Raw genomic sequence first — 57,671 nt, forward strand, 5'->3', positions numbered from 1 at the left:
AGAGAAGTATTTCAAATCAGAAAAAGAAGAATTAGACAACTTCAAGTTGTAGAATTCAAAAATTTAATATGAAATGTGAGATAGAGCGTATGGAAATAATCTATACGTTCTATTTTTTTGCCTTTTTTGAAAAAGTGATTAAAAAACTATTGACATTTTGTTACTGGATTAACTTCTAAGAAATTGCCAAAAGACATAAATAGTCAGTCATGGAAAACAGAAGTCGCAGATATAAAACTTAAAAATTGCGTGATTGTTCCGTTAGAATATATGCGGTAAATGGAACAGAAGATAGAAATGGCTTATATTCATATGGAATGGAATTCAAAAGAAGTAAGTGATACAACATTTGAAAAGATCGAGAACTATCTGACAGAAATCCATGGAAATACATATTCCTATTGGTTTGCTTGATCAAGCTCGGAAGGCGAATATTTACTGGATGGAGTAGACATTAATCAATTAAAAGACAAACAAAAGGCTGCTATTAGAAATCAGAGAATTGGATTTGTGTTTCAGGCGTATCATCTGATACAAGAAATGAATGTTTTAGAAAATATCGTAGTTCCGCTCGGATATGCAGGAATATCTAAAAAAGAAAGAATAAAAAGAGCACAGGAATTACTGAACGAATTTCATATGGAACATTTGAAGAGTAAACACGTTTCTCAGTTATCCGGAGGAGAACAGCAGAGAATATCAATTATGCGGGCGCTTTCCAATAAACCGGAGATTCTGTTAGCAGATGAACCGACCGGTAATCTGGACAGCGAAAATTCTAAAAAAGTTATGGAAATATTGAATCATTTGAATAAAAAGGGAATGACAATTATCATGGTGACGCATGATCTGTCATTGACTGAGTATGGCTCAAGAATTATTCATATAGAAGACGGCAAAATAGTTGAAAGATAATTTGCCGAAGCTTTGGATTCATGCTACAATGAAACAATATGATTTAAAGTTTATCATTGTAATGTATAAATCAAGGAGTAATGAATGAGAAAGTTAGCTTTAAGTGACGAAATTTTGATGAAAATAGAGAAACCGGCGCGCTACATCGGTGGCGAGGTGAATGCAGTGACCAAAAAATTGGATGATATAGATGTCCGCTTTGCAATGTGCTTCCCGGATGTCTATGAAATTGGTATGTCCCATCTGGGAATTCAGATTTTGTATGATATGTTCAACCGCAGGGATGATGTGTGGTGTGAGCGCGTGTATTCTCCGTGGGTAGATCTGGATAAAGTGATGAGGGAAGAGAAGATTCCGCTGTTTGCACTGGAATCGCAGGATCCTGTGCGTGATTTTGATTTTCTTGGAATCACGATCCAGTATGAGATGTGTTATACCAATATTCTGCAGGTGTTAGACTTGGCCTGCATTCCGCTTCATGCGAAGGACCGGACCGAGAAAGATCCGATTGTGATCGGTGGTGGCCCATGTGCGTATAATCCGGAGCCGATTGCAGAATTTTTCGATATGTTTTATATCGGTGAGGGCGAGACGGTCTATGATGAACTGTTGGATACGTACAAAGAGAATAAGAAAAATGGCGGATCGCGTATGGACTTTCTGGAGAAAGCCTGTCAGATCGATGGCATCTATGTTCCGATGTTCTATGATGTGACTTATCACGAAGACGGAACGATCGATCAGTTTTTCCCGGTTAACAAGCATGCACCGTCCGTGATCCACAAGCAGGTAGTCATGGATGTGACGAACACGACCTATCCGCAGGCACCGATCGTTCCTTATATTAAAGTGACGCAGGATCGTGTGGTATTGGAAGTACAGCGCGGCTGTATTCGTGGCTGCAGATTCTGTCAGGCTGGTATGTTGTACCGCCCGACCAGAGAACGTGACGTCGAGACGCTGAAGCAGTATGCATATAATATGCTGAAGAATACAGGTCATGAGGAGATATCTCTTAGTTCCTTAAGTACCAGTGATTACAGTGAATTAAAGGAACTGGTGACATTCCTGATCGATAACTTTAAAAATAAAGGAATCAATATTTCGTTGCCATCTCTCCGGATTGATGCATTTTCGCTGGATGTAATGAGCCAGGTGCAGGATATCCGTAAGAGCAGTCTGACATTTGCACCGGAGGCTGGTTCCCAGCGGATGCGTAACGTCATTAATAAAGGTCTGACGGAAAAGGATATCATTTCCGGAGCCGGACAGGCATTTGAAGGTGGATGGAACAAAGTAAAGCTTTACTTCATGCTGGGACTTCCGACTGAGACGGAGGAAGATATGGAGGCAATCGCTGTTCTGGCAGATAAGGTTGCCAGAAGATATTATGAGATTTCAAAGGATCAGAGAAATGGCAAATGCCAGATTACAGCAAGCTCTTCGTTCTTTATACCGAAGCCATTTACACCGTTCCAGTGGGCACCGATGCTGAATCACGAAGACTATATTGAACGTGCAGCAATTGTAAAGCATGCATTTCTTAATCAGCTCAATAAAAAGAGTCTGCGTTACAATTGGCATGATGCCGAGGTAAGTGTGCTGGAGGGTGTATTTGCCAGAGGTGATCGCAAGATAGCGTCAGTCATCGAAGAAGCTTATCGCATGGGATGTATCTATGATTCCTGGAGTGAACAGTTTGATAATGATAAATGGATGCGGGCATTTGACAATACAGGTATTGAGATTGGATTTTATAATCTTAGGGAGCGCGGGGAAGATGAAGTATTTCCATGGGATTTTATCGATATCGGCGTGACGAAGAAGTTCCTCAGAAGAGAATGGGATCGCGCCATGAAGGGCGAAGTGACACCGAACTGCCGTATGCAGTGTTCTGGATGCGGTGTGGCAAAATGGAAAGGAGGTGTCTGCATTGAAAGTAAGAATTAAGTTCCGCAAATACGGCATTCTGAAATACATTGGACATCTGGATGTGATGCGTTTCTTCCAGAAGGCAATGCGACGCGCAGATATCCCGATCGCATTTACCGGAGGATACAGTCCTCATATGATCATGTCTTTCGCACAGCCGCTCGGACTTGGCGTGACAAGCGAAGGGGAATATCTGGATATTGAGCTTGCGGGGGATATTACATCGGAGGATGCAGTCAGACAGTTGAATCAAACAATGGCAGACGGTATCGATGTCGTAAGTTTCAGACAGATCCAGGATGAGAAAAAATACAGCGGTATGACGCTGGTGGCTGCTGCGGATTATCTGATCGTGCCAAAAGATATGGAAGAGACAGCGTTAAGAGAACATAATAGTGAGACACCGGTGTTCCCTGATAACTGGAATGAAGCGCTCGCTGCATTTCTGGAGCAACCGGAGATTAAAGTTATGAAGAAGACGAAGCGCAGTGAAAAGGAAGTGGACATCCGTCCGATGATCTATGACATGCATATGGAGCCTTCGGGAATCTGTATGCAGCTTGCGGCGGGAAGTGAGAATAACCTGAAACCGGATCTTGTGATGGAGACATTTTTAAAATATGTCGGCGAAGAAGAGGTGAAGCTTCATTATCATAGAAGAGAAGTTTATGCGAAGAATCCTAAGTCCGAAAATCCAAGATTTGTATCATTAGAATCACTTGGCTGGGATATTTTATCTTGCTAAAGTGCCGTGGCAAGTGGTATAGTAATGAACTAGAAGCAGAATAGTGGCATATACAGCTTCAAAGCATACGATAACGAGGTAAGATAATGAGTAAAAAAGAGATTAAGACCAATGCCATGCGGATTCTTGACCGTATGAAGATCTCGTATACTTATGAGACCTATGAGTGTGATGAATTCACAGATGGTATCCAGGTGGCAGATAAATTAAATCTGGATCATAGGCAGGTATTTAAGACACTTGTGACGACAGGAAAGACAGGTAATCATTATGTATTTGTAATCCCAATTGAAGATGAAATTGATTTTAAGAAGGCAGCCAAGGCAGTTGGTGAGAAATCACTGGAGATGCTGCATCTGAAGGATCTGACCAAGGTGACAGGATATGTCCGTGGCGGATGTACTTCTATTGGAATGAAAAAGAATTTTCCGACTGTTATTCAGGAAAGCGCAAGGGATTTTGATGAGATTTATGTGAGCGGCGGTAAGCTTGGCATGCAGATAAAGCTTGCTCCGGCAGACCTGAAGAAAGCTGCAAATGCAGAATTTGGTGATGTGATAAGAGGTTAGCCAACCAGTAACACAATTCGAGATTTATGGAGGTCTACAAAAGAATGAAAAAAGTAGTTAAATTCGGAGGAAGCTCGCTGGCAAGTGCAGAACAGTTTAAAAAGGTGGGAGCCATTATCCGTCAGGAAGAGTCCAGACGCTATGTGGTACCATCCGCACCGGGAAAACGTTTTTCCGGGGATACAAAGGTAACAGATATGTTGTACAGCTGCTATCATCTGGCAATCCAGGAAGAAGATTTTGATGAGCAGTTAGATGCGATCAAAGCCCGTTATCAGGAAATCATTGACGGACTTAAGCTGGATCTGAGCCTGGATCAGGAGTTTAAGGTGATCCGCGAGAATTTCAGCAAGAAGGTGGGACGCGATTATGCGGCATCCAGAGGAGAGTATCTGAATGGTATGATCATGGCTGCTTATCTTGGCTATGAATTTATCGATGCAGCAGAAGTGATCTTCTTTAATGAAAAGGGTGGATTTGACGCAGATAAGACACAGAAGATCCTGTCGGAGCGTCTGGCACATACCGAAAAAGCAGTAATCCCAGGATTCTATGGAGCAGGATATGATGGAACGGTGAAAACATTTTCCAGAGGTGGTTCTGATGTAACGGGTTCCATTGTGGCAAAGGCAGTTCATGCAGACATGTATGAAAACTGGACAGATGTATCAGGATTCCTGATCGCTGATCCACGCGTGGTAAAGAACCCAAAAGCAATTGATGTGATTACATACCGTGAGCTTCGAGAGTTATCTTACATGGGAGCATCTGTACTTCATGAAGATGCAATTTTTCCGGTACGTAAAGAAGGTATTCCGATCAATATCCGTAATACGAACGTACCGGAAGATAAAGGTACACTGATCGTAGAGGCAACCTGCAGAAAGCCGCGTTTTGTCATTACAGGTATCGCAGGTAAGAAGGATTTTGCTTCTATTACTATTGAAAAAGCAATGATGAACTCAGAAGTAGGATTCTGTAAGCGTGTGCTGGAAGTATTTGATAATAATGGTATTTCTATTGAGCATATGCCGTCAGGTATTGATACCATGACAATTCTGGTACATCAGGATGAGTTTGAAGAAAAGGAACAGGAAGTTGTGGCAGGCATCCACCGCGCAGTAGAACCGGATTTTGTGGAAATGGAATCTGATCTTGCACTGATCGCTGTGGTAGGTCGCGGTATGAAGTCTACCCGTGGTACTTCCGGACGAATCTTTTCAGCACTGGCACATGCCAATGTGAACGTGCGCATGATCGATCAGGGATCCAGTGAGTTGAATATTATCATTGGCGTGCGGAACCATGACTTTGATAATGCAATCAAAGCAATTTATGACATTTTTGTAATGACACAGTTGTAATAATAAAGATTTAATATGCGAAAAGAGGAATATAAAAGTTATGATAGATTTTCATACACATATATTTCCGGAGAAGATTGTAAAGAAGACGCTTGCAATTCTGGAGGCGAATTGCGAGACGGTACCGTATACAGATGGTACTGCGGCAGGACTGCAGGCTTCGTCAGAAGAGGCAGGGATTGACTGTTCCGTGATTCTTCCTGTAGCTACGAAGCCGGAGCAGTTTGATTCGATTAACCGGTTTGCAATGCAGTTTCGTGGTCAGGACAGATTACTTTCGTTTGGAGGAATCCATCCGGATACGGAAAATGTCCGTGAGAAACTGATGTTTTTAAAAAATCAAGGATTTAAAGGCATTAAATTACATCCCGATTATCAGCAAACATTTATCGATGATATCCGATGTGAACGGATTATTGATGTGGCGAGTGAACTGGGATTAATTGTAAGTGTTCATTGTGGATTTGATCCGGGTTACAAAGAGCTGACACACTGCACACCCGATAGGATTGTAAAGATGATTGATGCAGTTCATCCGGAAAAGTTGGTACTTGCACATATGGGCAGTCTCATGATGTGGGACGATGTTGAAAAATATCTGGTCGGAGCACCGGTGTGGTTTGATACCGGTGTTGTATTCGGACATATTGCTGAAGAACAATTCATACGTATCGTCCGTAAACAAGGCGCAGACCGTATTCTTTTTGCCAGTGATTCCCCATGGGGCGGACAGAAAGAATTTGTGCAGACATTGGAATCAACGAGTCTTACAGAAACAGAAAAACAGATGATATTCCACACAAACGCAGAAAAATTACTTGGTACGAAGATTCCGGACAGCCGGAAAATTAAGGAGGAATAAGAGAATGGCAGAGATAATTATGCCGGAGGGATATTTCTCTCCACTTACAATACGGGAAACGGAGGTAGCAATCAAAGAAATTAAGGATCATTTCCAGAGTTCACTTGCTAAGAACCTGCATCTTACCCGCGTGTCTGCACCGCTATTTGTAAAGCCGGAGAGCGGATTGAATGATAACCTGAACGGTGTGGAGCGCCCGGTTGCATTCGGTATTAAAGAACAGAATGATGACATGGCAGAGATTGTACATTCTCTGGCGAAATGGAAACGTTATGCGTTGAAAAAATACGGATTCCATTCAGGAGAAGGGCTTTACACAGATATGAGTGCGATCCGCAGAGATGAGGACACAGATAATATCCATTCTATCTACGTGGATCAGTGGGACTGGGAAAAGGTCATCTCCAAAGAAGAACGCAATACTGAAACATTAGAATATACCGTTAGGAAAGTATATGCTGCATTAAAAGATACAGAAGATTACATGGCACGCAGATACAACTATATAGAAGCAGTACTCCCTGATGAGATTACATTTGTTACATCGCAGGAACTGGAAGATATGTATCCGGATAAGACCTCTAAAGAAAGAGAATATGCTTATGCTAAATTAAAAGGTGCAATTTTTATTTCTCAGATTGGTAAAGTGCTGGCCTCTGGTGAGAAGCATGATGGAAGAGCACCTGACTATGATGACTGGGAGCTGAACGGAGATATTATCGTATATTATCCGGTTCTTGATATTGCACTGGAGCTTTCTTCCATGGGTATCCGAGTAGACGAAGATTCTCTGATGAAACAGTTAGAAATTGCCGGATGTGAAGAACGCAAGGAACTTGCATTCCAGAAGTCATTGCTGAACGGCGAACTGCCATATACAATTGGCGGAGGTATCGGACAGTCGCGTATCTGTATGTATTATCTGAGAAAGGCACATATCGGAGAAGTACAGTCTTCTCTGTGGCCGGATGAGATGATTGAAGAGACAGCAAAGCATGGAATTCATCTGCTTTAAAAAAATAAAATATTTTTTGGTAATAAGCTTGCTTTTACAGCAAGCTTATGCTATTATAATCAAGTATGCCGCACAATGAGGTAATAAGTATTGCACATAGCGTGTGATCACCGTAGTTGGCGAGTAATGATAATAGGAGGTGCCATATGTACGCAATTATAGCAACAGGTGGTAAACAGTACAAAGTAGCCGAAGGCGATATCATTAAAGTAGAGAAGCTTGGTGTAGAGGCTGGCGAAACTTATACATTTGACCAGGTGCTTGCAGTAAGCGACGGAGAGCTTAAAGTAGGAGCTCCTACAGTAGCTGGTGCAACTGTTGAAGCATCCGTAGTTGAGAACGGAAAAGCCAGAAAAGTCATCGTTTACAAGTATAAGAGAAAATCTGGATACCATAAGAAAAATGGTCACAGACAGCAGTACACAGCTGTTAAGATTGAAAAGATCAACGCTTAATTCGGAGATTTTTCATGACTCATGTAACGATTTATCGTAACAAAGAAAATGAATGTATCGGTTTTACTGTAATCGGACATGCTGAGTATGCGGATGCCGGAGAAGATATTATCTGCGCCGGAATATCCATGCTGGTAATTAATACCTGTAATGCAATCGAAATGTTAACTACAGCGAAGTTTTCACTGACGACCAATGAATCTGAAGGACTCATTGATCTGAGGCTGAAAGAAAACCCGACGAAGGAAACCGAACTATTGTTGTCTGCGATGATTCTCGGATTCGAGAATATGGCAGACGATCAGGACTATAAAGAATATATTCACTTAACATTTGAGGAGGTGTAACGATAATGATGAAATTAAACCTTCAGTATTTCGCACACAAAAAGGGAGTAGGTTCTACAAAGAACGGACGTGACTCTGAGTCCAAGAGACTTGGTGCTAAGAGAGCCGACGGACAGTTTGTAAAAGCTGGCAACATTCTTTACAGACAGCGTGGAACAAAGATTCATCCGGGAGTTAATGTAGGTCGCGGTGGCGATGATACATTGTTCGCACTGGTTGACGGCGTTGTTCGTTTTGAGAGAAAAGGAAGAGATAAGAAACAGGTTTCTATCTACCCAGTTGCAGAGTAATTAGACATGAGACTTACGGAGGGTGCTGCGAAGTAACTGATTACAGTTATGGAACAGCACTTTCGTTATATTTCAGGAAAGGAAAACCGCAATGTTTGCAGACAGAGCAAAAATATTTATCAGATCCGGTAAAGGCGGGGACGGACATGTAAGTTTTCGTCGTGAATTATATGTGCCAAATGGTGGTCCCGATGGTGGAGACGGCGGACGTGGAGGCGATGTTATATTTGAAGTGGATGAAGGCTTAAATACACTTCAGGATTATCGTCACAGACGTAAATATGCCGCCAAAGACGGTGAGCAGGGTGGTAAGAGACGCTGCCACGGAAAAGACGCAGAAGATATTGTATTGAAAGTGCCAGAAGGAACCGTTGTCAAAGAAGCAGAATCCGGCAAAGTCATTGCAGATATGTCCGGCGACAACAGAAGACAGGTAATCTTGAAAGGTGGACGTGGAGGACTGGGTAATCAGCATTTTGCGACATCTACGATGCAGATTCCCAAGTATGCACAGCCTGGACAGCCATCCCAGGAGCTCTGGGTTAATCTTGAGCTTAAAGTCATTGCAGACGTGGGACTGGTTGGATTTCCAAATGTAGGAAAGTCTACATTTTTATCAAGAGTAACCAATGCACAGCCAAAGATCGCGAACTATCATTTTACCACTCTGAACCCGAATCTCGGTGTAGTAGATCTTCCGGACGGAAGAGGATTTGTAATCGCAGATATTCCGGGTCTGATTGAGGGTGCGTCAGAAGGTGTGGGTCTTGGACATGAATTCCTGCGTCATATTGAGCGTACTAAGCTGATGATCCATGTAGTAGATGCTGCAGGTACCGAAGGACGTGATCCGGTCGATGACATTTACAAGATCAATGCAGAATTAAAGGCGTATAACGCTGATATTGCGAATCGTCCACAGGTAATCGCAGCAAATAAGATCGATGCGATTTACAGTGATCCGGAGAATGATCCAATCAAGCGTCTGAAAGATGAATTCGAGCCACAGGGATACAAGGTGTTTCCGATTTCCGGTGTTACAGGAGAAGGTTTGAATGAACTTCTGTATTATGTGTCCGATCAGTTAAAGGATCTGGATGCAGCACCGATCGTATTTGAGCAGGAGTATTTCCCTGAGGATGAACTGATTTACGTGGATCTTCCGTATACTGTAGAAAAAGAAGATGGTATGTATGTCGTAGAAGGACCAAAGATCGAGAAAATGCTTGGTTATACCAATCTGGATTCAGAGAAGGGATTTGTATTCTTCCAGAAGTTCCTGAAGGATACTGGAATCCTGAAAGAACTGGAAGATGCTGGTATTGAAGAAGGCGATACCGTACGCATGTACGGTCTCCAGTTTGATTATTATAAATAAAGGAGAACAGGAATGACTACAAAACAGAGAGCATATTTGAAGAGTCTTGCCATGACTATGGATCCGGTATTTCAGATTGGAAAGAACTGTGTAACACCGGAAGTGACTGCGGCTGTATCAGAAGCGTTGGAAGCAAGAGAGCTGATCAAGCTCAGCGTATTACAGAACTGTGTCGATGATCCGAAAGAAATGGCAAAAGTTCTTGCAGAGCGTACACATTCACAGGTTGTACAGGTAATTGGTAAGAAAATCGTTCTGTATAAAGAAGGCAAAGACGACAAGAAAAAGATACAGTTACCATAAAATATTTATGTGTACTATCGAGGAGTAGACATGAAAATTGGAATAATGGGAGGCACATTTGATCCCATTCATAACGGACATCTGATGCTGGGAGAATATGCATATCGTGAATTTAAGCTGGATCAGGTCTGGTTTATGCCGAATGGAAATCCGCCTCATAAACAGGATAATGTGTTCCAGACAACGAGAGAAGACCGCATGGAGATGGTAACTCGTTCAATTGAAAAGTATGATTACTTTCGCCTGGAAGATTATGAGATTAAACGGCAGGAAATCTCATATTCCTATCAGACAATGGAATATTTTAAAGAAAAATATCCGGAAAATCATTTTTATTTTATCATTGGCGCGGATTCACTGTTTATGTTTGAACAGTGGGTGCATCCGGAGCGAATCGCTGCGACCTGTACGATTTTGGCTGCATACAGAGATGATAAAAACAATCGTCAGGTAATGGAAGATAAGATTGCTGAGCTGAATCACAAATACAATGCAGATTTCCGTCTTCTGGTTACGCCAGTGCTTCCGATGGCATCTCATGAACTGCGGAACCGACTGCAGCAAGGAGGTTCTGTGACAGGCGAAATTCCAATCGAAGCAGAAGAATATATCAGAGAACATCATTTGTATAAAGGAGTGCAATGACATTAATGAATCATGAGCTTACATTTATTCAGAATGAACTGAAAAAGGAACTGGATGAGCCTCGTTATCAGCACACATTGGGTGTCATGTATACAGCATCAGCTATGGCAATGTGTCATGGTGCAGATCTCGCACAGGCACTGACAGCAGGACTTTTACATGACTGTGCCAAATGTATCCCTTCGGATGAGAAGATACGTATGTGTAAAGAACATGAGATTCCAGTTACAGATATAGAATATGCGAATCCAGGACTTCTGCATGCAAAGCTTGGTGCTTATCTGGCAGAAGAAAAATACGGAATCTTGGATCCGGTGATTCTGGATGCGATACGCTATCATACCACAGGGAGACCGGAGATGACTCTGATGGATAAGATTATATATATATCTGATTATATGGAACCGGGAAGGAAAGAACTTCCGAATATGAATGATGTGCGATATCTGGCATTTCATGATATTGATGCGTGTTTGTACCGGATATTGCATGATTCACTGGGATATCTGAACAGTACCGGGAAACCGCTAGATCCTATGACAGCAGAGACTTGTCAGTACTATGAAAACAAAAGGTGATTTTTAAGCAGGAGGACTGTATATGAATCAGGCGAATACAATGGCTAAAGTTATATATGATGCACTGGATGAAAAGAAAGGTGCAGATATTAAGATTATTGATATTTCAACTGTTTCTACGATTGCAGATTATTTTGTGATCGCAACCGGAAACAGCAACAGTCAGGTCAGTGCACTGGTAGAGAATGTAGAAGAGCAGATGCATAAGAATGGATTTGCCATGAAGCAGCGAGAGGGTAATGGTAACAGCCCATGGATCCTGCTGGATTATGCAGATGTGATCGTGCATGTGTTTGATAAAGAGAACAGAAGTTTCTACAATCTGGAACACATCTGGCATGATGGAAAAGAAATTATGAGAGATGATTTGTAAAAGGAGTGGTAAAATCGTGGATAAATCACAGGTTTATTTTACAACATTTAAAGCAACACTGAATGAGAACCTGCTTCAGAAATTACACAGACTCATGAAGACTGCCGGATTTGAAAATATTGATTTTCATGAAAAATATGCGGCTATTAAGATTCACTTCGGAGAATATGGTAATCTTGCATTCTTAAGACCAAATTACGCAAGGGTTGTGGCAGAATATGTAAAAGAACTTGGCGGTAAACCATTTCTTACAGATTGTAATACACTTTATGTCGGAAGCAGAAAGAATGCACTGGATCATCTGGAGACTGCATACATCAATGGGTTTTCGCCATATCAGACCGGTTGTCACGTTATCATCGGTGACGGTCTGAAGGGAACTGATGAAGAGATTGTTCCGATTAATGGCGAATATGTAAAAGAAGCAAAGATTGGTCAGGCAATCATGGATGCAGATGTTTTTATCTCACTGACACATTTCAAAGGACATGAGACAGCCGGATTTGGCGGTGCAATTAAAAATATCGGTATGGGATGTGGTTCAAGAGCCGGTAAAATGGAACAGCACTGCGACGGTAAACCAAGTGTGGATCAGGATAACTGTATAGGATGTGGTGCCTGTTCGAGAATCTGTGCACATGATGCACCGGTTATTACCGAAAGAAAAGCATTGATCGACCATGATAAATGTGTAGGCTGCGGAAGATGTCTGGCAGTCTGTCCAAAGGATGCGATTGCAGCAGATTTCAGCGATTCCGTTGCGATGCTGAATTATAAAATGGCTGAATACAGCTATGCGGTATGTAAGGACAGACCATGTTTCCATGTATCTCTGATATGTGACGTATCACCAAATTGTGACTGTCATGCAGAGAATGATATTCCGATCATTCCTAATGTTGGTATGCTTGCATCGTTTGATCCTGTGGCATTGGATCAGGCCTGCGCAGATCTGTGCAATCAGATGCCTGTTATCGATGGCAGTGAGCTTGATAAGAATATCAAAGAGATGGGACATAAACATCACGATCATTTCCATATGACACATCCGGATGCGGAGTGGGAGACCTGCCTGGCTCATGCAGAGAAGATTGGTCTTGGCACAAGAGCATATGAACTTCATACAATTTAGAACAAAAAGATAATCGGACAAAGTTTTTATTCTTTGCCCGATTATCTTTTTCGCATTATTTATTCGAAAAATCTAAATACACCAATTACTTTGCCAAGAATCGTAACATCTGGTACAATGATCGGATCCATATAGTCATTCTCTGGCTGAAGTCTGATATAGCCATTTTCTTTGTAAAATGTCTTAACCGTAGCCCCATCTTCAATCAAGGCAACGACCATCTCTCCATTAGACGCATTATGCTGTTCCTTAACCAGTACCAGATCCCCGTTAAGGATACCGGCATTCACCATACTTTCACCCTGTACTTTTAACAGGAATGTATTCGCATTCGGAAGCATCTCGACAGGAATAGGGAAGTAGTCTTCGATATTCTGTTCAGCAAGAAGCGGTTCCCCGGCAGCTACGTGACCGATAATAGGAACACTGGTCATCTCGCGGCGCATCATTGCAAAAGAGTCATCCAGAATCTCAATTGCTCTTGGCTTCGTAGGATCACGGCGAATATAACCGTTCTTTTCAAGTGTCTCAAGATGAGAGTGAACAGAAGAAGTAGACTTCAAATGTACAGCTTCACAGATGTCACGCACAGCAGGCGGAAATCCTCTCTCAAGAATCTGAGACTTAATATAGTCAAGAATCTCTTGTTGTTTTGATGAAATCTTACCCTGTGCCATTGAAACATACTCCTTTCGATTACTAAACGATTACTAAATATAAGTGGGGATATCCCCGATACTTTAATATAAGTCTACCATAGCAAAAGTGAAAAAGCAAACAAATGTTTAGAAAATATGTTCGATTATTTTAATCGAATCTATTGACAAACATGTGTTCTTTATATATAATTCAGATATAAACATGAACGAATGTTCGGAACGAGCGTTCGACATATTCACAGAGTGGGAGATTAAGATTAAAGATTAAAGGGGGATTTTATTATGAGACGATCACACAGCACAGTTAAGAGAGTACGTACCGTATATGTAGAGAAGTTGCTCTTTTTTGTAGCAGCTATGATTATTGCTTTAATTTTAAGTATTATTGCAGGAAGAAAACTTGTCAGTGCACATGACGACCGTAAGAATGAACCGGTTAATTTTACTTACTATAAGAGTATTGAGGTACAGGAAGGCGATACCTTATGGAATATTGCAAGTGCCTATGCAGACGAAGGTACATCTGTAAAAGCATATATTAAGGAATTAAAAGAGATCAATCATCTGGACAGTGATTCTATTCAGGAAGGCTCTTATCTGACAGTTGCTTATACGGATCAGGATTTCCGATAAAGCATTAACATTAAGATAAAGATTATAGATTGATTAGCGTAGATATTTAGAATACTCGTTATTCTTAAATATAGTAACTGTTCATACATTGAATGGTTACACCTCATTTATATTTATATACTTACCCCAGAGTCAGGACGGTCAGACATCAGATTATACTGGTAGATGATCGTTCTGTTCTTATATAGAGGAATAGGCACATCTATAGGTTATTAAGTATTGACTGAATGAATGCAAATAGGATATACTGTAAGTGAAACAGATCTATACGTAAAATACCGATTTTTCCAAAAGATTTATATAAAAATCTTTATAAATCAATGATCATCTTTATACAGACTATGTTTTTAGGAGGATTACTATGGCATCTAAGGAACGTACCTATCATGAACAGAGGAATATTGATTATACATTGCGTCTCAGAGAATTGTTAAAGACGTTGCCTCCATTCGCTAAGGATTACTTTCGTGCAATCGAATATACTTCATCTATTCGTACAAGGCTGAACTATGCGTATGACATTCGGGTATTTTACCATTATCTGATGGAATATAACCCTGTATATCGCAATTACAGTATTGAACAGTTTCAGCCGGCAGATCTGGAGAAGCTTTCAGCAGTTGACATTGAAGAATATATGGATTACCTTAAGGTATATAAAAGTGATGATGACGCACTCCGAACGAATGGTGAAAAGGGTCTTGCACGCAAGATGTCGGCACTTCGGAGCTTTTATGGATATTATTACAAGCATCAGGTTATCACACAGAATCCTACATTGCTCGTAAACATGCCTAAACAGCACGAAAAAGCGATTATACGACTGGACGTAGATGAAGTTGCATTGCTCTTGGATTACGTCGAATCTGCGGGTTCTACGCTGTCTGGACAGGCTCTTAAGTACTATGAAAAAACCCGGGACCGGGATCTGGCAATTCTCACTTTACTTCTTGGAACCGGTATTCGTGTATCGGAATGTGTTGGTCTGGATCTTACCGATGTAGATTTCAAAAATAATGGAATTACAGTTACCAGGAAAGGTGGTAATCAGATGGTTGTCTATTTTGGCAATGAGGTTGCAGAGGCATTAAAGCAGTATATGCAAGGTGATCGTAAGGTTCTCTCTCCTCTTCCCGGGCATGAGAATGCATTGTTCTTATCTACTCAGAGACGTCGTATGGGTGTACAGGCTGTTGAGAATATGGTGAAGAAGTATTCCCGTCAGGTTACACCGAATAAAAAAATCACACCTCATAAGCTTCGGAGTACCTATGGCACATCACTGTACCGGGAAACCGGTGATATTTATCTCGTGGCGGACGTTCTTGGACATAAGGATGTGAATACTACGAAAAAGCATTATGCAGCAATTGACGAGAACCGGCGTAGACAGGCCGCTTCTGCCGTAAAATTACGTGAAGATTAAAGCGATTTCAAAACTGTCTGTGAAGCAGTCTTTGGAAAGATCGTTATCTACAAATAAGATGATTTAGGAAAGGATCAGAGAATATCATATGAAATTACAACAGTTACTAAGCCACACAAGAAAGGCTGTAGATGAATACCAGATGATTCAGGAAGGGGATCATATAGCAGTGGGAATATCCGGAGGAAAAGACAGTCTCACATTGCTCTACGCTCTGCATGGACTGAAACGCTTTTATCCGAATCACTTCGAACTCAGTGCGATCACTGTTGATCTCGGCTATGAACAGTGTGATTTCACTCCAATCAAGGAATTATGCCGGGAAATGGAGATTCCATATCATATTGTAAAGACAGACATTGCACAGATTCTTTTTGAGGAACGCAAGGAAAAGAATCCATGCTCTCTCTGTGCCAAGATGCGGAAAGGTGCATTGAACCAGGCAGTAAAGGAAATTGGCTGTAATAAGATTGCGTATGCCCATCATAAGGACGATATTATTGAGACGATGATTCTCTCGCTTTTCTTTGAGGGAAGATTTTATTCATTTTCACCGAAGACATATCTGGACCGTATGGATCTTACAGTAATTCGCCCGATTATGTTTGTGGACGAAGCAGATGTGATCGGATTTAAGAACAAGTATAATCTTCCGGTAGTAAAAAGTGCCTGTCCGGTCGATGGATATACAAAAAGACAATATGCAAAGGATCTGTTAGCCGATTTGAACCGTCAGTATCCAGGTATCAAACAGAGAATGTTTACTGCGATTCTGAATGGTAATATTCCGGGATGGCCGGAACGTATACCTTATATCAGAAAGTAATGGGGATTAGCTGCTTTTTAACTATACGAGAAAAGGGTGAATCCAGATAAATGGACTCACCCTTTTCTACATTAATTATAATTATTCATCATATTGCCAGATATTACGCTTGATGCCCTTTTCTTTTACTTCTATGAGTTTGATGATTGCTTCAGCTGTACCCTCCAGACCAAGTACGGAACTGTCCAGGCAAACATCATAACTATCGGCATCACCCCATCGTTTATCGGTATAGTAATTATAGTAGCTTGCACGCTTCTTATTCGTCTTGATGATCAGATCTTTTGCTTTTGCATCCGTCAGATCATATTTTTTTGCGATACGTTTGATTCTGGCATCCAGATCAGCATGAATAAATACACTTAACAGATTCGGATAACCTTCCAATGCATAATCTGCACAACGTCCGACAAGAATACATGGTCCTTCATTAGCTATTTTTTTAATTGCATCAAACTGTGCCAGAAAGATCTTGTGATTAATTGGCATATCATTATAAGTGCTTCCGGAATATCCCATGGAATATGTATCCATTACCAGGGAATAAAGAAAACTGTTACTCGGTTTTTCATCATGAGATTCAAACAATTCTTCGCAGATACCGCTGTCCTGCGCTGCTCTCTGAAGCATCTCTTTGTCATATAACTTGATACCCAGCTTGTCGGCAACCATATATCCGATCTCTCTTCCGCCGCTTCCAAACTGTCGTCCGATTGTAATAATTGTATTTGTCTTTGCCATAGGATCACGCTCCTTTTTAATCTTTCTATACTATGATTATAACTCATTCAGAAGAAAATGTATAGTTAATTTGAACTATTAATAATTATTTTTAAGTATTTGCAATAAATTATTAAAATAGTCAGGCAACGGAGCGTCAAATTCCATATACTCTCCTATCCTTGGGTGAATGATGCCAAGTATCTTTGCGTGAAGTGTCTGACCCTGAAGATTTTTAAATGGACATTTCGCCGGACCGTATACGTCATCACCTAATAACGGATGTCCAATACTTGCCATATGGACACGGATCTGATGTGTTCTTCCTGTTTCAGCTCACATTGAATAAAGGTATAATCTCCGAATCTTTCGATTACAGTATAGTGTGTAACTGCGTGTTTCCCCTGCTTACATTTCGTGCTCATCTTTTTACGGTCAATGGGGTGACGACCGATCGCAGCGTTTACAGTTCCGTGGTCTTCTTTAATATTGCCGTGTACAATTGCATAGTACACTCGTTTGATGGAATGTTCCTTCAGCTGCTCGGCAATGCACTGATGAGCCATATCATTTTTACATATGATTAAGGAGCCGGTAGTATCCATATCAATTCGGTGAACGATACCCGGGCGCATAACTCCGTTAATTCCCGATAATTCATTTCCGCAATGATACATTAATGCATTGACAAGAGTGCCGGAATAATGTCCCGGTGCCGGATGGACCACCATGCCTTTTGGTTTGTTGATTACAATTATATCCTGATCCTCATACAGAATATCTAATGGAATGTCCTCAGCTTCGATTTCAGGCTCTTTCAGCTCCGGTATGGTAACTTTTATGCTTTCATACAAAGAAAGCCTGTAATTGGCTTTTACAGGCTTCTCAGAAACAGTCACAAGACCATCCTTTATTATCTTTTGTATATAGGATCTGGACATATCTGGCATTTGTTCTGCCAGATAACGGTCAATTCTTTTGCCCTCTTCATTTTCTACGATGAAACAGTTCTTCAAATTCGTCCTCCTGATAATAGAATAAGATCAAAATTACTAATACGATCGTTGATACCGTAACATAGATATCCGCCACATTGAAAATCGGAAAATCAATCAGATTGAAGTAGAAAAAATCTACCACATATCCCAGATATATCCGGTCAATCATATTACCAATTGCACCTGCACAGATACCGATGATACAGATACGAAGCGGCAGATACCGTTGTGCATTAGGTAATTTACCATAAATCCATATAGCAAAGATCAATATGACCAGAGCACAGATCAGAAAGAAAATACGCTGATTCTGTAACAGTCCAAATGCTGCACCACGATTTTCAAGATAGCAGAGCTGAAATACTTTGTTGATCAGAATGAAAGGTGTTTTTCCCTGAAGTTTTGTTACAGCCAGGTGCTTCGTCCACTGATCCAGAATGATAGCAAAGATAGTAAGCAGACATGCCGGTACGTAATTAATTTTTGGTTGATTATTATTCTGAGTCATTATACGCTCCTGATATTTATGTATTTGTGGAATTCTAATACTTATACAGACGGATAAAATACCGCCCTTTTTTTGTTTCACTGATGACGCTGTCATACTGAATTCTTCCCATACCACGTACAGAAATGATATCGTTTTCTTTCAGACGGTAGCCATTGCTGGTAATCATTTTTCCGTTTACGAATACTTTTCCACCTTCGATATAACCGACCAGTTTACTTCTGGACATCGGAAATGCAGATGAAAGTACGCTGTCCAGACGAATTGAAGATACATTTCCTTTTATCTCCGTACGTTCTGGCATATAATGAAATTCGCTGAGCTGCATTTTTTCTACTGAAATCAATGTATGACGAACTCGTGTAAACTCTTTATATATAAAATCACTCATATCCGCATGGCAGAATATCAGACAGGAATCATCCGTCACCGCCAAATCACCAATCTTAGATCGTTCAATACCAAGATTGAGAAGTGCACCGAGATAATCCCTGTGTGTAAGTGATTCGGCATATTTCCTGTGAACTGCCGATACACGCAGTACATCGATTGGATATTCATATTCATAACAAAGAGCATCAGGTAGAAATGCAACCATCTGACGCTCCGCATATTCATATCCACCAAAGAGCTCATATCTGGTTGAAAGCTCATTCTTTGGTATAGACTGTAAAATATGAAGTTCATTTAAATTAAGAAAATCTGAAAATGTTACAATATCACGCTGGTATGCAATAGATGACAATTCCAACAGGCGTTTCTGCAACATCTGTTCTTCCTTGTTCATTAAAATCTTGAACCCATTGATGATGAATCAAAAGATGTTCCCAAAAGATCCTGAAGATCACCGGAAATATCTACATTGGTAGGTGTTACAAGGAATATGTAATTCGAAATCTTCTGCAGGTTACCGCTAATAGCAAATGCAGATCCTGAAATAAAGTCTATGATACGCTGTGCAATCTCAAGATCCAGTCCCTCCAGATTCAGAATTACAGTTCTTCCGCTAAGCAGGGTCTCACAGATCTCACGAGAATCATCTACAGATGCTGGTTTGATCACACATACTTCCATGCTTACATTGTTAGCTCTTCTGTTAGAAGGACGCATCGGTGTCACTTTATTACTTACTGCAGTAGAGTTCGAACGCTTAGAGGATGAACGTTCTTCAATATAATCGTCATCATCATAATCATCGTCGTCATCGCTCTTCATTAAACGGCTGAAGATACCTTTCTTCGGTTTCTCATCTTCGTAGTCATCGTCATAATCATCATCGAAGAAATCATCATCTTCGTAATCATCGTCATCACTCAGCTTCATAATATCAAGGAACTTATCTAATACTCCCATTTTATATGTTCTCCTATCCTGTGTTTTTAGACCTGGTTGTAATTGCGCGCGCCAAAGAGTCCGGTACCAACCCGAACCATAGTTGACCCCTCTTCAATCGCAACTTCATAGTCATTTGTCATACCCATAGAAAGTATACTCATGATTACATTATCCGATTTTTTACGCTCGATGTCAACAGCAATGTTACGTAAACGGTTAAAATAAATACGATTTTCTTCAGGATTTTCCACAAATGGAGCAATTGTCATTAATCCACAGATTCTTATGTGAGGTAATTGCGAAACCTGTGATACCAGTTCTTCCACTTTTTCCGGCATAACACCGAATTTAGATTCTTCTTTTGCAACATTTACTTCGATCAGAATCTTTATAATAAGATCTTTTTTTGCTGCTTCTTTTTCAATTGTTTCAGCAAGACGCAGAGAATCTACCGAGTGGATCATGTCTACTTTATCGATAATATATTTTACTTTATTTCTCTGTAAATGACCGATCATATGCCAGGAAATGTCCTTTGGAAGTGCTTCGTATTTATCTACAATCTCCTGAACTTTATTCTCGCCAAAAACGCGTACACCAAAATCATAAGCTTCCTGAAGCATTTGAATTGGTTTCGTCTTACTGACTGCAATCAGCGTGACATCCTCTCTGTTGCGACCGGCCCTGTCACAGGCTGCCTGAATATTTGCATTTACTTTGTCAAAATTATCTTTCAGCATCTTAATCTCTCCTTAAAATACAATATCATTTTCATGTACATTCTTACTGTCTAAAGCAATGTGGTCGAAATTCGACAGTCCATAGTCATTGCCGTCTTCTATGATATAGTATTCTTCACCTTCACATAGAATGTTGATCTGGCGGAATACTGCATAGCCTTTGTTGATGTTATATACACCTGAAAGCTTAGCTGTTTTAGACAGGGTATATGCATCACCGGAATCCGGTTTTTGTAATACAGTACCTTCTTTAAAACTATCCATATCAAGATAAGCCATATCTGTCTCTATATCACGATAATATACAGTAGCTTCCTGAAATTCAACGGAATTCTTTTTGCCCTGTACCAGTACTCCGGTATTATTGCTGCCCCCTCCGCTGGTAATATAATCCTGCGGAACAATATAAAACTCTTTTTCAGTAACGGCAGTCTTTGGGATTTTAAGACCTGATTCATCCTCCAGAATGAGTTCTATGTCCAGATAACGTTCCGTAGCATAACGGATCATAGAATGGTCAAAAGTCAGATAGGCAAGGTTAGAATCCTTGGTATTGTAAATCTGAAGTGCGGCCCAGGTAGTCTCATTATCCTTGGAGAATTTAACCTTTACACTGGACTGTTCAGCAAGCTGCTGAGCCATAGTATCACTGAGTTCAATCACTACGGTCCAGTCGTCACTCATGATAAGCTTGTACACCGGATCACCGGAATTTACCAGGGTATCATTCGAAAGAGTTGTACTCTCATAATTCTTTTTTTCAAGGATATCTGTTGTGACGTCGTCTTTGGTCAGTGATTCATAACCGTCAATAGTATAAACCACTACTCCATCGCTGTCAGCTGTGTGCACGGTAAATCCTGAAGTTCCTGCATCAACGAGTGCCTGTAATCTGGCCTGTCTGCTCTGTGCTGTATTCGTTAGCACGACGTCAGTGATTGTATTCTTAAAATTGTAGACATCATTATATTGCTGGGAACGAAAGCTTTCTGTAAAAGAATGTGCTTTTTGTATGATGGATGCCTGCTCTTCTGCTGTAAGATCCGACGACGCAGAATCATCTTCTGCACTGGTTGATGCATCCTGGTCATCCAGTCCCAGCTTGTTCTGAGAAATACTGTATACATTAGTTTTGCTGCCGACCTTGCTTCCTTCTGTTACAAAATAATTCACATATCCATCAGAATCTGCCTTGACAATCTGTTCGTCTCTGAGAACAAGACCCGTGTAGGCATTATCTTTTAAAATTGAACCTTCTCTTACTTCATAAACGGACACCTTTTTATTGGTAACGTATGCGAGAATTGTTATTACAAGATATATAAAAATGATTCCGAAAAGAATCACGCCGATATTATATTTAGTCTTCTTCTGATAGATCTGTATATTCGTCAGATTTTTATCTGCCAAAATATTCGCCTCCCCATTATATCCCCTTTTTTAAACAAAGCTATTGTACCATCTTTAATCTGACGGTACAATATCAGGATTTAAAAATTAAATACGTCTTATATTAAAATTAGTGTATGAAGATTTGCATTCAGGTGCATACTACCATTATCCGGTTAGGTATGTAATCTGCTTACTGCTTAACCTCACCATAAAGGAGGTCATTACATGAAATGGTTTGATAATACCGCATTAACAATTGTTATCATTGGAGCAGTCAACTGGCTTCTGGTAGGAATATTCCGATTTGACCTTGTAGCATTTCTGTTTGGAAATCTCACCTGGTTATCAAGAATCATCTATGCGTTAGTCGGCTTGTGCGGATTGTACCTGATCAGCATGTATGGACGAATTCAGTCCATGGAATCATAAAGAAATGCTTATGTCATACAATAAGAAGGAGGGGTATCAATGTGATAATCCCCTCTTTGCTTTATGCTTTCATTCATTTTTATCCTTTATAAATGCTATTTATGAAAGATTCGGTATCTGATTGATAATTGCTGTCATGTCCTCATATAAAAGAGGTTTGCTGTCTGCACCCATTACGATAGAAATATAATGTTTACCACTTTCATCCTGATCAAGAAGGATGAGACAGTTTCCGGCTTCTCCGGTATATCCAGTCTTACCGCCGATTACTTCTGCTCCATCCGGAAGTGCAGCTTCTCCTTTGGCATAATAGCTTGTTGGATACCAGGTTATCTGTCTGACAGTTCCATCTGTACCAGTAATATCAGCTGTATAGGAATCAGAACTTATAATATCCATAAATTCCTGATGCTTGATGCATTCATTAAAAATCAGATACATATCATACGCCGTTGTGTAGTGATTCTCGTCATGAAGACCGTTTGGGGTGACAAAATGCGTATTCGTTGCCCCAAGTTCTTCTGCTTTCTTATTCATGAGATTTACAAAATCTTCCACACTGCCATCACCTGCATATTCTGCAATTGCTACTGCATTGTCATTGCCTGAATGAAGCAGTAAGCCGTTAAGAAGAGCTTCCATAGATATCTGATCACCTTCCTGAAGTCCGCATACCTGCGCTTCTATGTCAAAGCTTGATGCAGCGGCATCCTGACTTACTGTAACAGTCTCGTCCATATCACAAAGTTCCATAGCGGTTAAAGCAGTCAGAATCTTTGTCGTGCTGGCAGGATATATTTTCTCATGAATATTATATGCATAATCAACAGTTTTATCATCGATATTAAAAAGTCCTGCTGCATGCAGAGATGAATCCCCGGTAAAGTCTTCTATCTCTACATCGTCTTTGCTGACACACAGGTCTTCTGCATATAAATGCCCTTCATAAAGATTATTATTATAATTTTCAGCTTCATATTTGGCAACTGTATTCTCAGATTGGCAGCCGGTTAAAAGTACGCAGCTGAATACCAGAACGGAAAATACGGAGATGCCTTTACCTGTACATTTCACGCCAGTCTAAATCTCCTCTATCTAATGCTAATACAATCAACTCTGCCGTAGCAAGGTTGGTGGCCATCGGGATATTATGCATATCACAAAGCCTGATAACGTCATTCACATCCGGTTCATGAGGCTTGGCATTTGTAGGATCTCTCAAAAAGATCAGCGCATCAATATCATTCTGAGCAATTTGTGCGCCAAGCTGCTGCTTTCCCCCTAATGGACCAGCAAGATACTTATGAACAGACAGGTTGGTTACCTCTTCGATCAGACGCCCTGTCGTCCCTGTTGCATATAAATTGTGTTTACTTAAAATACCGCGGTATGCGATACAAAAATTCTGCATCAGAGTTTTTTTCGAATCATGCGCAATTAAACCTATGTTCATTACATTCTACCTCTCTATTTGTATTTTTTAGGCTGCAAACCAATATTGAGTACCAGACCAATACCAAGATACAGACTTACCAGTGATGTCAGACCATAACTGACAAACGGAAGCGGAATACCTGTGTTTGGAAATATCTGAGTGGCTACTGCAACATTAATGAAGGTCTGAATCCCTATAAGCGAACCTACACCGCAACATATGACCTTACCTGCGGTATCCTGTGCATGTGTTCCAATCAGAATGCAGTCTATTACTATTAATAATAACAGAGCAATTATCAGACAGCAACCCACAAATCCTAATTCTTCGCCAACAATTGCAAAAATAAAGTCTGTTTGGGGTTCCAGAATAAAATTTCCGTTCTTTACAGATGTTGTTGTGTTATTATTAAGGCCCTTTCCGGTAAGCTGTCCGGAACCAATCGCCATAACGGAATTGTTTTGCTGATAAGCTTCGTCACTTGCGTATTTTTCCGGTTCCAACCAAGCAAGAATACGCTTCTGCTGATAATTATCCAGTAATTTCTGATTTGGCTGTACAACAATGCTTAAGAAAATGACAGCTACAGGTATGGTGATCAGAAGCACCGTTCCAATAAACCGATAACTTAATCCTCCTACATACATCAGAAAACAGAAAAGTGTTGCTGTACAGATTGTTGTAGAAAGATTAGGCTCTTTAAAGATTAATGCAAGCGGGATTGCAATTAAAATCACAGCTTTCAGTATCGTCTGTTTTTCACTCAGATCCTCTTCGTGTTTCATAATAAATTTAGCAAAAAATATGATCAGAAGGATCTTAGCAAGCTCTGATGGCTGAAAATTAGTAAAACCAAGATTGATCCATCTTCTTGCTCCGTTTACATAGACTCCAATTCCCGGAATCAGTACAATTGCAAGCATAAATACTGATATTCCATACAAGATCCAGTAGAAGTTCGTAATCCATACATAGTCTATCAAAGATACAATCGCCATGACAACCAGTCCGATTACCACACCAAGTATCTGTTTACTCTGATATGATTCATTAGCACTACCTACAACAAGTATGCCGATAATCGAAAGTACCAGAACCAATGCGATCAGTCCGAAACGATAATTCTTTAATTTGTATGGTTTCCTAAATTTAATTCGTCTCAATGTTGTTCTCCCATTAATTGAATGTGTATTTCTGAACGGGTTATATGTATCCGCATTTCATCTTCCGCAACAGCCATATATTTTGAAAGAGTTTTATAGAGTTCTTTGCAGATCATCTCATACTCTTCTGGCTTACAGTGAATTCGGTCTGAGACGACCAGTGCCTCCAGACGTTCTTTCGCAATTGGTACGGAAGTCTTTTTCATTATCAGGAACCTCCTAATTCTTACGGAATCTGCCAGCGAGTCTGCTCAGAAAACTCTGGGCATGGTTCAAATCCAGAAATTCTACTTCTTCCCCTACTATCCTGCGGCAGATATTACTGTAAGCAGTTCCTGCGGCCGAATGTATACTGATCACAGGAGTCCCTTGATTGGTTCCGATTACAACCTGCTCATCATCCGGAATTATCCCAAGAAGTGGAATGGATAAGATCTCGGTTACATCATCAACTGACATCATATCCCCTCGTTTCACCATATCAATCCGGATACGATTAATGATCAATTCATTCTTGCGAATACCATTCTTTTCCAGAAGTCCAATTATGCGATCCGCATCTCGGATAGCAGAGACTTCCGGTGTAGTCACTATGAAAGCTCGTTCTGCCCCTGCGATCGCATTCTGAAATCCCTGTTCGATACCAGCCGGGCAGTCTACTAAAATATAATCAAATTCTTCTTTTAACTCATCTGTAAGCTTACGGATCTGCCCCGGTGATACGGCACTTTTATCTTTAGTCTGGGCAGAAGGAAGCAGATAGAGATTCTCATAACGTCTGTCACGGATTAATGCCTGCTTCATTCGACATTTGCCCTCTATTACATCTACAAGATTATATACGATCAGATTCTCAAGCCCCATAACCACATCCAGATTACGAAGCCCCAGATCTGTATCGATAATAACCACTTTTTTATCTAACCTAGATAGTCCGGCACCGATATTTGCGTGGTAGTAGTCTTGCCTACGCCGCCTTTTCCTGATGTAACAACAATTACTTCACCCATAATAACCCTCCTGCTTTCTGTTAGCGAATCTGATTAATCACTGTGTGATGACACAGTTACTTCATTTGCAGTTCCGGTAATCAATTCATCCGGATCTGTAATTCCATAATAGTATTCCATAACACCATCGCCGACTTCAGCTGCAAAGGTCGAACTGTATCCGTTTGCAATACGGATTGCTAATGCCACAGGCGTTTTATCGCCAGTATTGCCGGATGTAAATCCCACAAATAATCCATGGTCCGGATGTGTGGTACTCTGCTGTGCAGTACCGGTTTTACCGGAAAGAGTAATATCACTGGATATGATCTTACCGAAAACGCCAGGATTGTTTGTGACAACCCCCTGCATTCCGGCATGTACCAGATCCCATGTATTCTTGGAGATTCCTTCAACAGTATTTTTTATCTTTGGTTCATTCTGCAGAATCACATCGCCGTCAATATCTTCTACCCGGTCAATGAGACTCAGATCGTATACCGTTCCTTCGTTGGCAACTGCCGTGATATAACGGGCAAGCTGGCTGGTTGTATAGTTATTTGTACCCTGTCCCATTGCAGAACGTACAGAGTCTTCATCTGAAATCTGTGGATCAGTCTCTGGAATCTCCAGACCTGATGTGCTGTCCAGACCAAACATAGTTGCATATTTCTTCAGTTTTTCTAATCCCTGCTCACTGGAATAGGTCTGTTTGATCACTTTGCCATCCTCATCATACTGCGGTTCAGCATTTGGATTGGCTAATCCCAGATTATAACCCAGATTACAGAAGAATACGTTACATGAATTAGTAAGTGCACCAACTACATCCAGCGTTCCATGTGCATTTGGATATACCCAGCATTTAACGTTAGGTTCTACATTATCATAGATACCATCACATGTCACATAGGTGTCGGCAGAAATAGCCCCCTCTGTGAGCCCTGTAATAGCTGCAAGCGGTTTGTAGGTGGAACCTGGTGCGGTCTTCTCCTGTGTAGCATTATTATAAAATGGACGTGACGAATCATTAATCAACTGGTTATAGTATTCGCTGTCCATAGAATTGGCCAGTCTGTTATTATCATATCCCGGATAAGATACACAGGCCAGTACCTTACCGTTATCCGGGTCGGTTACAACCATAGATCCGGTACATGGTTCCAGACCGAGTTGCCCGGGAGTAATATCCAGGGTCTGAAGCTTGCCACGGATAAAATCATAAGCACTTACAGAACCTGATGCCAGTGCTTCATACTGACTGCTGTCATATTCCAGTACACCCTGTTCATACAGGATCATGGCAATTTCCTGACCGGAAACAGTTCCGGCTTTGATCATGTAGCGATAAATAAGCTTATCAAAAGTCTTATCACTGGCAAGCCTGTCCTGAACATAATTAATGATTGCCTTGTAGATTTCTGATGCATCCGAATAAGCAGCAGCATTATCTACATACTTCTGTAATCCGGAAGTATCGATCCAATTCTGGGAAATTGCATAGTTCAGATACGTATAGACATTGATCTGCTCATCTTCTTTCCAGTTCTTATAAGTAGCATCACTTGTATCGATTGCATTCTGATCCAGTACACCATTCTGAGTAAGAATGTCATTGACAATATAAGACAGATAAGCCTGCTGTTCTCGTGGAAGATCTGTATAGAAAGCTGCATTAGCATCTTCCATAGTACTTTTAAGCTGATCTAATACCTGCTGCTTATAATCACTAAATGCTGATGCCACGCTTTGTTCTGCTTTTCCGGCATTTTTATCTGTGAAATGATCCATATCAATAATATCGTTAGCAATAAATTGATAATATATGTCACCACTGGCAACAATTACATCTGCAGCATCGGTACACTGGGAACGGTCATAATCCAGAACATCCGACATTTTGGCAAGCAGGATACCGGCAAGCTCCTGCTCCAGCATATCGTAAGCCGCTTTCTGCAAATCCGCATCAATGGTAAGATACAGGTCATTTCCTGCACTGGATTCCTTTACAGAGGTTGACTCGATCACCTTACCAACACTGTTAACGTATAGTTTCTTTTCTCCTTTTTCACCCTGCAGATACTGATCCATGATCTGTTCCAGGCCAGCTTTACCTACAGTATCCGTTAGAGAATATTTCTTCTGCTCCTTCTCACTGAGAGCGTCATATTCCTCCTGAGAAATCTGTCCGGTATAACCGATGATATTAGCAAAATATTTGCTGTCAGTATATCGTCTTAAAGAATCTTCTGCAATATCAACACCCGGAAGATCATCAATCGACTCCATGATAGCTGCAACTGTCTCGTCACTGACATCCTCTGCTACAGTAACAGGGATATATTTCTGGTAGCGGTTCAATCCGATCGCATAACGGATCGTTACCAATTTTAATACCTGTTCTTTATCCAGTTTTTTCTGGTTGATTCCGTATCCATAGGTCTTGTCTGTACAGAGATAATCAATAATATCTGCTGCTGATTGATTACGCTGTTCATCCGATAACTTATCAATCGTATCAAGTCCATAGACATCAGCAATAAAACGAAGCTTCAGCGTCTCATTATCCATGGTAAATGCATACTCATCATTATCGAGCATGATACTGAAGTCGTGAATTACCGAGTCACCGTTACTTTCTACGATTTTGATGATCTTCGTGATTTCTTTATTAAGTTCTTTGTTCTTGTCTGTGCTGTCACTGTAATTATCTTCAATGGTTACAGAATAAGCAAGTTCATTATAAGCAAGAAGCTTGCCATTCTTATCGTAGATATTACCGCGTGTTCCCTGCGTTACTCTCGTTTTTTGTATCTGCAGTTTATAATCATCCAGATATTGCTGCCCATTAACAATCTGCAGATTAAACAAACGCCCCACAAGAATTGACGACATGATACAGAATACAATGATAAGCACAAATACACGTGTTCTTAAAATTTCTTCTATGCCGGCTTTCAGCCGTTCCCAAATACTATACAAATCTGCTTGCACTCCTTTGTTCTTCCTTTTCGAGCTTGCGATTAATGTGAAGAATAATCTGATACAGTACGAGTGTTACCAGAATTGTGTATACAAGCTCAGGAAGCATGACATGTTCGAGAAACCAAATGAATTCAAATTCTCCCTTCAGCATGAACAGACATACATATACGACCATGGAATAAATCAGGTCACTGATGCCGATCATGGCAAGCGGAAGTTTGATGTCATCCTCATAAAACATTCTCTGAAAAGAACCATTCATATATCCGATCACGGTGTAGATCAGTGCATAAAAACCTATCAGACCTCCCCAGAAAATGTCTACCAGCAACCCACAGATGAATCCTACGCCCATTCCTTCTTTACGTCCCCGCATAAATCCTATAGATGCCGTAATAGCAATCAACAGGTTCGGGCGTATTCCGGAAAAGGTAAGCCTGCCAAAAATTGTAGACTGCAGAAGGAAAGCTGCTATTATGAAAATACATGTAATGATCTTTCTCTTCATAGTATTATTCCCCTTTGGAATCAGATGAGTTCTGTGTCAGATCCTCTTTTGTAGAAGTGATAACCAGAACTTCCTGAATATTAGAAAAATCCACTGCAGGAGTAATATATCCGGATCTGGTCAGGTTATTGGAATCCACCTCAATCTCACTGATATATCCTATAAAAAGTCCCTGCAGGTACTTGGAACTTATATGTGAAGTAACTACCTGTTCGCCCACTTCTATCTTATGATCGTTGTTTGGCAGCTTTTCAAATCGGATGCGACCATCACTCATAAGCTTCAGATCACCGCGTACCATACACAGATCCGAGGTAGAAAGTGTCATACCGCTGACATTACTTTCATCATCGATGATGGAACGAACCTGCGCATAGTCAGGTCCAACTTCTGTAACGATACCGGCAAGACCACTTCCGGCAAGTACATTCATATCAACTTTGATACCATCATTACTTCCTTTATCAATGGTAAATGTACTAAACCAGTTGGAACCGCTGCTTGCAATCACATGAGCACCTACTTTTTTGTAATCCGCATAATTCTGATCCAGTTTATACAGTTCCTGCAGACGTTCCAGCTCGTACTGTTCCTGACGAAGTCTGGTATTGTCAATGGTCATATCATCAAGCTTGGACTGAAGTTCTTCATTCTCCTTTTTCAGATCATCAAGAGTTTTAAAGTTATCTTTCATGTCGCCTGTCCAGCGTCCGATATATCCGATTCCTTTCTGCATAGGAATGATGGTATAATTGGCCACAAAACTAAGAGGACCTTTACCACCTGTGAGCTGCTCTGCACCCATCAATATCCCACAGACTACGATCAGAATCAGCAGTATATATTTACTTGGAATCCTGTTTTGATTCTTAATCTTCATATTATCTCATCCACCTATAATTATCTTCGATCATTGAATAAGCAAGTTTTTTCAGATCCTTTGAACCTATGATATTCTTAAGTCCTGTCACAGCACAGATATCAGGATCGATTGCTGTATGTGTTCGTATACCGGTCATTTCCTCCAGATATAATTCTAATCCCGGCAAATTAGCAACGCCTCCTGTCAGAAATATACCACTTCTGCGAATAGATTTACGAATCTCCGGAGGAGTACGGTCCATCAAAGCCATGATTGCCTGTACACACTGTTCCAAAGGTTCTTTTACTGCTGCGCGCACCAGATTAATAGAAATCTCACGTCGCTGCGGAATACCTGTGATCAGATCTCTTCCAGCAGCAGTCATAACTGCATTATCATCATCGCTGAATACACCAAAATTTCGGCGAAGCGTTTCCGCTGTCTGATGACCGATCAGAAAATCGTGGTTATATCGCACTAGCTGTGCAACAGCCTGATCCAGATCACTGCCGCCTACCTTGAGCAGCTGATTCAGCACGAGACCTCCACCTGCTATAATAGAAAGTTCTGTTGTAGCACCACCAAAATTCACAATAAAAAGACCTTTTGTATTCTCTACATCAAGATTCAGTCCGATTGCATCCGCAATACCTCTTTCTACTATATTAACTTCTCTTGCCCGGGCTGTCGAATGAACCACAAGATCAAAGAATGCTTTTTTTTCTACTTCTGTTACATCCGTTGGAACCGCAATAACATATGCAGAACCTCTGGCAAAATGCCGTTCTTTTTTCAAAAGATTCTGAAGAAGATACTGCATATCGTTGAATCTGGATATAACGCCATTCTCCATTGGAAACTGTACCTGAATATCCGGCGGTGTTTTTTCATACATCTCGTATGCCTGATCACCGACAGCAAATATCTCTCGATCCTCTTTGATGGCAATTACATTCTTCTCTTTCCAGATCGTATCTGATTTTTTATCATAAACTTTGATCTCATAAGACCCGAGATCAAGACCGTAAACATTTTTAGCCATTGTCACTGTCCTTTCACACGAAGCAGTTCCTGCTCTGAAAAACTGATATAACAGTTATCTCCCATAACAATGTGATCCAGTAATTCTATACCGATCAGTTCACCTGCCTGACGGATTCGCTCAGTCAGCAGCATATCTTCTCTGCTAGGTGTCGGATCACCACTGGGATGATTATGCAGTAATATAATGGAAACTGCATTCTTTTGTAAAGCTTCTATAAATAACTCTCTCGGCGTGATCAGTGCAGCGTTCACTGTACCTTTGGAAATATCTGTCTCGCCGATTAGTCGGGATTTCGAATTTAACATCAGGAGTTTCATAATCTCCTGCTTTTCATGTCTCATATCCTCCATATAATATCTGGCAATGGAAGATGGACACGTAAACTGCAGCATCTCACATGCCTCTGCCTTAGCAAGGCGTTTGGCAAGTTCTGAGATACAAAGAATCTGTATGGACTTGACTCTGCCGATTCCACGGATCTTTTTCAGACGTTCTTTGCTGAACCGGTGAATGCCAAGCAAACCATCCTCTCCGGCATAATACAGAATCCGCCTGGACAGATCCAGTGCATTTTCACCGTGACTGCCGGTACGCAGAAGCACAGCTAAAAGCTCTGTGTCAGTCAGATGCGATGCTCCAAACTGTTCACATTTCTCGTAGGGACGTTCAGATTCTGATAGTGATTTCATGGTATTTGTAAGACTCATTTCTTTTGTAGATCTCTAATGACTCTCCCCGGAAGACATCCCCCTTTACATGAAACGGTAAATGATGATTGCAAGAACAATACCGATAATGCTCGAAATCGTAATCTTTATCGTAAGACCAAAGGTGATTATCAGAATACCCAGATCAAGTATGATCGGCTTTTCAACTCCAAAGGTCTGTCCATAGGCAAGCCAGCCAACAGCTGATGAGCCTTCTGCCAGCATACCAATAAAGCCGCCAAGCACAAGTCCCGCCAGAATAAGCAAAAACAAAGCCCAGGAATTCTTACTTCCTGCTCCTCTCATATATACTCCTCCTCGTATCGTTTTCCTAAAAAACTCAATATATTTTAACACATTTCAAAAATAGTGTATAGACTAATCCATCTAAAAATTTTCTTAATCATGTTGCTGTCTGTCGAATGGCTGATATTTTTGAACGATCTTTTCAGCAACTTTAATGCCATCCATTGCAGCTGAAGTAATGCCTCCTGCATAGCCTGCACCCTCTCCGCAAGGATAAAGTCCGCGGATCTCGCTTTGCAGAGACTGGTCTCTCAATATACGTACCGGTGATGAAGTACGACTCTCTACACCCGATACAATGGCATCCTTTCTCGCATATCCCGGAATCTTACGATCAAACTTGTGAATAGTCTCTTCCAGATCATGACTGATAAATTCAGGGAAAATATTTCGTACATTTGCAAGTTCATACAGCCCACGCATCTGCGGTTTCACTTCACCAAAGGCAGTCGATGTTTCATTCTTACAGAAATCTGCAAACTGCTGTACCGGAATCTTTCCGCCAGCTGCTTCGTAGGCGCGGTGTTCCAGGTTTCTCTGAAATTCCACACCGGCAAGCACATCTTCTCCCGGAAAATCTTCCGGACGCACTGTGATGATCACAGCACTGTTGGCATTTTCACCTGAACGGTCATGATAACTCATACCGTTGACTGCGAGCATCTCTTTTTCTGAAGATGCATTCACTACGTAACCACCTGGACACATACAGAAAGTATAACCACTTCTTCCCGATTCTAACTGTGCGGTGAGTTTGTAATCAGCTGCCGGCAGATGATTTCCCCTTTTCTGACCGTACTGCGCCAGGTCGATCATTTCCTGCGGATGTTCCATACGAATGCCGACTGCAAAGGCCTTGGCTTCCATAGGAACCTGTTTGTCATTCAGTACCTGAAAAGTATCTCTGGCGCTGTGACCAATTGCGAGTACAATAGTTTCTGCATCCAGTCTGTATTCTTTTCTGTCACGGGTATCGGTTACCGTCAGTCCGGTAATTTTTCCGTTTTCAAATGTAAAATCGGTTACCTGACTGTAAAAATGTACGTTGCCTCCATTCGCCAGAATCTTTTTACGCATGTTTCTTACCACTTTCGCAAGTACATCGGTACCGATATGTGGTTTATTCCTATACAAGATTTCTTCCGATGCACCATTTGCCACAAAGATTTCCAGTACTTTGTGGTTGCGTCCCATCGGATCTTTGACCAGCGTATTTAGTTTTCCATCCGAAAATGTACCTGCACCGCCTTCTCCAAACTGTACGTTGGATCTGGTATCCAGTTCACCTGTTTCCCAGAAGTGTTCAACATCCTGACACCTGGTATCTACATCAGCACCTCGCTCCAGAAGTATCGGCCGATAACCTAATTCTGCAAGCATATATGTACAAAACATGCCCGCAGGACCGCACCCGATCACGACCGGACGATGGATCAGTGGTTCTGTACCTTTCTGCGGATAGCTGTATTCTTTCCATTCAGCCTTGCAAACATCTTTATTCTTGTTTTTTTGAAGGATGGAAGCCTCTCCGGAGACTTCAACATCTACCGTATAAGTATAGAAGAGATCTGGTTTTTTCCTGGCATCCAGTGATTGTTTGCGGATAATATAGGAAACACACTGCCCGGGTTTCAGGTGCAGTGTGTGCTGAATTTTCTTCTTCAGATCTTCTTCTGTATGGTCAATCTTCAATTTTAATTGTCTGATTCGAATCATAATTACTCCTCTTCTGCTGCAGAGGTTCCTGCAAGCGTACCGGTGGCCCATGCAAAATGCAGATTATAACCACCACAGATTCCATCAATATCTAATAATTCACCTGTCAGATAAAGACCTTTTACAAGTTTCGATTCCATAGTGTGCGAATCAACTTCTGTAGTCCTTACCCCACCGGCACAAATCTGCGCCTTTTCAAATCCGTTTGTTTCTGTTACATTTACACGGAATCCTTTGCAAATTTTAATCATCTGATTCCATTTATCTTCTGGAACTTTTACCGCCCATAGCTTTTTATCAATGCCACAGAGATTAAGCAAAACAGGAATCAGTTTCGCCGGTAATATGGAATTAAAGCATTCTTCAGCCGTACGGTGGGCGTACTGTTCTTTCCGTCTGGTCATTTCTGCCGCAAAATCGTCATTACTCATAGAAGGCACCAGATCCAACAGAACTGAGACTTTCTTTTTTTGTAACAATGCTTTGGATGCATAACGACTGACCTGAAATACCGGAATGCCTGAAATGCCATAGTCTGTAAATTGTAATTCACCTGTATCCTGATCAATTAACCTTCCATCAATATATAACTGCACGGTGGCTCCAGTTCGGATTCCGGCCAGTTTCTTAAAATATTTTTCATCGGAACGAAGCGCCATGAGTGCGGGTACCACTGAAGAAATATTGTGTCCCAACATTTTTGCAAGTGTATATCCACTTCCGTCGCTTCCGGATATCTGAGACGCTTTGCTGCCGCAGGCAAGGATTACACGATCCGCAGTATATATATTTTTATTTTCTTTGCAGTGTATCTGAAAATGCTGCTTTTTCTTTATCTGATCTACTGACACGCTATTAATTATTTTTACGCCTGCCTGTTTCGCTTCCAGTTCCAGTGCGTCCCGTACGCAGATGCCTGATCATTAAGTGGATACACATAGTCACCGCGGCATTTTGTAATTATTCCAAGACTTTTAAACAAGGCGAGTGCATCGTCGATCTGAAACCTGGACAGTACAGGTCTGATAAAAGTCTGATCATCCCCTCGGTAACATTTTTCTGTAATTTGAAGATTAGTCAGATTGCATCTTCCGTTTCCGGTAGACAGTATTTTTTTGCCGGGACGGTCATTCTGTTCTAATACAGTAACTTCAGCCCCATTTCTCGCAGCAGTGATCGAGGCAGTCATACCCGATGCACCACCGCCGATTACAATAATTCTCTGCATAGAACCGCTCCTCCCTTTGCAGTACCAATATTATAAAGATACAATGCCATCTCTTACCAGATATTCCAGCGACATGAGGATACCAAGCTTAGCGTGTGGCCAGGTAAGTCCTCCCTGAAAATATACGGCATATGGCGGTTTGATCGGACCATCCGCTGAGAGTTCAATGGATGATCCCTGTACAAATGCGCCTGCCGCCATAATTACATCACTGTCATATCCGGGCATCGCCCAAGGTTCCGGTGTTACATGTGAATCAACCGGTGCAGCTGCCTGAATACCTTTGCAAAATGCAATGACACCTTCCGATTTGCCAAATTCCACTGCCTGAATAATATCATGTCTGCTCTCAGAACCGTTCGGAATTACATGGTATCCAAGCTTCTCGTAAATATTGGCAGCGAAAATGGCTCCTTTTAATGCACTTGCAGTGACGGTCGGTGCCAGGAAGAAGCCCTGATAAAAGTCTTTCATGACGCCAAGAGAGGCACCAACTTCACGTCCGAGTCCCGGAGAAGTCAGGCGATAACCGCAGTTCTCGATCAGATCTTCACGACCGGCAATATATCCGCCGATCGGAGCCAGACCGCCTCCCGGATTCTTGATCAGAGAGCCAACTACCATATCTGCTCCTACATCACTTGGTTCAATCGTTCTACGAACTCTCCATAACAATTATCTACCATACAGATCACATCCGGTTTAATCTTTTTCACAAATGCGATCACTTCACCAATCTGTTCAACTGAAAAACTTGGTCTGGTCTGATAACCTTTTGAACGCTGAATGGTAACAATCTTTGTATTATCATGGATTGCTTTTGGGATATTTTCAAAATCAAAACTTCCGTCTTCCAAAAGATCAACCTGAGAATAGCTGACACCGTACTCTGCAAGAGAACCTTTTGATGGTCGGATACCGATTACTTCTTCCAGTGTATCGTATGGCTTGCCGGCCACGGATACCAATTCATCCCCCGGACGGAGATTGGCTGACAGAGCCAACGCCAGTGCATGCGTTCCGCAGGTGATCTGTGGACGAACCAGCGCACTTTCCGTATGGAAAACATCGGCATAAACTTTTTCCAGTTTATCACGTCCCAGATCATCATATCCATAACCGCTTGCATATTCAAAGCAGGCTGCGCTGACATGATTTTTCTGCATAGCGTGAACGACTTTTAACTGGTTGTATTCTGCAATCTCATCAATTGTATCAAATCTTTCTTTTAATGTTGCTTCTATTTCTTTACCGAGATTGACAACAGAGTTTCGAATTCCCATTTCCCGGTACATTTCCGTAATAACTGACATATATATCTTCTCCTTCGTTATATCTTCTATAATTTATGATGCCAGGGTCAAAAGGTCTAAATCCACATGAGCTCGCTCATAAGTGGATGAAAGACCTTGGGACCCGCCCCAATATGAGCCTAAAAGTGGGATGCTAATCCCACGATATGCGAATAATTGGGAGGATTGTGGGAGTGCATAGCACGGAACAATCCGCAGGCATCATAGTTGGGGGCTTTTGACCCCAACATCATAATTTATCCGCGTATTTTTCCAAATGCCGGATCATCAGCCAATTCTGCCATCATAGAATTCAGAATCTTTTTTTCATCATAACCATATTCATCCTTATTTACCCAGATCACATCCCGCTCTCGTTTGAACCATGTGATCTGTCTTTTGGCAAAATGTCTGGTGTCACGTTTGATCTCATAAACTGCTTCATCCAATGATATTTCACCATCCAGATAACTCAGGATTTCTTTATATCCCAGTCCCTGCATAGACACCATTCCCCGATGATATCCCATTTCTTTTAACCGCTTAACCTCCTGAAGCAGCCCTTCTTCCATCATCTGGTCTACGCGCAGATCTATTCTCCGGTACAGATGATCCCGTTTGTCATTCAAAACGAAGTATCGATAATCATATGGAGATTCTTTTTCCCGTTCTCTGGCATTGTGTACGGATATCTTTTCACCTGTCAAATGGTAATATTCCAGTGCGCGAATCACTCTCTTAACATTATTCGCATGAATACTGTCCGCAGATTCCGGATCAATGGCACGCAGTTTTTCGTGCAATGCGTTGACACCGTGTTCGTCAGCATAGCATTCCAATTCGCTGCGATAGGAAGCATCGCTGTCGCTTTCCGTAAAATCAATATCATACAAAAGTGCCTGAATGTAGAATCCGGTGCCGCCTACGACGATTGGAATATGATTGTTTGCATAGATCTTTTCCATGGCTTCTTTTGCCATTTCCTGAAACCGGACAACATGAAATTCTTCTTCGGGCTTCAATACATCTACCAGATAATGAGGCACGCCATCCATTTCGTCTCTCCGGATCTTGGCAGATCCGATGTCCATATATTGATATACCTGCATTGAGTCGGCAGAAATGATCTCTCCGCCAATTGCTTTCGCAAGCTGGATAGACAAAGCCGTTTTCCCTACGGCCGTAGGTCCGGTCAATATAATAAGTGGTCTTTTCATAGGAATGCTCCTTTATTGTTATACAATACGCTTAAATTTCTTTTCAATCTCCCGCTTTGACATGGAGATAATGGTCGCGCCCATGAGGACAATGATACGGATTATCTAATGCAAGCAACTCGCCGATCAATGCGTCAGCTTCTGCGTAAGAAAGCTTCATATTTCCTTTAACGGCAGCCTTACATGACATGGATGCTATCTTTTCATCTACAACATCCGGCGTCAGACCAGTATAAATCTCATCTGACAGACTGTCAATCATTTCCATCAGAAGATCCTTCTTAGCTATGCTGAAAAGATTGTCCGGCACTGCGCACACTGCATAGGAATCCGGACCAAAGTTTTCAAATTCAAACCCAATTCGAGTGAACTGATCCATATATTTTTCCAAAAGCTGTGCTTCACCCATAGACAGATTTAACACAATTGGCGGACTGATATTCTGGGAAGTATAATCACGGCTTTTCATTCCTTGAAGTGTCTTTTCATATAATACACGCTCATGCGCTGCATGTTGATCAATGATATACAGACTGTTTTGGAATTCAATCAGCCAGTATGTTTCAAAAAGCTGACCTATAATCCGATGTTCTTTTACAGATTGCTTATCCAAAAGTTTCTCTTCAAACAGGTTTAACTGTTTTGGCTTTTCAGGCACGGTATCCTGCGCTGGCGTACTGCGATAAGGCACAGTTTCTTCTTTTATAACATTCGACTTTGTGATTTCATGTACAGGAACATTTTTTTCAGCTTCTTCCTCCTGATGGCGGGACATTACCCGTTCGCGCATCTGTTTCATGAAGTAATCCAAGTCTTTTTTACCTGTTTTGCCTGTATTTTTACAGAGCGTGCTCTGTTTTTCTTGACTTTTATTTTTAAAAATACCGACCGTGCTCTGTTTTTCTTGGAGCGTGCTCTGGTTTTTTGATTTTACGTTATCGATATTACAGAGCGAACTCTGTTTTTCTTCTGCTTTTTTGTTCTTTTCCTTTGATGCTGTGCTTGAGAAGCTTATCTCTGCCGATTGTGGCGGTTCAGGCACTTCCACATGAGGTATCAACTCTTCGTGGTGCAGACTTCTGCCGATTGCTTCACAGAGAAAATTATAAACTTCCTGCTGATTGCCAAAGCGTACTTCCATTTTAGTTGGATGTACATTCACATCCAACAGATCTCCTTTGACTTCTAGATGCAGAACAGTAAATGGATACTTATGCTGCATCGTAAAATCCTTATAGGCATCTTCGATTGCTTTTGAGATCATCTGGCTTTTTACATACCTGCCATTAATATAATAATTTTCAAAGTTACGATTACCTCTGGATACAATTGGTTCTCCGATATAGCCGGTCAGTTTCAGATGTTCATTTTCAGCTTTCACTTCCAGAAGATGAGATGCAATATCTCTTCCATAGATATGGTAGATTACATCTTTAAGATTACCATTGCCGGAAGTATGAATCTTTGACTGTCCGTTATTAATAAACTGAAAAGATATCTCTGGATGCGAAAGGGCAAGTCTGGTTACCAGATCAGCAACATGACTTGCTTCTGTCATCGGCGTTTTTAAGAATTTACGTCGTGCCGGAGTATTATAAAAGAGTTGGCGGACCAGAAATGTAGTGCCATCAGGTGCACCCGTTTCTTCTATAGATATTTCTTTTCCGCCCTCAATTCGGTAAGTAATTCCAAAGTCATTCTCTCTGGTTTTGGTGATCAGTTCTACTCTGGACACAGCAGCGATACTTGACAGTGCTTCGCCACGGAATCCTAATGTGTGAATATCCATCAGATCGTCTACGGAACGGATTTTGCTGGTAGAATGACGCAAGAATGCATTCGATACATCTTCTTTTGCAATACCACATCCATTATCTGTAATGCGTATAAATGAGATTCCACCCTCTTTTATTTCTATTACGATTGCACCGGCACCGGCATCGATAGCATTTTCTGCCAGCTCTTTTACAATAGAGGCTGGTCGTTCAATGACTTCGCCGGCCGCAATCTTATCAATTGTAATCTGGTCTAATACCTGTATTTTACTCATGCTTTACCACCTGTTTTTGAGTTTGTTCTGTAACTGATAAAGTGTATTCATAGCATCAATCGGTGTCAGATTGCTGATATCCAGTTCCTTCAGCTCTTTCAGCACATCATCATCTTTTACAGTGTCAAATAATGACATCTGCGCCAGATCCACTTCATCCAGACGCTTTGTCTTCTGTTTCGTCTCCTGACCAGCCACTGCAATATCTTTGATTCTGGAAGTAATATCTGCGTGGGACAACTCTTCTACAATCTCCTTTGCCCGGTTTGTTACGGATTCCGGCACTCCTGCAAGCTTGGCCACCTGAATACCATAACTCTTATCTGCACCACCTTTTACGATTTTGCGAAGGAATACGATATCGTCTCCTTTCTCTTTTACGGCAATGCAGTAATTATTTACATTATCAATCTTGCCTTCCAGCTCAGTCAGTTCATGGTAATGGGTTGCAAACAGCGTCTTTGCGCCAAGTAATTTGGTGTTGCTTACATGTTCTACCACAGCCCATGCAATAGATAGTCCGTCAAATGTACTGGTACCGCGGCCAATCTCATCCAGGATCAGCAGACTCTTGCGTGTTGCATTTCTTAGAATATTGGCAACTTCTGTCATTTCCACCATGAAGGTGCTCTGACCGCTTGCCAGGTCATCGGACGCTCCGACTCTGGTAAAGATACGGTCTACAATAGAAATATTCGCACTGGAAGCCGGTACAAATGAACCGATCTGCGCCATCAACACAATCAGCGCTGTCTGCCGCATATAGGTCGATTTACCTGCCATATTCGGACCCGTAATGATCGATACACGATTCTTTCGGTCATCCAGACACGTATCATTGCATATGAACATGTCATTCGGAATCATTTTCTCCACTACAGGATGTCTACCGTCCTTAATATCAATCGTACCACGTTCATTGATCTTCGGACACACATAGTTATTACGCTCTGCCACAAGAGCCAGAGATGTGAGAACATCAATCTGTGCAACGACAGCAGCCGTCTTCTGGATCCTTACAATCTCTTTTGCAATGCTGTCACGTACCTGACAATATAATTCATATTCAAGCGCATAGAGTTTGTCTTCCGCTCCCAGGATCGTGTCTTCCAGTTCTTTTAATTCCGGTGTAATATAACGTTCTGCATTGGCAAGTGTCTGTTTACGTGTATAGTAATCCGGTACCAGCTCCTTGTAGGAATTAGTCACTTCCAGATAGTATCCAAATACTTTGTTGTATCGAACACGGAGATTCTTAATTCCTGTCTTTTCACGTTCATCTGCCTCAAGCTGTGCCAGCCAGTCCTTACCTTCTGTTTTGGCATTGCGCAGAGTATCAACGTCCGAATTAAATCCTTCCCGGATAATGCCTCCCTCTTTCATAGCGAGCGGCGGTTCATCACAGATTGCATCTCCAACCAGTTTACAGAGTTCTTCCAGTGTATCCAGTTCTTCACAGAGTCTGGCAAGCAGAGGACTCTTCATATCTTCTAACAGATATTTGATCGGTGGAAGCATATCCATGGAATTCTTCAATGCCGTCAGATCTCTTGGATTGGCTGACTGATACGAGATTCGTCCGACCAGACGCTCCAGGTCATAGATTGGAGAAAGGTATTCCCGCAATTCCTCTCTGGATATTGCATTATTCTTTAGTTCTTTCACTGCTTCTAACCGCTCTTCGATCATGGTACGGTCGATTAACGGCTGTTCGATATATTTGCGCAGAAGTCTGGCACCCATAGCCGTCTTGGTCTTATCCAGTACCCACAGCAATGAACCGCGCTTCTGTTTTTCACGCAATGTTTCACAGAGCTCCAGATTCCTCCTGGTCGAATTATCCAGGATCATATATTTGCCTACGGCGTATCGTGTCAGTCTGCTGATATGGTTCAGGGATGTTTTCTGCGTCTCATAAAGATATTCCAGAAGTGCACCTGCGCCGATCATTCCGCAATTATAATCGTCCAGACCAATCGCTTCCAGAGAGCTTACGTGAAAATGTTCCTTCAACGTGCGTGCACACAGTGCATCGTCAAAATATGCTGCATCCAATGCTGAAATAGCAATTCCAAGACGATCTTTCAGATCATTCAGGCTTGCACCGCTCATATAGAATGCTTCATTACAGATGATCTCTGCCGGAGAGAACTTGTAGATCTCATCAAAAAGCTTTTCACTGTTCTCCACTTCCGATACCAGATATTCTCCGGTTGTCACATCTGCTACAGAAAGCCCATATCGATCCTCGATATATACGATGCACATGATATAATTATTCTTACTCTCATCCAGATTCTGGGTGCTCAAAATAGTTCCCGGTGTCACCACCCGGACAACCTCTCGCTTTACCAGTCCCTTGGCTGTGGCAGGATCTTCTACCTGCTCACAGATTGCCACTTTATGGCCTCTGGAAACCAGCCGGTTCAGATATCCGTCTACTGCATGGTATGGGACACCGCACATCGGTGCACGTTCTTCCAGACCACAGCTTTTACCGGTTAATGTGATCTCCAGTTCCTTTGATGCGGTAATCGCATCATCAAAAAACATCTCATAGAAATCACCCAGACGGTAAAACAAAATACAATCCGGATACTCCTTTTTGGTCTCCATATATTTCTGCATCATTGGTGTTAATTGTGCCACATCTATTCTCCTCTTTCACTTATCTTTTGACATACATAGTCTAGTATAGCATCTTTTGTGGATTCATAAAAGAAAAAAGAGACTATTTTTCAATAGCCTCTTTCGCGATAATTCTCACTATTAATCTGTCAAATCTTCTGTAATAGACTTCAGATTCAAGAAGTTTGTAAGGTAATCACTTGTTCCTGTCTTGGCATCTGTACCGGACATATTGAATCCGCCAAATGGATGCTGAAGTACAACTGCTGCAGTAGATTTACGGTTAAAGTACAGATTACCAACGTTAAACTGAACTTTAGCTTTCATGATATTCTCTCTTGTCTCACTGTATACAGAACCTGTCAGACCATATTCTGTCTGATTAGCAATATCAAGTGCCTCATCAAAAGAATCTACTTTGATCACTGCAAGTACAGGTCCAAAGATTTCTTCATTTGCAATTCTTGCATCTCTCTTGATATCTCGGATGACTGTCGGATCCACAAAGTAACCCTTCTCATCACTGTATGTACCACCATATACGATAGTTCCTTCTTTACGTCCCACTTCGATGTAAGAAGTAATGTTGTTGTATGCATTCTGGTTGATAACCGGTCCGATGGCTGCATTATCAAGTCCTGCACCCTGATCAGCTTTTAACTTCTTAGCTTCTTCTACAACTGCGTCTACCAGTTCATCATATACGTCGCTCATAACGATAGCTCTTGAGCATGCAGAGCATTTCTGTCCCTGGAATGTAAATGCAGAACTTGCAATTCCCTGAGCTGCTTTCTTAATGTTAGCACTGGAATCTACGATAATTGCATTCTTTCCACCCATCTCTGCAACGACACGTTTGATCCATTTCTGACCCTTAGAAATCTTAGCGGCATGCTCATTAATACGGCATCCGATCTCTTTAGATCCTGTGAAGTTAATGAATCTTGTAAGTGGATGCTCCACAATGAAATCTCCGATATCTGATCCTGATCCTGGAATATAGTTTACAACACCTGCCGGGATTCCTGCTTTCTCGCACAGCTCCACGAATTTGTAGGCAACGATCGGTGAATCTGATGATGGCTTACATACAATGCTGTTACCCGTTACGACTGCCGCTGCAACCATACCACCGATCAGTGATAACGGGAAGTTCCACGGTGGAACAGCCACGCCTACACCGATTGGAATATAGATACATTTGGTATATTCATCTGTAGGCACAAGCTCCAGTCCTTTTTCCAGATTGTTCATATGCATCACGTATGAATTGATGAAATCCAGAAGCTCACACAGCTCTCCATCTGCTTCGCCCCAGTTCTTTCCACTTTCTTCTACATTCCATGCATCGATATAATAACGATTCTCTTCTACTAATCTGGCAAGCTTTCTAAGTGCACGTGCACGCTCTTCTAACGGAGTAACGCTCCATTTCTTAAATGCTTCATTCGCTCCCTGAATAGCCTTTTCAGCAAGTTCCTGGCTGCAAGAACATGCATATCCGAGCACTTCCTTTGTAGCAGGTGAAAGAGAGGTAATCTTTTTCTCTGTCTCGATTCTCTCTCCGTTAATAATCAGTGGAAATACAGATCCTTTTTCCTTTTCAACAAGCTGAAAAGCTTCTTCCATTTTTACTTTGTTCTCATCAATAGTAAAATCAAGCTCTGTAGCATTCTTAAATCCTTTTAACATTTTGTATACCTCCAGCTATCGTTCGTTTTCTATATATTAGCAGTTGGATTTTTGCAAGTCAATACATTTTTGTATAATTGTATACAAAAATTCAATTTGTGTTCATTAAGTTATAGAATATGATACGACGGTTTAACTTCTTTGTAAAGATAAAATGCAAGATAGCCACTGAGAAAAATTCCAAGTACACTTAGACCTGAAAAAACAATCATAAAAGGTACACAGATCTGTCCAAATACCTGTAACGGCATCTGGCTGTAATCCCAGACACTGTAATGCAGCCACTTATTTACGATGATTCCTGTAATGAATTCCCCTGCCGTTACAAATACGGTACAGCGAAGCGTCTGTTTCCAGACAGGTTCCTGCCATCCCATGCTCTCTCCCTGAATATAAAAAAACACAAAACAGATACCACCAAGCACATACATAGACCAGTGGGAAAATCCACGGAACAGTATTTCAAATGTATAATACAGAGCACCGCCAAGTGCCCAAAAAATAAATATTTACTGATTTTCCGCATCATAAAAACGCCCTCACTATGTTTCTTACCACATAGTGTGAGCGTTTTAAGTTCAAAATATTTATAATTACAGGTGGCAGATTCCACCATTTGCAGCATCTACAAGCTGCTTTAAATAGTATAAATTTAATTTAAGCTTGTGTACCAAGGTAATAGAATCCCTTACATTCATCCAGATGCACTTCTACAATCTTACCGATCAAATCAGCTTCTCCTGGGAAATGAACCAGCAGATTATTACTCATTCTTCCGGTAACCAGTGTGTCGTCGTGATCATTCACAGATTCTACCAGAACAGATACCGTCTTACCTTCGTGTACGGAGCATACTTCTGCTGAGATCTTCTGTACTTCCGCAAGGAGTCGATCAAAACGTTCGTGAACCACATCATCCGGAACCTGATTCTCCATAACAGCAGCCGGTGTTCCGGTACGTTTGGAATAAATGAACGTAAATGCACTGTCGTATCGTACCTTTTTCACAATATCCATGGTATCCTCAAAATCTTCTTCTGTCTCTCCCGGGAATCCTACAATAATGTCCGTAGTAAGTGAGATATCCGGAATCGCAGTTTTAATCCGTTCTACCAGGTCAAGATACTGCTCCTTTGTATAACGACGGTTCATTTTCTTCAGAATCTCTGTGCTTCCGGACTGCACCGGTAAATGAAGATGCTTACAGATCTTCTTGGAATTCTTCATAACTTCGATCAGTTCATCAGATAGATCCTTAGGATGAGAAGTCATGAAACGAATGCGCTCCAGTCCTTCAATTTTTTCAATTTCCTGCAGAAGTTCGGCAAATGACATTGGCTCGTCCAGATTCTTGCCATAGGAATTGACATTCTGACCAAGCAGCATGATTTCCACTACACCATCTGCCACAAGACGTTCGATCTCACGCACAATTGCTTTCGGATCACGGCTCCGCTCTCGCCCTCTTACGTACGGCACAATACAGTAGCTACAGAAATTATTGCAGCCAAACATAATATTAACACCGGATTTAAAATGGAACTTTCGTTCACTTGGCAGATCTTCTACAATCTTATCGGTATCTTTCCAGATATCAATGACCATGCGGTCTGACTCGAAACGAGTGGTAATTAACTCTGCAAATTTATAGATATTATGGGTTCCAAAAATCAGATCCACAAACCGATAACTCTTTTTTAACTTCTCTACAACTTCCGGTTCCTGCATCATACAGCCGCAGAGACCGATCATCATATGTGGATGTTTTTTCTTGACACGGTTTAACTGTCCCAGACGCCCATAGACTCTCATATTTGCATTTTCGCGGACAGTACAGGTATTGTAGATTACAAAATCCGCATTCTCTTCTTTTTCCTCTTCCGCATATCCAATCTTACGAAGGATACCTACCAGTTTTTCTGAATCTCTGGCATTCATCTGACACCCAAAGGTTACCACACAGAACGTCGGCTGATGACCGATCTGTGCTTCCAGGTTCTTTACGTATTTTTTCGCTTTTTCTATGTAATAGTACTGACGCTCCGGTTCTGTTACCGGAATCTGCTCAGACAAACTGATGTCTGGTTTCATCGTATTCATAATCTATTCCTTTCAGTGTTTCGATTAATTCTTCCTTATTGACTCCAAGATCCTCACAGAAAGCATCCAGTGAGTCGTAAAAATCCCGAAGCTTAGTGTTCACAACACTTAACAGCAGCATCGGATCTTTGGGCAGATTGTTCATCCTTAATTTCCTTTCTTATGTCCGTGTTTTTTACCAAGATCGGTAATACTTCCATCCTTTTCCTGGATCGAAATATTATCCAACTGCGAGCTAAGGTTGCGTTTTATCGCATCGATATATTCTTTTCGAAGAATCTGCTGTTCCATCTTCTCAACTTCTGACAGACCTTCTGCTTTTGACTTACGGTATAACTCATTGATTCGATCAATTCTAGATTTATCCATTGTAACAATCCTTTCCAGATTAACTGTTTTAAGTTATCTTATTTTATCTAACTACTGTAATTTTCCAGAAAGCCATATAATTCCTGCAGACTTTCCACGTATTTACCATTCTTAATTTCATTTTGAAGTGTAACCGGAAGTTCGGTTACTTCAATACTTGTATATTCATATACTGTTTTTTTATCCTGCAGACAGACAATCACAAACCCTTCCCTCTGCATTAAGTAATAGCCAGCATTTTTCTCAGCGCTGCCCTCCGTCGTCTGAACAGGATTCTGCTTCAGCTCAGATTCTATCTCCTCTTTTTGACGGTCTACCGCAGCATAATAACTTAACTGATATGCTCCGGCAAGCAGAACAATGATGACCAGAGATACGGTCAGAAACCAGATACTATACTTTTTACTATTCATAGGAAATCTCCTTTTTTAGTATAGTATCGGTTATCCACTCTGTATTTATACAATCACCTTTCGATTATCTGATGCAATATCCTATCGAAGCAAATGAAGCTTTTTGAAAAGACCAACAATCTTTGTACCCATCGGTAATGTCTTAATTTCCGCTTCTGTAACACCCTTCAATAAAATCAATGCCACAAAGTATACCGCAATTGCCACAAGTACCGCAATCACAGTCGCAATATGAGGTCCTGCAAATAACTCAAACACCAGATGAACACCAAGTGCCACGATACTCATAATAATTGCCGATATACCAGGGATAATAAATGTCTTACGGTATTCCTGTACATAGCCGCTGCATTTCCTGAGATCTCTGTCATTCAAAACACAGATCGCAGCTGCAAAAATAATCTTACTTGCGACAATAGAATAAATATTCCAATGAAATGCTACCAGCATAATGTACAGTGCAACCAGATGGATTACCAGCGAAATTGCTGCATTCTTAACAGGCTGTGACATATGATCCATACCCTGAAGTGCTGCATTGGTCACAGTAGACAGGCAGAAAAATACAACCGAAATTCCACCAATCTTAAGCAGCATTGCCGGAATTGTATTATCCTGCGTAAAATACAACAGATCCAGGATCGGTTTGCCAAGTGTAATAAATGCTGCTGCGCATGGAATCGCAATGATCATATTAAATCGGCTGACCAGATCAATCTTATTATGTATTTCTTTACGGCTTCCTGTCTGAATCGTAGCCACAAGACTTGGCATAAAGGATGCCGCCAATGCACTTGCAACACTCAGCGGAATATTGGTGATCGTATCATACTGTCCACTGAACATACCAAGAAGTTCAGTGTATTCTTTTTTCGGCATTCCCTGCGCTGCCATAGCATTTGTAAATACCGCCTGATCTAACAGGTTACTGATATTGTATACGGTAGCGCTTAAAATAACCGGTGCAATCGTAAAAAGCAGTACTTTTGCAATATGTTTACCACTCTCTGTACGATGTTCTGTATCATGTTTCATTTGCTTTTTGAAGCCTTTTCTAAAGACACAGAATAAAAGAATCAAAAATACCAGGGCAGCCAGTGCACCGGCAACCGTTCCCAATGTTGCACCTGCTGCTGCGTAAGCTGCTCCATAAGATTTCTTGTCTGCTCCTGATACGGAATTCTGTCCAACCTTTAATAACATGTATGCGCCAACAATACTTACGATCGCATTGATGATCTGCTCTACAGTCTGTGATACCGCCGTAGGATCATGGTTCCGAAGCCCTGGAAGAACCCACGAAATACACCAAGAAATGCAACAACCAGAATACATGGTGCCAGTACACGGAGTGCATAGACGGACAGATCCATCTTCATAATATCTGTCGCAATGAATCCTGCTCCAAAGAATACGATTGCAGTAACAATACCACCGGCTATGATCGCAAATGTCATTGCTCCACGGAAAACGCGGTATGCATTGCGGTACTGTCCGGTAGCCACTCTTGCAGATACCAATTTGGATACGGCAGTCGGCAGACTGTAAGAAGTTAACATCAGTGCCAGATTGTATACTTGAAATACCATTCCGTAGTATCCATTTCCTTCGGCTCCCATAATATTAGTCACCGGAATACGATAAGCAAGTCCGATAATTTTTGTAATTAATGCAGTGGCAGCGAGGATAGCGCCCTGCATCAGAAAGCTGTTTTCTTTTTTCTTTGACATAATCTTTTCCTCTAGCGAACGATATTCAGTGCATTTAGAATCTCATTCTGCATACGTTCCATCGTCTTACGTTCTTCCTCTTCCATATGGTCATAACCGAATAAGTGTAACATAGAATGAGCAATTAGGAAAGCATATTCTCGTTTTATTTCATGTCCGTACTCTTCTGCCTGAGCGATTACTCTGTCTTTAGAGATCACAATATCCCCAAGCAGCAGTTCTCCGGTCTCCGGATGAAAACAGTCATACTGATCTTCCAGAAAATCAAATTGTCCTGCTTCTTCGTATTCAACCATCGGAAAAGAAAGTACATCTGTCGGACGATCAATACCTCTGTGTTCTTTGTTCATCTGATGAATCTCTTCATCCGTAGTCAATAACAGATTCACCTCTGCCTCATAAGGACATTCCGCATAATCAAGTGCTGCTTCAATCACTTCTTTTGCAAGGCCCTCACAGTCGACCGGAAGCTTTACCTCGCCTTCTTCTTCATAATTTAATGTCATATTAATTTCTCCTCTTACCGTGTTCTCTGCCACGCGACTTCTTTGACTCATAATCTTCGTATGCCTTTACAATCTGCTGTACCAGTGGATGTCTAACTACATCCTTGCTGGTAAGCTTGCATACCGAGATCTCTTCAATCTTTTTGACAACATTAATGGCCACATCTAATCCGGAAGTCTGACCTGCCGGAAGATCCTTCTGCGTCGAATCTCCGGTAATAACTACCTTAGAGCCAAATCCAATACGCGTCAGAAACATCTTCATCTGCGCAGGTGTAGTATTCTGTGCTTCATCCAGGATAATAAAGGCATTGTCAAGTGTACGGCCTCGCATGTATGCAAGAGGCGCCACCTCGATCAGACCTTTTTCTGAATTCTTAAGAAAACTTTCCGCTCCCATGATCTGATACAGTGCATCATACAATGGGCGCAGATACGGATCGATCTTACTCTGCAGATCACCCGGCAGGAAACCAAGCTTCTCTCCCGCTTCAATCGCTGGTCTTGTCAGAATGATCCTCCCTACTTCGTTATTCTTAAATGCAGTAATGGCCATCGCCATTGCAAGATATGTTTTACCTGTCCCGGCAGGTCCAAGCCCAAATACGATCATCTGTTTCCGGATCGCATCTACATATTTCTTCTGTCCCAATGTCTTAGGCTTGATAGGTTTCCCCTGCAATGTATGACAGATAATGTCATCATCAATCTCAAGTACTTTACCTTCGCTCTGTTCCATAGAAAGCGCCAGTGTGTAATTCACGTTCTGTTCCTGAATCTGATTGCCACGTCTTGCAAGCGCCGTAAGCTGTTCCAGTACACTTTTCGCCTGCAGTGCCACAGTCTCTTCACCCAGAATCTTCACAGTGTCATCTCTGGCAATCAGAGTCACGTGCAATGTTCGTTCTATTTTCTTTGCAAATGCATCAAATTGTCCGAATACATTTGCCTGATGCTCAGCAGGAATATCTACTGTTGTTTCAATCATCCCCATCTGTGTTATCCTCCATAATACTGATCGGCTGAGGAACTGCTATATCAGTAATAACTGTAAGCTGTCCGAAAGCCTTGGCGCAAATGCGCCTGTGTATATTTTAACATCATTCGAGATAATTTCTACCCCTTTTTTCCCCAGAGTCTCTGTAAAATGCTGATAGTTCATGCTAAGTATCTTTTGTAGTCCTTTCCCGGTATGTTTTTTTTGCTCTATATAGTAATACCGGCCAATACGACTCCCAATCCGTACAGGAATCGAAAAATGTTCTCCAAAAGAAAAGTTCTTTTCCAGGGTGTAAATTTCCGCCTGATCTGATATTTTATCCGATTTTCCGCTGTTAAGATACAGATTTCCAATCTGGAGATATGGTTCTGCTTGCTGAAAATCATAATATATCTTTTCTGGATACTGAACGTTTTCCGTGTCTTCGTATTCCAGAATTGTCCGTGCTCTGATATCCGCATCTGCCTTTTGATACTGATAGCCTGTCGTCTCTCCGTCGTCACCAACCACAGGTACTGCGCCGCTTACAAGGATCTGTCCCTTTTCAACGGTATCCCCCTTTTTTACCAGCGGAATTCCTTTTCGTACAATCATACTTTCTATAATACCACTTCGTTCTGCAACCAGATCATTTCCATCCTGCTGCATAACTGCATAATCAGTGCCTTCATCTCCGGAATCTTCATTTTCTCTTACCCGCACATTTAATGTACTGCCATCTACCGAGACCGATACCCAGATGATTCTGTCATGGGACTTTCTCAGTAATGTGGCAATATCAGTGCAATCTACACTGGATATCAGAATACCTGGTCGTATCTTGTAATCTGCGAGGAATTCTTCCAGGGCTTCATCCGTGTATCTTCGATTACCGGTAATATCAATCTCCCAGATAAAAAGGGACATAAGATAAATAAATCCTGCCGCGCATACCGCTCCACCAAAGAGCACTTTTCTTTTCCTGTGTTGAAACAGAAAAAAAGGGAACCCATACCGTTTTATAATCACAGCACGAACTCCTGTCTTTTTTAAAATCGGTTTTAACATGCGAAAATCCGAGATACTGATATTCATTTCGTAGAAGTCCTGAACCGGCTGAATATTCCAGATATAGATGTTCCGGTGCATACAGGCATTCAAAAACCTCTCAGGTGAAAAGCCGGAGATGCGGATGCGCAGGCTTCCCCTGAAATAACCTATAACCTTTTCAATCACGTATACCCACTCCTCAGTTTTTAAATTCAACCGCAATAATTCGTCCACGTATAAGCATTTCCAGATTTGTATAGTATTCAATCCACAGATTTTTACCCTTTATGCGTACTTCACCACTCCCAGTCTGTACACGGATCAGTAATTCCGAATACTCCTGAATCCCCCTGTAATTTTCTATCGTAAGTTCCGTCCGCCCGGTCAGCGTCAAAATGGGAGCTTTTAACGCCACATCCTTTGGCATTTCTGCTGCATCGGACACGTGATCAATTAATTTATCTTTCATAAAATAAAGCCACACATAGTTTTGTAATATCCTATGCATGGCTTTCTCCGACTATTCAAATATATCATTTTGAAGCTGTATTATTTGCTCCACAACTCATCTGCGAGAGCTTTGATCTGTGCTTTTGTCTCCTCTTTTACACCTGACTTAATAGTTACGGATGTCTCCGTCCAGGTAAGATTCTTACAGCCTTCCATCATAGACTTAATATTCTTGGCTGCAACCGGAGCCCAGGAACCATTCTCAATGATACCTATTGTACGGTTCTGGAAGTTACGCTCTTTCAGCCCATCAATAAATGTCTGCATAAATGGGAAAACTCCACCATTATAAGTAATGGTTGCAAGTACCAGCTTACCATGCGAAATGCATCTTCGATACACTCTGCCATATCTTCTCTTGCAAGATCAGCAACTACTACACGTGGGCATCCATTGGCCTTCAGCTCTTCGCCAAGAAGTTCAGCTGCTTTCTTCGTATTGCCATAGACAGATGCATAAGCAATCATAACGCCTTCTGTCTCTACACCGTAAGATGACCACGTCTGGTAAAGATCCAGATAATAACCAAGATTTTCTGTCAGTATCGGTCCGTGCAGTGGACAGATCTTTTCAATATCAAGAGTGACTGCCTTCTTTAACAGAGCCTGCACCTGCGCGCCATACTTTCCAACGATTCCGAAGTAATATCTTCTTGCTTCACATGCCCAGTCTTCTTCTACATCCAGTGCACCAAATTTACCAAAGGCGTCTGCTGAAAAGAGAATCTTATCCTTGCTGTCGTATGTGACCATAACTTCTGGCCAGTGTACCATTGGTGCAAATACAAATGTAAGCTCATGACTTCCAAGTGAGAGTGTACCGTTATTCGTCACAACTTCCTGTTTGTCTGCAAGATTTAAGCCAAAGAAATTCTCGATCATCTGAAATGTCTTGGCATTACCTACAACCTTAGCCTCTGGATATGCTTCGACAAATTTTGTGATATTCGCAGAATGATCCGGTTCCATATGCTGAACTACCAGATAATCCGGTTTTCTGTCTCCGAGTATTTCCGCTACGTTAGCAAGCCATTCCTCACCGAAATTCACATCTACCGTATCCATTACTGCAATCTTCTCGTCCATGATCACATATGAATTATATGCCATACCATTCGGTACTGCAAACTGTCCTTCAAACAAATCCACCTGATGGTCATTGACGCCTGCGTAATATATATCTTCTGTTATCTTTTTCATGCTGATACAGCCTCCTTCGATTCACAATTTCTTACATCATACTGCCTCTTTCGGGAAAATGCAAGACAGTCGCATTTATTTTCCTGTCGGTTTCTGTATCTTCTTCAGTGCATCCCTGAAACGCACCCGGAATAACAGTACCGTAAATGTAATCGCAAAGAAATCTGCGATTGGTTCAGCCATATAGACTGCCATAGTCCGGTCAGAGTTCCATATCATTGGAACGATATAGATTAATGGGATCAGAAGAACGAACTTACGCACAACTGCAACAATAATGGATTCCAGTGCCTTTCCAAGTGAATTAAACGTAATCTGGCAGGATATCTGAATCCCGAACAGGAACATAACCGCCATATAGATACGAAGTGCCGGAATCGTGAATTCAATTAATTCAGCATTGGATGTGAAAATTCCGGCAAACACACCCGGTATCAGCATTACCAATGCCCAGAGTACTGCTGCATAGATCATATTGATTTTTAAAAGCAGCCAGAAGGCAGCTTTGACTCTTTCAGCATTGGATGCCCCATAATTGTAACTGATGATCGGCTGTGCTCCCTGAGACAATCCCTGCAGCGGAAGCATTGCAAACTGCATAACACTTGTAAGAATCGTCATAGCTCCTACTGCAATGTCCCCGCCATATCGTTGCAGAGAAGAATTGAAGCAGATAGAAATAACGCTTTCACTCGCCTGCATGATAAAGGTCGCGAGTCCAAGTGCCAGACAAGGCAAAATAATCCCAGGTATCAGGCGCAAGTTCTCTTTTCGTATGCGGATAAAACTCTTCCTGCCACATAAGAATGCAACCACCCAGATACAGGACAGTGCCTGAGAAATGATCGTTGCAAGTGCCGCTCCCCGTACATCCATATGCAGTCCAAAGATAAAGATCGGATCCAGAATGATATTACTTACAGCTCCGATTAATACAGAATACATACCTGTCTTTGCAAATCCCTGTGCGGTAATAAATGCATTCATGCCTAGAGTCAGTTCCACAAATATCGTTCCGATCGCATAAATATTCATATAGCTGGAAGCGTATCCGATGGTATTCTCGCTTGCGCCAAATGCAAGTAAGAGACCCCGGTTCCATTTTAGAAGAATCGCTGTAAGGATCAATGATACAATGATCTGTAACGCAAAACAGTTACCGAGAATCTGTTCTGCTGTATGTTGTTCTTTCTTTCCCATATAGATAGATGCCCGCGGTGCTCCACCATATCCTACCAGCGCTGCAAATGCTGATACGATCAGAATCAAAGGCATACATACGCCGACACCTGTCAGTGCTGAGGCTCCGATGCCAGGAATATGTCCAATATAAATACGATCTACGATATTATATAACATATTAATAAACTGTGCTGCCAGAGTTGGCAGTGCAAGCTTCAACAATAATTTTCCTATTGGTTCCTTTTCCAGGAAATCTTTATTTTCACTCATCGTACTCTCTCATGCTCCTTTATAAATGTTGTTATGTAAGTACTGTTTATATATGGATCTTATTTGTGATATGGTTCGTGGTTCATGATCCGATAGCTGCGGTAGATCTGTTCCAGAAGAATGACACGCATTAACTGATGTGGAAATGTCATTTTTGAAAAACTCAGTGCATAATCTGATCTTTTTAATATTACCTTGCCAAGGCCAATGGAACCACCGATGATAAATATAATATGGCTGGTTCCCTGCACGCCAAGTTTCTCAATCTTTTCTGCCATCTCCTCAGAAGTCAGCATTTTCCCGGCTATTTCCAGTGTGATCACATAAGCATCTTCCTTTATATACTTCAGGATCCGTTCGCCTTCTTTGTCCCGGATGGCATCTTCTGCGGTGTCACTTGCGTTATCTGGTGTCTTTTCATCTGCCACTTCCACAATCTCCAGTTTGCAGTAACGACTCAGACGCTTGCTATATTCTGCAATCGCATCTTTCAGATATTTTTCTTTAATCTTCCCTACAGTTATCAGTGTTATTTTCATCAAATTCTCCATTCTCATATTTTTAGCGATACAATATATTATCATAGCATCAGAAGTGAAGATAAGCAAACACTTTGAATCGTTGCAGACAAAAAAGACTGCGCAATAATACGCAGCCTTTTACAGACAATATAATTTATACTGCATGCAAATTCTTCAGTGAAATATCAAGAATTGGTGCAGAGTGAGTCAGTGCTCCGCTGGAAATGTAATCTACACCAAGTTCCGTAAGTCTTGCGATATTCTCTTTTGTCACATTACCGGAACATTCTGTCTCTGCACGTCCACCAATCATTCGGATCGCTTCTTTCATGGTATCCGTATCCATATTGTCGAGCATGATAATATCGGCACCGGCTTCTACCGCTTCTTTTACCATGTCAAGATTCTCTACCTCAATCTCAATCTTTCGTACAAATGGAGCATAGTCCTTTGCCATCTGCACTGCCTTTGTTACACTTCCGGCAGCTCCAATATGATTATCTTTCAGAAGCACACCATCTGACAGATTGTACCGATGATTATATCCGCCTCCCGTACGCACTGCATATTTTTCAAATATGCGCATATTCGGTGTCGTCTTGCGGGTATCCAGAAGCTTGATCTTTGTACCTTCCAAAAGCTTTGCTACGGAATGTGTATAGGTTGCAATGCCACTCATTCTCTGGAGATAGTTCAGTGCCACACGTTCTCCGGATAAAAGTACCCGGATATCTCCTGTGACAATTCCCATAAGTTGTCCTTCTTCAACAGCATCCCCATCTTTACAATAGAAGATCACTGCTGTCCTTTCATCCAATAATTCAAAGACACGTTTAAATACTTCCAGACCTGAAATAATACCATTCTGCTTACATATCAGCTGCACTTCACCCTTTACATATTCTTTCATAACTGAATTAGTAGTCACATCTTCACTGGATATATCTTCTTTTAATGCTTCCAGAATCAGATGATCTGCCTGCAAACGCATTGTTATTTCGTTCATACTTTTATTTCCTCATTTCTCTCAGACTTAATCTTTTCTGCAGCACGTTTGGCAAATACCAGACTCTCCAGAAGGGAGTTACTGGCAAGCCGGTTGGCTCCATGGACACCATTACAGCTGGTCTCTCCGACTGCATAAAGATGGTTCATAGACGTATGACTGTCTTTATCTACCCAGATGCCGCCCATAAAATAATGCTGCGCCGGGACTACAGGAATCCATTCTTTTGTTACATCATATCCTTCTTCCAGACAACGTTCATAGATATTCGGAAAATGTTTCATGATGATCTCTTTGTCAATATGCTCCAGAGAAAGCCATACATGAGAAGTATGATCCTTCTCCATCTGTTTCTGGATGGCTTTGGTAACTACATCTCTTGGCAGCAGTTCATCCACAAAACGTTCACCATTCTTATCATACAGGAGTGCACCCTCGCCACGGACTGACTCAGAGATCAGGAAACTTCTTCCCGGTTTTTCCGTATACAGTGTTGTCGGATGTATCTGTACATAATCCAGATGTTCCAGTTTAATATGATGTTTTTTAGAAATATCGATTGCATCTCCTGTCAAATGCGGAAAATTTGTCGAATGCTCATAACATCCTCCGATACCGCCGCTGGCAAAAATGGTATGCTCCGCATGGATTATAAGTTCTTCTCCGTCTTTTGTCTCAGCAACAATTCCTTCACATCCATCTGCATCTTCCAGAATATCCTTCATGGTCGTATATTCCAGAATCGTAATATTTTTACGTCTCTTCACCTGATGTAATAACTTTGTGGTGATTTCTTTACCAGTAATATCTTCATGAAACAAAATACGTGGTCTGGAATGTGCCCCTTCTCTTGTAAATAGAAGCTTGCCATCCTTCTGTGCAAATTCTACACCATATCCGATCAGATCACGAATAATCTCCTGTGAACTCCGGATCATAATATCTACGGACTCCTTACGGTTCTCATAATGCCCGGCTCTCATAGTATCTTCAAAATAACTGTCATAATCCTGATTATCCCGCAGGACACAGATACCTCCCTGTGCCAGGAAAGAATCACTGCTTTCCAGATCTGACTTTGTGATCAGCAGAATCTTCATATCTTCCGGAAGATTCAGTGCCGCAAAACATCCGCTGACACCTGTTCCCACAATGACTGTATCTGTATTATATTTCATCTTCATACATCTCCTTACTTGCCAAGCTCTAGCATACGCTCCAGAGGTTTCTTGGAATTCTCACGCAGACTATCTGTTACATGCACCTGATTGTCGCCTGTCTTCAGTACATGTAATACTTTTTCCAACGTGTTTTTCTTCATGTTCGGACATACAGGTACCGTCTCCGGATAGTAAAATTGTTTATCCGGATTGTTCTGTGTCAGTTTGTAATGTACTCCTTCTTCAGTACAGATAATAAACTCCTGACGGTCACTGTCCGTCGC

The 57,671-nt window shown here is 41.4% G+C and carries 58 protein-coding genes and 7 pseudogenes (1 of these 65 running past the window's edge); 21 read left to right on the forward strand and 44 right to left on the reverse strand.

Going from position 1 to position 57,671, the window contains the following annotated elements:
* The first annotated feature begins 279 nt into the window (after nucleotides 1-279).
* The 17 genes and pseudogenes from DXA18_RS16355 (at nucleotide 280) to DXA18_RS10720 (ending at nucleotide 12,903) form a co-directional block, all read left to right on the forward strand.
* Nucleotides 280-414, forward strand: coding sequence for a hypothetical protein (locus tag DXA18_RS16355; RefSeq protein ID WP_278337072.1), 135 nt, complete (start codon nucleotides 280-282; stop codon nucleotides 412-414).
* Between the two features lie 18 nt (nucleotides 415-432).
* Nucleotides 433-915: pseudogene (locus DXA18_RS10645) on the forward strand (ABC transporter ATP-binding protein); the annotation flags it as partial.
* 84 nt (nucleotides 916-999) lie between these two features.
* Nucleotides 1,000-2,865, forward strand: coding sequence for a TIGR03960 family B12-binding radical SAM protein (locus DXA18_RS10650; protein ID WP_118383853.1), 1,866 nt, complete (start codon nucleotides 1,000-1,002; stop codon nucleotides 2,863-2,865).
* Complete coding sequence (locus DXA18_RS10655; RefSeq protein WP_118383854.1) at nucleotides 2,849-3,592, forward strand: TIGR03936 family radical SAM-associated protein; 744 nt, start codon at nucleotides 2,849-2,851, stop codon at nucleotides 3,590-3,592. Before DXA18_RS10650 ends, DXA18_RS10655 begins: the two co-directional genes overlap by 17 nt.
* Before the next feature lie 86 nt (nucleotides 3,593-3,678).
* Nucleotides 3,679-4,161, forward strand: coding sequence for a Cys-tRNA(Pro) deacylase (gene ybaK / locus DXA18_RS10660; protein ID WP_118383855.1), 483 nt, complete (start codon nucleotides 3,679-3,681; stop codon nucleotides 4,159-4,161).
* Nucleotides 4,162-4,205: 44 nt separating this feature from the next.
* Nucleotides 4,206-5,525, forward strand: a complete 1,320-nt coding sequence (locus DXA18_RS10665; RefSeq protein ID WP_118383856.1) for an aspartate kinase — start codon at nucleotides 4,206-4,208, stop codon at nucleotides 5,523-5,525.
* 40 nt (nucleotides 5,526-5,565) lie between these two features.
* Entirely contained in the window at nucleotides 5,566-6,387 is an 822-nt protein-coding gene (locus DXA18_RS10670; RefSeq protein WP_118383857.1) for an amidohydrolase family protein, read from the forward strand.
* A 4-nt stretch (nucleotides 6,388-6,391) separates the two neighbouring features.
* Nucleotides 6,392-7,402 carry an aspartate--ammonia ligase gene (gene asnA, locus DXA18_RS10675; protein ID WP_118383858.1) on the forward strand — a complete coding sequence of 337 codons (1,011 nt, stop codon included), beginning with the start codon at nucleotides 6,392-6,394 and terminating at the stop codon, nucleotides 7,400-7,402.
* A 146-nt stretch (nucleotides 7,403-7,548) separates the two neighbouring features.
* Nucleotides 7,549-7,857, forward strand: coding sequence for a 50S ribosomal protein L21 (gene rplU / locus DXA18_RS10680; protein WP_118383859.1), 309 nt, complete (start codon nucleotides 7,549-7,551; stop codon nucleotides 7,855-7,857).
* 14 nt (nucleotides 7,858-7,871) lie between these two features.
* Complete coding sequence (locus DXA18_RS10685) at nucleotides 7,872-8,204, forward strand: ribosomal-processing cysteine protease Prp (RefSeq protein ID WP_118383860.1); 333 nt, start codon at nucleotides 7,872-7,874, stop codon at nucleotides 8,202-8,204.
* Between the two features lie 5 nt (nucleotides 8,205-8,209).
* Nucleotides 8,210-8,494, forward strand: coding sequence for a 50S ribosomal protein L27 (rpmA, locus tag DXA18_RS10690; RefSeq protein WP_118383861.1), 285 nt, complete (start codon nucleotides 8,210-8,212; stop codon nucleotides 8,492-8,494).
* A gap of 91 nt (nucleotides 8,495-8,585) precedes the next feature.
* Nucleotides 8,586-9,872, forward strand: a complete 1,287-nt coding sequence (obgE, locus tag DXA18_RS10695) for a GTPase ObgE (RefSeq protein WP_118383862.1) — start codon at nucleotides 8,586-8,588, stop codon at nucleotides 9,870-9,872.
* A 12-nt stretch (nucleotides 9,873-9,884) separates the two neighbouring features.
* Entirely contained in the window at nucleotides 9,885-10,175 is a 291-nt protein-coding gene (gene yhbY / locus DXA18_RS10700) for a ribosome assembly RNA-binding protein YhbY (protein WP_118383863.1), read from the forward strand.
* A gap of 30 nt (nucleotides 10,176-10,205) precedes the next feature.
* Nucleotides 10,206-10,820, forward strand: a complete 615-nt coding sequence (gene nadD / locus DXA18_RS10705) for a nicotinate-nucleotide adenylyltransferase (RefSeq protein WP_118383864.1) — start codon at nucleotides 10,206-10,208, stop codon at nucleotides 10,818-10,820.
* 5 nt (nucleotides 10,821-10,825) lie between these two features.
* Nucleotides 10,826-11,398 carry a bis(5'-nucleosyl)-tetraphosphatase (symmetrical) YqeK gene (gene yqeK / locus DXA18_RS10710; protein WP_118383927.1) on the forward strand — a complete coding sequence of 191 codons (573 nt, stop codon included), beginning with the start codon at nucleotides 10,826-10,828 and terminating at the stop codon, nucleotides 11,396-11,398.
* A 22-nt stretch (nucleotides 11,399-11,420) separates the two neighbouring features.
* Nucleotides 11,421-11,771 carry a ribosome silencing factor gene (rsfS, locus tag DXA18_RS10715; RefSeq protein ID WP_118383865.1) on the forward strand — a complete coding sequence of 117 codons (351 nt, stop codon included), beginning with the start codon at nucleotides 11,421-11,423 and terminating at the stop codon, nucleotides 11,769-11,771.
* A 16-nt stretch (nucleotides 11,772-11,787) separates the two neighbouring features.
* Nucleotides 11,788-12,903 (forward strand): DUF362 domain-containing protein, encoded by a 1,116-nt coding sequence (locus DXA18_RS10720; RefSeq protein ID WP_118383866.1) that lies wholly within the window; start codon nucleotides 11,788-11,790, stop codon nucleotides 12,901-12,903.
* A 59-nt stretch (nucleotides 12,904-12,962) separates the two neighbouring features.
* On the opposite strand, the gene lexA is transcribed toward DXA18_RS10720, so the two are convergent.
* Nucleotides 12,963-13,580: a transcriptional repressor LexA gene (gene lexA / locus DXA18_RS10725; protein ID WP_118383867.1), complete on the reverse strand. Its 618-nt coding sequence runs from the start codon at nucleotides 13,578-13,580 to the stop codon at nucleotides 12,963-12,965.
* A gap of 264 nt (nucleotides 13,581-13,844) precedes the next feature.
* Between lexA and DXA18_RS10730 the strand changes: the two genes are divergently transcribed.
* From DXA18_RS10730 to DXA18_RS10740, 3 genes are all read left to right on the forward strand, one after another.
* Entirely contained in the window at nucleotides 13,845-14,195 is a 351-nt protein-coding gene (locus tag DXA18_RS10730) for a LysM peptidoglycan-binding domain-containing protein (RefSeq protein ID WP_118383868.1), read from the forward strand.
* 361 nt (nucleotides 14,196-14,556) lie between these two features.
* The gene (locus DXA18_RS10735) at nucleotides 14,557-15,621 is read left to right on the forward strand and encodes a tyrosine-type recombinase/integrase (protein ID WP_118383869.1); all 1,065 of its coding nucleotides are present in this window, start codon (nucleotides 14,557-14,559) and stop codon (nucleotides 15,619-15,621) included.
* Between the two features lie 88 nt (nucleotides 15,622-15,709).
* On the forward strand, nucleotides 15,710-16,447 hold the full coding sequence (locus DXA18_RS10740; RefSeq protein ID WP_118383870.1) for a tRNA lysidine(34) synthetase: 738 nt from the start codon (nucleotides 15,710-15,712) through the stop codon (nucleotides 16,445-16,447).
* Nucleotides 16,448-16,528: 81 nt separating this feature from the next.
* Here DXA18_RS10740 and DXA18_RS10745 read toward each other — a convergent pair whose 3' ends face one another.
* The 7 genes and pseudogenes from DXA18_RS10745 to DXA18_RS10775 form a co-directional block, all read right to left on the reverse strand.
* On the reverse strand, nucleotides 16,529-17,188 hold the full coding sequence (locus DXA18_RS10745; protein WP_118383871.1) for a cytidylate kinase-like family protein: 660 nt from the start codon (nucleotides 17,186-17,188) through the stop codon (nucleotides 16,529-16,531).
* A 78-nt stretch (nucleotides 17,189-17,266) separates the two neighbouring features.
* Nucleotides 17,267-18,183, reverse strand: a pseudogene (locus DXA18_RS10750) (RluA family pseudouridine synthase).
* Nucleotides 18,155-18,673, reverse strand: coding sequence for a signal peptidase II (gene lspA / locus DXA18_RS10755; protein WP_118383872.1), 519 nt, complete (start codon nucleotides 18,671-18,673; stop codon nucleotides 18,155-18,157). The pseudogene DXA18_RS10750 and the gene lspA overlap by 29 nt, the downstream one beginning before the upstream one ends.
* 34 nt (nucleotides 18,674-18,707) lie before the next feature.
* Complete coding sequence (locus DXA18_RS10760) at nucleotides 18,708-19,460, reverse strand: YlmH family RNA-binding protein (protein WP_118383873.1); 753 nt, start codon at nucleotides 19,458-19,460, stop codon at nucleotides 18,708-18,710.
* Nucleotides 19,460-20,026, reverse strand: a complete 567-nt coding sequence (locus DXA18_RS10765) for a cell division protein SepF (protein WP_118383874.1) — start codon at nucleotides 20,024-20,026, stop codon at nucleotides 19,460-19,462. Before DXA18_RS10765 ends, DXA18_RS10760 begins: the two co-directional genes overlap by 1 nt.
* Nucleotides 20,027-20,052: 26 nt before the next feature.
* Nucleotides 20,053-20,748 (reverse strand): YggS family pyridoxal phosphate-dependent enzyme, encoded by a 696-nt coding sequence (locus DXA18_RS10770; protein WP_118383875.1) that lies wholly within the window; start codon nucleotides 20,746-20,748, stop codon nucleotides 20,053-20,055.
* A 12-nt stretch (nucleotides 20,749-20,760) separates the two neighbouring features.
* Nucleotides 20,761-22,158, reverse strand: a complete 1,398-nt coding sequence (locus DXA18_RS10775; protein ID WP_118383876.1) for an HlyD family efflux transporter periplasmic adaptor subunit — start codon at nucleotides 22,156-22,158, stop codon at nucleotides 20,761-20,763.
* Between the two features lie 207 nt (nucleotides 22,159-22,365).
* On the opposite strand from DXA18_RS10775, the gene DXA18_RS10780 reads away from it, so the two are divergent.
* Complete coding sequence (locus tag DXA18_RS10780; RefSeq protein WP_118383877.1) at nucleotides 22,366-22,569, forward strand: DUF378 domain-containing protein; 204 nt, start codon at nucleotides 22,366-22,368, stop codon at nucleotides 22,567-22,569.
* A gap of 99 nt (nucleotides 22,570-22,668) precedes the next feature.
* Here the strand turns inward: DXA18_RS10780 and DXA18_RS10785 are convergent, their stop codons facing one another.
* The 36 genes and pseudogenes from DXA18_RS10785 to nadA form a co-directional block, all read right to left on the reverse strand.
* The gene (locus DXA18_RS10785; protein WP_243007104.1) at nucleotides 22,669-23,643 is read right to left on the reverse strand and encodes a D-alanyl-D-alanine carboxypeptidase family protein; all 975 of its coding nucleotides are present in this window, start codon (nucleotides 23,641-23,643) and stop codon (nucleotides 22,669-22,671) included.
* The gene (mgsA, locus tag DXA18_RS10790; protein ID WP_118383878.1) at nucleotides 23,627-24,022 is read right to left on the reverse strand and encodes a methylglyoxal synthase; all 396 of its coding nucleotides are present in this window, start codon (nucleotides 24,020-24,022) and stop codon (nucleotides 23,627-23,629) included. Before mgsA ends, DXA18_RS10785 begins: the two co-directional genes overlap by 17 nt.
* Nucleotides 24,023-24,036: 14 nt before the next feature.
* Nucleotides 24,037-25,167: an FtsW/RodA/SpoVE family cell cycle protein gene (locus tag DXA18_RS10795; RefSeq protein ID WP_118383879.1), complete on the reverse strand. Its 1,131-nt coding sequence runs from the start codon at nucleotides 25,165-25,167 to the stop codon at nucleotides 24,037-24,039.
* Nucleotides 25,164-25,373 carry a cell division topological specificity factor MinE gene (locus tag DXA18_RS10800; RefSeq protein ID WP_243007105.1) on the reverse strand — a complete coding sequence of 70 codons (210 nt, stop codon included), beginning with the start codon at nucleotides 25,371-25,373 and terminating at the stop codon, nucleotides 25,164-25,166. The genes DXA18_RS10795 and DXA18_RS10800 overlap by 4 nt, the downstream gene beginning before the upstream one ends.
* A gap of 13 nt (nucleotides 25,374-25,386) precedes the next feature.
* A pseudogene (minD, locus tag DXA18_RS10805) lies at nucleotides 25,387-26,177 on the reverse strand (septum site-determining protein MinD).
* Between the two features lie 33 nt (nucleotides 26,178-26,210).
* A complete protein-coding gene (locus tag DXA18_RS10810) occupies nucleotides 26,211-29,129 on the reverse strand; it encodes a penicillin-binding transpeptidase domain-containing protein (protein ID WP_118383929.1) in 2,919 nt (972 codons plus the stop codon).
* A gap of 1 nt (nucleotide 29,130) precedes the next feature.
* Nucleotides 29,131-29,649 carry a rod shape-determining protein MreD gene (gene mreD, locus DXA18_RS10815; RefSeq protein ID WP_118383881.1) on the reverse strand — a complete coding sequence of 173 codons (519 nt, stop codon included), beginning with the start codon at nucleotides 29,647-29,649 and terminating at the stop codon, nucleotides 29,131-29,133.
* 4 nt (nucleotides 29,650-29,653) lie between these two features.
* A complete protein-coding gene (mreC, locus tag DXA18_RS10820) occupies nucleotides 29,654-30,529 on the reverse strand; it encodes a rod shape-determining protein MreC (RefSeq protein ID WP_118383882.1) in 876 nt (291 codons plus the stop codon).
* Nucleotide 30,530: 1 nt separating this feature from the next.
* Nucleotides 30,531-31,553 carry a rod shape-determining protein gene (locus DXA18_RS10825; protein ID WP_118383883.1) on the reverse strand — a complete coding sequence of 341 codons (1,023 nt, stop codon included), beginning with the start codon at nucleotides 31,551-31,553 and terminating at the stop codon, nucleotides 30,531-30,533.
* Nucleotides 31,554-31,555: 2 nt separating this feature from the next.
* Nucleotides 31,556-32,263: a RadC family protein gene (gene radC / locus DXA18_RS10830; protein WP_118383884.1), complete on the reverse strand. Its 708-nt coding sequence runs from the start codon at nucleotides 32,261-32,263 to the stop codon at nucleotides 31,556-31,558.
* A 45-nt stretch (nucleotides 32,264-32,308) separates the two neighbouring features.
* A complete protein-coding gene (locus tag DXA18_RS10835; RefSeq protein ID WP_118383885.1) occupies nucleotides 32,309-32,569 on the reverse strand; it encodes a DUF4321 domain-containing protein in 261 nt (86 codons plus the stop codon).
* A gap of 93 nt (nucleotides 32,570-32,662) precedes the next feature.
* Complete coding sequence (locus DXA18_RS10840; protein ID WP_118383886.1) at nucleotides 32,663-34,285, reverse strand: NAD(P)/FAD-dependent oxidoreductase; 1,623 nt, start codon at nucleotides 34,283-34,285, stop codon at nucleotides 32,663-32,665.
* A gap of 2 nt (nucleotides 34,286-34,287) precedes the next feature.
* Nucleotides 34,288-35,513: pseudogene (locus DXA18_RS10845) on the reverse strand (NAD(P)/FAD-dependent oxidoreductase).
* Between the two features lie 30 nt (nucleotides 35,514-35,543).
* A pseudogene (locus DXA18_RS17460) lies at nucleotides 35,544-36,826 on the reverse strand (methionine gamma-lyase family protein).
* A gap of 236 nt (nucleotides 36,827-37,062) precedes the next feature.
* Nucleotides 37,063-38,022, reverse strand: a complete 960-nt coding sequence (miaA, locus tag DXA18_RS10860) for a tRNA (adenosine(37)-N6)-dimethylallyltransferase MiaA (protein ID WP_118383889.1) — start codon at nucleotides 38,020-38,022, stop codon at nucleotides 37,063-37,065.
* An 18-nt stretch (nucleotides 38,023-38,040) separates the two neighbouring features.
* Nucleotides 38,041-40,072: pseudogene (mutL, locus tag DXA18_RS10865) on the reverse strand (DNA mismatch repair endonuclease MutL).
* Between the two features lie 3 nt (nucleotides 40,073-40,075).
* A complete protein-coding gene (gene mutS / locus DXA18_RS10870) occupies nucleotides 40,076-42,703 on the reverse strand; it encodes a DNA mismatch repair protein MutS (RefSeq protein WP_118383890.1) in 2,628 nt (875 codons plus the stop codon).
* Between the two features lie 138 nt (nucleotides 42,704-42,841).
* Nucleotides 42,842-44,392 (reverse strand): L-glutamate gamma-semialdehyde dehydrogenase, encoded by a 1,551-nt coding sequence (locus tag DXA18_RS10875; RefSeq protein ID WP_118383891.1) that lies wholly within the window; start codon nucleotides 44,390-44,392, stop codon nucleotides 42,842-42,844.
* Nucleotides 44,393-44,502: 110 nt separating this feature from the next.
* Nucleotides 44,503-44,918, reverse strand: a pseudogene (locus DXA18_RS10880) (putative ABC transporter permease).
* A 131-nt stretch (nucleotides 44,919-45,049) separates the two neighbouring features.
* A complete protein-coding gene (miaB, locus tag DXA18_RS10885) occupies nucleotides 45,050-46,492 on the reverse strand; it encodes a tRNA (N6-isopentenyl adenosine(37)-C2)-methylthiotransferase MiaB (protein ID WP_118383893.1) in 1,443 nt (480 codons plus the stop codon).
* Nucleotides 46,458-46,637 carry a DUF4250 domain-containing protein gene (locus tag DXA18_RS10890; protein WP_118383894.1) on the reverse strand — a complete coding sequence of 60 codons (180 nt, stop codon included), beginning with the start codon at nucleotides 46,635-46,637 and terminating at the stop codon, nucleotides 46,458-46,460. The genes miaB and DXA18_RS10890 overlap by 35 nt, the downstream gene beginning before the upstream one ends.
* A 2-nt stretch (nucleotides 46,638-46,639) precedes the next feature.
* A complete protein-coding gene (locus DXA18_RS10895; RefSeq protein ID WP_118383895.1) occupies nucleotides 46,640-46,861 on the reverse strand; it encodes a DUF896 domain-containing protein in 222 nt (73 codons plus the stop codon).
* Between the two features lie 47 nt (nucleotides 46,862-46,908).
* Nucleotides 46,909-47,274 carry a hypothetical protein gene (locus DXA18_RS10900; RefSeq protein WP_118383896.1) on the reverse strand — a complete coding sequence of 122 codons (366 nt, stop codon included), beginning with the start codon at nucleotides 47,272-47,274 and terminating at the stop codon, nucleotides 46,909-46,911.
* 81 nt (nucleotides 47,275-47,355) lie between these two features.
* Nucleotides 47,356-48,477 carry a lipid II flippase MurJ gene (locus DXA18_RS10905; RefSeq protein WP_334294380.1) on the reverse strand — a complete coding sequence of 374 codons (1,122 nt, stop codon included), beginning with the start codon at nucleotides 48,475-48,477 and terminating at the stop codon, nucleotides 47,356-47,358.
* Nucleotides 48,478-48,518: 41 nt separating this feature from the next.
* Entirely contained in the window at nucleotides 48,519-49,004 is a 486-nt protein-coding gene (locus DXA18_RS17005) for an oligosaccharide flippase family protein (protein WP_330424546.1), read from the reverse strand.
* Between the two features lie 11 nt (nucleotides 49,005-49,015).
* A complete protein-coding gene (gene ybeY / locus DXA18_RS10910; protein WP_118383897.1) occupies nucleotides 49,016-49,510 on the reverse strand; it encodes an rRNA maturation RNase YbeY in 495 nt (164 codons plus the stop codon).
* Nucleotide 49,511: 1 nt separating this feature from the next.
* Entirely contained in the window at nucleotides 49,512-50,504 is a 993-nt protein-coding gene (locus tag DXA18_RS10915; protein WP_118383898.1) for a PhoH family protein, read from the reverse strand.
* 39 nt (nucleotides 50,505-50,543) lie between these two features.
* Entirely contained in the window at nucleotides 50,544-51,725 is a 1,182-nt protein-coding gene (locus DXA18_RS10920; protein WP_158567123.1) for a sporulation protein YqfD, read from the reverse strand.
* Between the two features lie 13 nt (nucleotides 51,726-51,738).
* The gene (locus DXA18_RS10925) at nucleotides 51,739-52,008 is read right to left on the reverse strand and encodes a YabP/YqfC family sporulation protein (RefSeq protein ID WP_118383930.1); all 270 of its coding nucleotides are present in this window, start codon (nucleotides 52,006-52,008) and stop codon (nucleotides 51,739-51,741) included.
* Nucleotides 52,009-52,088: 80 nt separating this feature from the next.
* A complete protein-coding gene (locus DXA18_RS17010; protein ID WP_330424547.1) occupies nucleotides 52,089-52,316 on the reverse strand; it encodes a hypothetical protein in 228 nt (75 codons plus the stop codon).
* Entirely contained in the window at nucleotides 52,292-53,248 is a 957-nt protein-coding gene (locus DXA18_RS10930; RefSeq protein ID WP_330424548.1) for an FprA family A-type flavoprotein, read from the reverse strand. Before DXA18_RS10930 ends, DXA18_RS17010 begins: the two co-directional genes overlap by 25 nt.
* Nucleotides 53,249-53,323: 75 nt before the next feature.
* Nucleotides 53,324-54,700, reverse strand: coding sequence for an MATE family efflux transporter (locus DXA18_RS10935; RefSeq protein WP_118383900.1), 1,377 nt, complete (start codon nucleotides 54,698-54,700; stop codon nucleotides 53,324-53,326).
* Between the two features lie 59 nt (nucleotides 54,701-54,759).
* A complete protein-coding gene (rlmH, locus tag DXA18_RS10940; RefSeq protein ID WP_118383901.1) occupies nucleotides 54,760-55,239 on the reverse strand; it encodes a 23S rRNA (pseudouridine(1915)-N(3))-methyltransferase RlmH in 480 nt (159 codons plus the stop codon).
* A 136-nt stretch (nucleotides 55,240-55,375) separates the two neighbouring features.
* Nucleotides 55,376-56,227, reverse strand: a complete 852-nt coding sequence (nadC, locus tag DXA18_RS10945; protein ID WP_118383902.1) for a carboxylating nicotinate-nucleotide diphosphorylase — start codon at nucleotides 56,225-56,227, stop codon at nucleotides 55,376-55,378.
* The gene (locus DXA18_RS10950; protein ID WP_118383903.1) at nucleotides 56,224-57,405 is read right to left on the reverse strand and encodes an L-aspartate oxidase; all 1,182 of its coding nucleotides are present in this window, start codon (nucleotides 57,403-57,405) and stop codon (nucleotides 56,224-56,226) included. Before DXA18_RS10950 ends, nadC begins: the two co-directional genes overlap by 4 nt.
* 14 nt (nucleotides 57,406-57,419) lie before the next feature.
* Nucleotides 57,420-57,671, reverse strand: partial view of a quinolinate synthase NadA gene (nadA, locus tag DXA18_RS10955; protein WP_118383904.1) — the end only. It continues 654 nt past the right edge of the window; 252 of the gene's 906 nt are visible here — the last part of the coding sequence; its start codon lies off the right edge, out of view — the gene reads right to left on this strand; its stop codon occupies nucleotides 57,420-57,422.

Origin of the sequence: Dorea sp. AM58-8 (assembly GCF_003464045.1) — a bacterium.
Classification (GTDB): domain Bacteria; phylum Bacillota; class Clostridia; order Lachnospirales; family Lachnospiraceae; genus Claveliimonas; species Claveliimonas ammoniilytica.

Coding starts and splice junctions, on each gene's coding strand:
- DXA18_RS17005 (WP_330424546.1), bottom strand. CDS start 49,004: ATGTCAAAGAAAAAAGAAAACAGCTTTCTGATGCAGGGCGCTATCCTC.
- DXA18_RS10825 (WP_118383883.1), bottom strand. CDS start 31,553: ATGGCTAAAAATGTTTACGGTCTTGATCTCGGGTCTTATGAGATCAAA.
- miaA (WP_118383889.1), bottom strand. CDS start 38,022: ATGAAAAGACCACTTATTATATTGACCGGACCTACGGCCGTAGGGAAA.
- DXA18_RS10745 (WP_118383871.1), bottom strand. CDS start 17,188: ATGGCAAAGACAAATACAATTATTACAATCGGACGACAGTTTGGAAGC.
- DXA18_RS10890 (WP_118383894.1), bottom strand. CDS start 46,637: ATGAACAATCTGCCCAAAGATCCGATGCTGCTGTTAAGTGTTGTGAAC.
- lspA (WP_118383872.1), bottom strand. CDS start 18,673: ATGACTCAGAATAATAATCAACCAAAAATTAATTACGTACCGGCATGT.
- DXA18_RS10650 (WP_118383853.1), top strand. CDS start 1,000: ATGAGAAAGTTAGCTTTAAGTGACGAAATTTTGATGAAAATAGAGAAA.
- DXA18_RS10840 (WP_118383886.1), bottom strand. CDS start 34,285: ATGATTCGAATCAGACAATTAAAATTGAAGATTGACCATACAGAAGAA.
- DXA18_RS10935 (WP_118383900.1), bottom strand. CDS start 54,700: ATGAGTGAAAATAAAGATTTCCTGGAAAAGGAACCAATAGGAAAATTA.
- DXA18_RS10875 (WP_118383891.1), bottom strand. CDS start 44,392: ATGTTAAAAGGATTTAAGAATGCTACAGAGCTTGATTTTACTATTGAT.
- DXA18_RS10895 (WP_118383895.1), bottom strand. CDS start 46,861: ATGGATAAATCTAGAATTGATCGAATCAATGAGTTATACCGTAAGTCA.
- DXA18_RS10905 (WP_334294380.1), bottom strand. CDS start 48,477: ATGTTATTAAAGGTTGGACAGAATTCCGTATCAGGAGCAGACAAGAAA.
- DXA18_RS10740 (WP_118383870.1), top strand. CDS start 15,710: ATGAAATTACAACAGTTACTAAGCCACACAAGAAAGGCTGTAGATGAA.
- DXA18_RS10665 (WP_118383856.1), top strand. CDS start 4,206: ATGAAAAAAGTAGTTAAATTCGGAGGAAGCTCGCTGGCAAGTGCAGAA.
- rplU (WP_118383859.1), top strand. CDS start 7,549: ATGTACGCAATTATAGCAACAGGTGGTAAACAGTACAAAGTAGCCGAA.
- mreD (WP_118383881.1), bottom strand. CDS start 29,649: ATGAAGAGAAAGATCATTACATGTATTTTCATAATAGCAGCTTTCCTT.
- DXA18_RS10930 (WP_330424548.1), bottom strand. CDS start 53,248: ATGAAAAAGATAACAGAAGATATATATTACGCAGGCGTCAATGACCAT.
- DXA18_RS10915 (WP_118383898.1), bottom strand. CDS start 50,504: ATGGGGATGATTGAAACAACAGTAGATATTCCTGCTGAGCATCAGGCA.
- asnA (WP_118383858.1), top strand. CDS start 6,392: ATGGCAGAGATAATTATGCCGGAGGGATATTTCTCTCCACTTACAATA.
- mutS (WP_118383890.1), bottom strand. CDS start 42,703: ATGATGCAGAAATATATGGAGACCAAAAAGGAGTATCCGGATTGTATT.
- rlmH (WP_118383901.1), bottom strand. CDS start 55,239: ATGAAAATAACACTGATAACTGTAGGGAAGATTAAAGAAAAATATCTG.
- mreC (WP_118383882.1), bottom strand. CDS start 30,529: ATGAAGATTAAGAATCAAAACAGGATTCCAAGTAAATATATACTGCTG.
- mgsA (WP_118383878.1), bottom strand. CDS start 24,022: ATGAACATAGGTTTAATTGCGCATGATTCGAAAAAAACTCTGATGCAG.
- DXA18_RS10730 (WP_118383868.1), top strand. CDS start 13,845: ATGAGACGATCACACAGCACAGTTAAGAGAGTACGTACCGTATATGTA.
- DXA18_RS10800 (WP_243007105.1), bottom strand. CDS start 25,373: ATGAAAAAGACTTCCGTACCAATTGCGAAAGAACGTCTGGAGGCACTG.
- DXA18_RS10925 (WP_118383930.1), bottom strand. CDS start 52,008: ATGAAAGATAAATTAATTGATCACGTGTCCGATGCAGCAGAAATGCCA.
- obgE (WP_118383862.1), top strand. CDS start 8,586: ATGTTTGCAGACAGAGCAAAAATATTTATCAGATCCGGTAAAGGCGGG.
- DXA18_RS17010 (WP_330424547.1), bottom strand. CDS start 52,316: ATGCAGACATTTATTGATGGGCTGAAAGAGCGTAACTTCCAGAACCGT.
- ybeY (WP_118383897.1), bottom strand. CDS start 49,510: ATGACATTAAATTATGAAGAAGAAGGCGAGGTAAAGCTTCCGGTCGAC.
- DXA18_RS10760 (WP_118383873.1), bottom strand. CDS start 19,460: ATGAACAAGGAAGAACAGATGTTGCAGAAACGCCTGTTGGAATTGTCA.
- nadC (WP_118383902.1), bottom strand. CDS start 56,227: ATGAACGAAATAACAATGCGTTTGCAGGCAGATCATCTGATTCTGGAA.
- miaB (WP_118383893.1), bottom strand. CDS start 46,492: ATGAATACGATGAAACCAGACATCAGTTTGTCTGAGCAGATTCCGGTA.
- DXA18_RS10950 (WP_118383903.1), bottom strand. CDS start 57,405: ATGAAATATAATACAGATACAGTCATTGTGGGAACAGGTGTCAGCGGA.
- lexA (WP_118383867.1), bottom strand. CDS start 13,580: ATGGCACAGGGTAAGATTTCATCAAAACAACAAGAGATTCTTGACTAT.
- DXA18_RS10735 (WP_118383869.1), top strand. CDS start 14,557: ATGGCATCTAAGGAACGTACCTATCATGAACAGAGGAATATTGATTAT.
- ybaK (WP_118383855.1), top strand. CDS start 3,679: ATGAGTAAAAAAGAGATTAAGACCAATGCCATGCGGATTCTTGACCGT.
- DXA18_RS10835 (WP_118383885.1), bottom strand. CDS start 32,569: ATGAGAGGAGCAGGAAGTAAGAATTCCTGGGCTTTGTTTTTGCTTATT.
- rpmA (WP_118383861.1), top strand. CDS start 8,210: ATGATGAAATTAAACCTTCAGTATTTCGCACACAAAAAGGGAGTAGGT.
- yqeK (WP_118383927.1), top strand. CDS start 10,826: ATGAATCATGAGCTTACATTTATTCAGAATGAACTGAAAAAGGAACTG.
- DXA18_RS10670 (WP_118383857.1), top strand. CDS start 5,566: ATGATAGATTTTCATACACATATATTTCCGGAGAAGATTGTAAAGAAG.
- DXA18_RS10765 (WP_118383874.1), bottom strand. CDS start 20,026: ATGGGAGTATTAGATAAGTTCCTTGATATTATGAAGCTGAGTGATGAC.
- DXA18_RS10780 (WP_118383877.1), top strand. CDS start 22,366: ATGAAATGGTTTGATAATACCGCATTAACAATTGTTATCATTGGAGCA.
- radC (WP_118383884.1), bottom strand. CDS start 32,263: ATGAGTCTTACAAATACCATGAAATCACTATCAGAATCTGAACGTCCC.
- DXA18_RS10685 (WP_118383860.1), top strand. CDS start 7,872: ATGACTCATGTAACGATTTATCGTAACAAAGAAAATGAATGTATCGGT.
- DXA18_RS10900 (WP_118383896.1), bottom strand. CDS start 47,274: ATGAATAGTAAAAAGTATAGTATCTGGTTTCTGACCGTATCTCTGGTC.
- DXA18_RS16355 (WP_278337072.1), top strand. CDS start 280: ATGGAACAGAAGATAGAAATGGCTTATATTCATATGGAATGGAATTCA.
- DXA18_RS10770 (WP_118383875.1), bottom strand. CDS start 20,748: ATGCTGAAAGATAATTTTGACAAAGTAAATGCAAATATTCAGGCAGCC.
- nadD (WP_118383864.1), top strand. CDS start 10,206: ATGAAAATTGGAATAATGGGAGGCACATTTGATCCCATTCATAACGGA.
- yhbY (WP_118383863.1), top strand. CDS start 9,885: ATGACTACAAAACAGAGAGCATATTTGAAGAGTCTTGCCATGACTATG.
- rsfS (WP_118383865.1), top strand. CDS start 11,421: ATGAATCAGGCGAATACAATGGCTAAAGTTATATATGATGCACTGGAT.